Genomic DNA, 56,502 nt, shown 5'->3' with positions numbered 1-56,502 from the left:
CGCACCGGCCCCACGGCCGGCACGGCCACGGGAAGACGCCACTCCGCGCCGGTCCAGGCCTTCAGCAGGTCCTGGAGGAGACCCAGGACCTGATAGAGAGTCAGGCCGGCGTGTGGACTTTCGGGTCGAGCCGCCCGAGGGTGAAGCAGCCTCGGCGGGCTCCACCGGGCGGGACGGCGGGGTGGAACGCCCGCCGGGGACACCGCCCACCACGGCCGGCGCACGGTCGGTGAGGCGATCTGCTCGCGCAGCGTCTCGACGTCCTCCCTGGCACCGTGCACCATGACGACGAAATCGTCGGCATAACGCACCAACCGCCAGTTCGGCAGTCCTTTCTGACGCCGCCGCTCGCGCCGCTTCTCGCTCGACATCGTCCCACCCGGCTGCCACGGCCCCATCACGTGCTCATCGAGCTCGGACAGTGCAATGTTCGCCGATAGCGGTGACAGGATGCCGCCTTGCGGAGTACCGGTGTCGGAGTCCTCGTGTCGGCCGTGTTCGGTCATCACCCCGGCTTTGAGAAACGCCTTGACCAGCGTCAGCACACGCTTGTCCTTGATCCGCCTCCGCACCCGGTCGATCAAGGCCGAGCGCGATATCGAGTCGAAGCACGCCTCGATATCGGCATCCAGCACCCACTGGTACCGCTCGGTGCCGAACAGATGGATCTCGGAGATAGCGTCATGCGCCCTCCGCAAAGGCCGGAAGCCGTAGGAGACCGGCTTGAAGTCGGCCTCGAAAATCGGCTCCAGCACGAGCTTCAGCGCGGCCTGCACCACCCGGTCCGCAACGGTGGGAATCCCCAGCCTGCGGACCTTTCCGGAACCGCCCGGCTTCGGGATCTCACGCTCCCGAACAGGCAACGGCCGGAACGAGCCGTCCTTCAACTCGGCTCGCAGGTTGTGCAGGAACCCGAAGACCCCGATCTGTCGCTCGACGTCTGCGACGGTCAGCCCGTCCACGCCAGCCGGCTGGCTGCCGGCGGCCAGGGAACCGGACTCGGGTGGTTCCCGTGTTCACTGCGATTCGCATCAGCGAAGGAGGAGCCCGACTGTGCCCCGGTGGCCTCGCCATGGGTACGCCGCAGACCTTCCCCATGGCCTCCCGGACGGCGATTCGGTGCCGGATGCATTCCCAACCCGGATCGTGGTGGATCGACGGCCGGGCGGGGAGGTGCTGCGGGATGACGGCGGTCAGGCCTTGGACGGCCTCTGACGGACCGGACTCCCGGTGGGGTGGGGTGCTCTCTGGGACGGCCCGGCCTCACCTTCGTCGTTTCAGCGCACCTACCACGCGGGGGTATTCGCCGTGGAGCAGCCGGCCGGCCAGTGCGCCGCCGTACACGACGGCGCCGACGCCGACCAGCCAGGACTGGATGACCAGGACGGTGCCGATCGGTCCGTAGGCGAGGGTGTTGGTGGCGATCAGCGGCGAGAAGACGAGCCGGGAGAAGACCCTCAGGCCGAGAAGGCCGACGGTCGTGGCCACGGCGCCGGGCAGCAGGGCGCTCCAGCGGACCCTTCCGCCGAGCAGCAACCGCTGCGACCACCAGAGAAACAGGATGGCGCTCAGCGCCGCGGCGCCGCCGCCGAGCGGGGTCCGACGCCACAAGGTGGTGATCGCGGACAGCAGGAGAAGGCCGATGAGGGCGGCGAGTCACACGACGTGCCGCCACCTGGCCCACCAGCGGCCCGGTGGCAGGCCCCAGACCTTCTCGTAGGTGGTCTGCACCGCTGCCCCGAACGACAGTCCGAAGACGGCGAGTGCGGCGAGGCTGAACGCCGTGGTGGTCCGCAGTGTCTGGCCGGGCAGGGCGATCAGCTGCTCGATCTTGTTCCTGGAGGGCGCCGCCATGCCGAGTCCTTCGCCCAGCCATTGTGCGAAGCCCTGCCCGTTCGCCGGGTCGGCCGCTGAGATGACGATCAGCAGCGGCACGAGGGTGAGGAAGCCGAGCGCCGCGAAGCCCAGCGACCGCTGCCACAGCTCGAGGGCACTGCCCCGTCTCCATCCGCGTCCGGCCGGTTTCCGGCCGCAGCGGTGGCGGGTGGGGTGAGGGCACCTTTCGAGGGGTTGTGGGTCGACGCGCTGTCGGTGTCGCTCGGGGAACGGGGTCGGTTGCTCTGTCGGCACGCCTGCCGTTTCACGGCAGCGAGCAGGATGTACGGGCCGGCCATCGCCGCGACGGAGCCCGCAGAACCTGTCCATAGGCTCCGCCCGCGGCTGTGGCCGTGCCGGTCCGGTCAGGTGTCCGCGGTGGGCTCCTGGTCGTGCCGGGAGCGGCGGAGTCGTTCGTTGAGGCGCAGGGCTTCTTCGAGTTGGTCTTCGAGGATGACGATGCGGCAGGCGGCTTCGATGGGGGTGCCCTGGTCGACGAGGTCGCGGGCGCGCATGGCGATGCGTAGTTGGTAGCGGGAGTAGCGGCGGTGGCCGCCTTCGGAGCGCAGGGGGGTGATGAGGCGGTGTTCGCCGAGGGCTCGGAGGAAGCCCGGGGTGGTGCCGGTCATCTCGGCGGCGCGGCCCATGGTGTAGGCGGGGTAGTCGTCGTCGTCGAGTTTGTCGGTTGTGTCGGGTGTGTCGGGGCTGGCCGTTGTAGTCACTGCACCTCTCTGGTTCTCGGGGAGAACGCGTCGAGGGGCCCCGGGGCCGTGTCGGCTCCGGGGCCCCGAAGGGGAACAACACCATCTACCGGCCTGGGCCGGTCCTTCTACTTCCGCAATACCCCGGGGTAGGGGGTGTGCGGGGATCGCGTATGCGTGACCGGAAACCACCGTCCTTGCGTTGGGGTCTGCGGTGTCCGCCCGGGTGAGTGTTCACGGGCCGGGCGATCCTGATGGCGCTTGCGCCCTCCGTTCATCCTCTGTACTGAACTGTCGGTTTCGTACTGCTGGTACTGCTGGTACTGCTGGTAGTGCACCTGCTGAACTGCGTACTACGGGTACCGCTGGTGGCGGCCCCTGATGCCTGCGGGCCGCCCGGCCCGGCAGCCAGCCCCGTCGCCGTCCTGCACCTGCTGGCTTCGGAACTCCGCTGCCGGACCGAACTGCGAACTTCTGTCCAACAACCCCGGCCAGTTCGTGTCTGGCCGGTATCGCCGACTGCTGTCTACGAGAGAAACGTTAGACCCGCCCACGGGCAATGTCTACTCCGGCGCGCATAGATTTTGCGGTGCCGGCGAGTGAGGTAGCCTCCCGCTGCGCGCGGCGGCGGCAACCCCCCGAGCCGCCGCCGCGCACCCGAGGAAACGAGCGACACCGCACAGGGAGGCGGGTATGGAAGGGCTGGCGCCCGCAGTGCCGGTGACGGCCCGTATCCGGTCCCGGGTCACGCCGCGGTGATGAGGTCGGCTCGGCCGAACAGGAGGGCGTAGCCGCGGGGCAGCTCCGCGAGAAGCCGGTCGGTCAGCCGGTCGCCGCCCAGGTCGGCGAGGGCGGCGAGGACGGAGGAGGTGTCCCAGCGGGCGCCGCTGAGGCTGGTGTTCAGGGCATGGGCGACGGCTTCGACGAAGGCGGGGGCGGCGACCGGCTCGGGCAGCGGGATCTGCGAGGCGAGGACCGCGCGGGCCCGCTCCGGCAGAACCGCCGCGAGGTCGCAGCGTTCGTCACCGGTGAGCTGGCTGCCGAGGACGGCCAGAACGGCGTGCAGGACACGCTCGGCCTCCTCGTCGGTGGTGTAGCGGCCGCGGGTGCGGACCTGCTGGAGAAGGAGGCGGTACCGGGTCATGGCGGTGGCCTTCCGGGGCGGGGCCGGCCGGGCGGTCGCGGCGGCGCGGACGGGTTCAGGGGCGGTGGCCGGGCTGGGGCCGGCCGAACAGGAGGTCGTAACCGGGGGGCAGCTGGAGCAGGACACGCCCGGTGAGGTCGTCGCCGGCGGCGTCGGCCACCGTGGACAGGACGGCGCCGATGTCCCACAGGGCCGTGGCTTCGGTGGCGCCCTCGATCCAGGCCGCCGTCGCGCGCACGAAGCGCTCGGGGCTGAGCGGCTCGGCGGCCTGCAAGGGGTTGAGCAGGACCAGGGCCATGGTCTCCGGCAGGCGGGCGGCCAGTTCTGCGCGCACGCCGCCGACCAGATGGGCGCCCAGCAGGGCCAGGACGACCCGGGCGGCCCGCTCGGCCTCCTGCGGGGTGGCGTACTCACCGCGCTCCCGGACCTCCTCCAGGAACGCCTCCCATCGAAGAGTCACCGCGGTTCTCCCTCCATCCCGAGGAGCCTGTGCGAACGGTGCCCGGTCAGGGGTCGACGGCCAGGCGCCGGTGCAGACCGGTGAGCTTGAGCAGCCGGACCACACGGCGCCCGGCCCCGCGCAGGACCAGGCGCCCCCCGCTGCGGTCGGCCTGGTTGCGGGCCCGGACCAGGGTGCCCAGGCCCGCGCAGTCCGTGAACGTCACCTCCGACAGATCGAGCACCACCTCCCGGTGCGACTCGAGCGCGGCGGCCAGGGCGCGGCGCAGCACGGGGGCGGTGTCGAGGTCGATCTCGCCGTTCGCCCGTACGGTGAAGGGCTGGTCGCTCTGGCCGTTCATGGCGTCTTCGCGTCGCTGGGGGCAGGCCGGTCCGGGCGAGGGCGGCCTGCCCGGGGGTGTTCCGGCCGCCCCTTCGACCGAGGGGGAGAGATCAGGGGCGGCCGGAACGGCGTCGGGGGCCGGTCAGGCCCGGATCTGCTTGCGGTCGCCGCTGTGGCTGATCGCGACCTTGCGGGGCTTGGCCTTCTCGGCGACCGGGATCTTCAGGGTCAGCACGCCGGCGTCGTAGTCGGCGGTGATCCCGGCGGGGTCGAGGGTGTCGGACAGCATGACCTGGCGGGAGAACACGCCGAGCGGGCGCTCGGACAGCTCCCACTTCACGCCCTCGCCTTCCTGGCGGGGCCGGCGCTCGGCCTTGACGGTCACCATGTTCCGCTCGACGTCGATGTCGATCGCCTCCGGGGCCACCCCCGGCAGGTCGAAGCAGATCACGTACTCGTCGCCGGCCCGGTAGGCGTCCAGCGGCATCGGTGCCGGACGCGACCAGGTTCCCGTGTTGCCCAGGAACTGCTGGGTCAGACGGTCCAGCTCGCGGAACGGGTCAGTGCGCAGCAGCATCGCGAAACACCTCCACTGATCGAACGGGTGCCAGTGCGCTTCGTCTGACACCTTTCTAGCGCGTCATCCGTCCGATGACAAGTAGCCGTGTCGCCTATAGAGTGACCGCATGAGTGAGAAGTCCCGCAGAGCCGCCGCCGACTCTCCCCTGCCGGTCGAGCCCGCCTCGTTCCTGGCGGCCGCGGCGGCGCTGGCCGCCATCGACGACGCCGTCCGCACCGCCCGGAACCCCGCGTCCCGGCCCCCGGCCGCCCCTGATGCCCAGGAAGGCCCCGAGCAGGCCCTGGCCGCCCTGGTGCTGCTGCGCGAGCTGCGCGCCGAGCTCGCCGGCTGGGAAGCCGGCCTGGTGGAGACCGCCCGGGAGGCCGGCGCCACCTGGGCCGACCTCGCCCGCCCCATGGGCGTCGCCAGCCGCCAGGCCGCGGAGAACCGCTACCTCCGCCTCAAGCCCGCCAGCAGCACGACGGGGGCCGGTACCGGTGCCGAACGCGTCAAGGCCGTCCGCGACCGCCGCGCCGCCGACCGCACCGTCACCGCCTGGGCCCGCGACAACGCCGCCGAGCTACGGGTCCTCGCCGCCCGGATCACCGCCGTGCCCGGCCTGCCGGCCGGTGCCCGGACCGCCCAGGCCGCACTCACCACCGCCCTCGGCAGCGCCGACCCCGCCGACCTCATAGCGCCCCTCGCCGCCGTCCGCCCCCACCTCGGCACCGGCCAGGACGATCTCGCCACCCGCCTCGACGCCCTCACCCACCACACCACCCTGCTCCGCGATGACAGCGACCGCCGACGCTCCTGACCCGGCCGCCACCGCCGAAAGGCGCTGGCAGGACCTCCTGAACCGGATCCACGACCTCGAAGGGCGAGTGACCACCACCACGAGCACCGTCAACGCCGCCCTCGACGCCCACCTCGCCCGGCTCGACGCCCTGCACCGCCACCTCGCCCACCCCGCCTGGCCGCTGCCCGCCCCCGGTCCGGGCAGCTCCCCCACCACGCCCTCGAACGACGGGCCGGCCTGACGAGGCCGGGAGCCCCCGGTCCAACCCGACGGCCCGTCAGGGCGACGCGGGCTTCGCGCACCGGCGCGGGGCAGTCGGGGTGAGCAGGATCGTCCTACTCAAGGGTGAGCAGGATCGCCACCGTGTTGCCCTCGGCGTCCAGGCACTCGGTCGTGTTGGAGCCGTCCGGGTCGGCCAGGACGCCCAGCACGGTGCCGACGCCGTCCTCGTCCGGGATCATCAGCCAGTCGTTGGCGAAGTCGCCCTCGACCGGCTCCACCGGCCAGTCGGCCGGGTCGACCGAGGCACGCTGGAGAATCTCGCGGAGGTTCTCCAGCCTCCAGCTGTCGCCCTCGGCGGCGCGGGCGTGCAAGGCGGCCCAGGCGCGCTTGAGCATCCCGGTGCCCGGCTCGATCCAGGTCGTACTGGGATTCGCGTGCACCACGGCCAGGCCGGACGGGGTCGCCACGCGGTCGCCCCAGTCCTGCGTCCGGACCGGGACGGTCTCGCCGGGGTGCACCAGGACGGCAACCGGGGCGCCGGGTGCGTCCTCGCGGGCGATCAGGTAGACCGGCGTACCGCCGGGCCGCATCGGGAAACCCCCGCCCTCCGGCCCCAGCGGGTCGTAGACGGTGCCGTCGCCCGCGGCTCCCCGGATCAGACCGAGCCGCTCGATCCGCCAGCCGTCGAGGGCCCGCACACCCTCTGGCGGATCGGCCAGGACCGTGGTCAGCGCGGGCATGAACCCGTACTCGCACTCGTCATCGTCGTAGGACATTCGATCACTTCCCGAAATCGTGGATGTCCGGGAACGTAGACCACGGCACCGACAAGCCGCGCAGCGGGGCGGCGGCCCGGGCTCCGGCCGCCCGGCGGGGCGTCAGACCCAGGGGTCGCCCTCCTTGAACGGCGACGACGGCGGCGACGGCGGCGGTCGCGGGTGGGGTGTGGGGCCCTGATGCCCTCGTCGGTGAAGGCCGGGGGAAGGCGGACCTCGACCACGGCGACGTCCGGGCGGTGGGCGAGCGCGACCGGCCCCGCGGACCGCGGCCCCGCGCGTACCCTCCCGGCTCAGCCGCCCAGCGGGCGGAGGGCCGAATCCAGCGGGTCGAGCGACCAACCACCGCCGCCGGGGCGGCAGTTGAGCGCGGTGTCGGCCGTGCCGGCCGCGTTGGTGCCGGTGTTGAAGTTGGCGTTCGGGGTGTTCGGCAGCACGCCCATGTAGTACATGCCGGCCGATGTCCACACGCACTGGTGCAGGTTGAGGAAGCGGTTGCCGGCCAGGTCGAAGGACTTGACGGCGGAGTTGGCGAGCGTCAGCGTCCAGCCGCCCCCGCCCGGGCTGCACCGCAGCGTGGTGTCGGGCGTGTCGGAGACGTTGGTGCCGGTGTTGAAGTTGACGTTCGGGGTGTTCGGCAGGATGGCCGTGTAGTGCTGGCCGGCCGAGAAGTACACGCACTGGTGGACGTTCAGGTAGCGGCCGGCGGCGAGGTCGAACGCCTTCACCGCCGAGTTGGCCGGCGCCGGCTTCCAGCCCCCGCTCCCCGGACCGCAGGAGAGCGCCGTGTCCGGCGTGTCGGAGACGTTCGTCCCGGTGTTGAAGGGCGTCTCGGCGGTGTTCGGCAGCAGGTTGGTGTAGTGCCCGCCGGGGCCGTAGTACACGCACTGGTGGATGTTCAGGTAGCGCGCGGCGAGCCGCGGCCCCGGCGGCCCCGCCACGGCGCTGCTCCCCAGGGCGAGGGCGACGGCCCCCGTGACCGCCGCCACGATGATCGACAATCTGCGCATGGTGTGCACTCCTCCCGAACCCGCGCCCACCCACCGGGGCGTGCACGCACCAAGCTACTGAGGAGCGGCCGGCGGGTGTCCACGACCGCGTACAGGCAACCCGTTCGGCCGTATTGAGCGGACGATATGCCTGTCAGATCAAACGACCGTCGACACCCGAGCCGCCCGGGTCGTCGCCCACCCGCTGCAGCCCCACACCGGCAGGGGGTCGGCGGCGGTATGCAGACGTTCGATTACCGGAACCCACTCGACCCGGCCAACCGGATGATGCTCAATCAGTTCGCTTTCGCCACCGAGACGGAGGCATTGTCGATCAAGGAATGCGTCGCCGGGGCGCAGGCAGCGATGCGCAATACGGCACCCCGCTCGTGTTCGGCTGGAGGCCTACCGTCCTGCACAAGCCCCTTCGGAAGTTGCCCTGATCGGATGGACGACCCGCAAGGGGATGCCGGTCCGAGACTCACCAGGCAGCCCCGTGATGGCCACCGAAGAACCGGGGAAAGACAGCGGCCGCCTTCGGAGCCTTCGCCGTCGGCCCCTGACTCACTTCCGTGCCCACCAGGCCGTGAAGACCGTACCTCCTGCTGCCGTCGCCGTGATGAGCCACGGAGGGATGCGCTGGATGGTCAAGTGCATTCCACCCCAGCGAAGTTCGAACTGTGGCCGCTTGGCTTCTCGTTGCGTTGCTGGCATGCCGTCCATAATGCACCTTCGAATCGAAGGCGCACATCGACAGGGAGGCGAAAACCCACAGGATGCCAGGTCCGTCCTGGCCGCCGTGTCCAATCCGGGTTGCCGAGTTCCGCATATCGACCCCGGCCCCGTGCGGCGTGCCGGGGTGCCCCGAGCTGACCATCTGTCGTGGTTGCCGACCTACCTACTTCCACGCCGACCAGGCCGTGAGGACGGTGCCGCCGGCGGACGTCGCCCCACCCTCGATCGTCACCGGAGTTCCTCCGCGCCCGGCCGGCGGGCCTGTGGTGCGAGAGTGTGATCCGGCGCCGGGTGGGGTCCACGTCAGACATCGAGGTGCACAACTGGCGGTTCCGCGGGCGTCCGTCATGACCCGTGGACGTCCGGACCGGCGGGCCGGACCCGGCCGGCGGAGCCGGGGAGCAGCGGAGCCGGCGAGCGGCCGAAGCGGACCCACGCGACGGCGGCCGAGCCCGGACACGGCTGGCCCCGTGCCCCCCGGCTCTCCGGGCGGAGGGGCGGGGGGCACGGGGCGGCGGGGCGGGGGGTGCTACCCGGCGCGGACGACGGGGCCGTCCCGGAGGCCGGATTCGGTCGGGTAGAGGGACGCCTCGAAGCCGCCCGAGGCGCAGTGGACCCAGGCGTCGCCGACGTTCATGCCGTTGTCCTGGTAGTCGTTCCAGTCGGTGTCGAGGCGGTCGCCGCAGGCACTGGCGACGCGGAGCCAGAAACGCTCGTCGGTGCTGGTGCGGCTGGCGTTGACGGTCCAGTGGATCAGGGCGTCCTGGGGGCCGGAGTAGGTGACGCAGACCTGGTACGGCGCGCCGTAGCGGCTGCCGCCCCATGTGGAGCAGAGCGGCGGGTCGGCGTGCGCGGTGCCCGCGCCCAGGCCCACGACACCGGCGGCGGCCAGGCCGAGGACGGCGAGGCCGGTGGTGGTCTTCTTCATGGCGGGTCCCCTCAGGCCGAGGCGGTGGGGCCGCTGTAGTTGCCGGACTCGGTCGGGTAGAGCTCGATCTCGACCCCGCCGATGATGCCCATGCCGCAGCCGATGCTCGCGCCGCCGTTGTTCCGGCTGCCCTGCGACCAGTCGTTCCAGTCGGTCCAGATGTCCTGATCGGTGCAGTTGCTGACGACCTTGAGGTGGAAACGCTCGTCGGTCTTCGAGTAGCTGGTGTTCACCGACCAGGAGACCGTGGCGTGGGTCGGGTCGTTGTAGGTGAGGCAGACCCGGTACTCGGTGGCGTAGTTGCTCCACAGGTAGTCGGAGCAGTTGGTGCCGGCGTGGGCGGTGCCCGCGCCGAGCGCGATGACGCCGCCGGTCGCGAGCGCCAGCGCGGTCGCGGAGCGGGTGAGTGCGTGGAGTGCGCGTTTCATCGTTCCCCCAGGTGAGTAGGTTTGCGGCGTTCGGGCGATGGGCTGAAGACCGTGGGCGACGGCCCGGTCAGCACCGGTAGCTTCCCCAGGTGTTCGGGGACGGCGTTCCGGTGCGGAAGTCCCACCAGGCGGAGCCCTCGTCGATCGAGCACGTGTTGTAGACCCAGCCCAGGAACGCGGTGAACTGCATGCTCGGGTACCCGTCGATGGAGGACGGCGGAGTCGTGTAGTCCGGGAAGGACGAGTTCCCGCTGGAGACGTTCCTGACGGCGACGGGCGCGGCCTTGTTGTTGTAGAGCGAGAGGTCCACGTTCCAGCCCGAGTGGTGGGACGTGAAGGTGGAGTCGACGTGGAAGTGCGCCTCGACGCTGCGGCAGGCCGGGGCGTAGAGGAGTTCCACGAAGCCGACGTACTCGCCCTGCGAGGTGCGGATGTCCTGCGTCCCGTAGCGGCCGGTGTAGGAGCACGAGGCCGCGGCGGCCGGACTCGCCGCCGCGGTGTCCGCGATCCCGGCGAGGAGGGAGGCGCCGATCAGCGCCCCGACGACGAGGTTCCTGCGCTTGGCGGGCTTGGCAGCCTCGGCGGGCTTTGCGGGTATGGCGGTCTTCACGGGCATGGCGGCCTTTCCGGGGGTCGGCGGGTTCGGCAGGGTCCGTGGGGTCGACACCAGGACGGCTCCGCGGTGCGCCCCTTCTTCGTCCGCACACCAGGGTGCCGGTCACGAGGGAGCCGGGGAACGACGTTGACCGGACGTTGGCCTGACACTCGCTGGCCCCGCCGGGCGGGGCGGCGGGGTGGAGCGCCCCGGCCGGGGCGCCGGTCACCGTGGGCGGTGCACGGTCGGTGAGCTGCTAATATTCTTCTTGTCGCGAGGGACAGTGAGTCCTCGTCAGGCGTCAGCGGTGCTACCAGAGCACGTCCTACTTTCAGTAGGAAGAGTCCGTGCGATCCGGGCCTGGCGCTCCACTGTCGGAAGGGGTCCGGCACCTGCCCAGGTGCCGGACCCCTTCCGCGTCCCGTCCCGGGCCCGGCCTCGCGCCTGCAGGACGCCGCTCGGCCTCGCGGCGGGCAGGCCCTACGACGGGATGCGGGTCAGGAGTTCACGGGCGGCCCGGGTCAGGCGCTCGGCGGCCTCCTCCGCGGGCGGCTGCGAGTCGGGACGGCCCATGGACGCCACCACCGCGTCGACCATGGGCGCCAGTTCCTCGCACGCCCCGTACGCCTCGGCCACGTTCTCGATGATGAACCCGGCCCCCTCGAAGGGGTCGAGCCATCCGCCGACGATCTCGGCGGCCCACCAGCGGGCGAGCGCCAGCCGGCCCTGCCAGTAGTCCCCGTACTCCCCGAGCGGGCGCAGGCCGAACCCGAGCTCGTCCATCACCCGGTCGAACAGGACCGGGGCCTGGTCCTCCTCGCCGCTGAGCAGCCAGGCGAGCAGCCACAGAGACGGCGTGTCCACACCGGCGACCAGGGCGCGCAGAGCGGCCCGGATCAGCGTCTGCGGCTCGGCGTGGCGGCCGTCGACCCACTCGTGGGCGATCCCCCGCAGTTCGCGCACCGCTTCGGCCGCCGTTCCGGGGGCTCCGCTCGTCGTCATGGCGGCATCCTGCTGGGCTCCGCCCGCCGCCCGCCAGCGGATTTCCCTCCCTCCTCTTCCTCCTCCTCCGACGGCGCCCGGGAAAATTCCCTCTCTCCGGACCGATGAGTTCGGGTGGCGGCGGCGGTCAAAGCAGGGAAAGCAACGCCAACCGAGCCGGGGAGACCTGAGATGTCCAGCACCGCCACCGCCGTGAAGTCCAGCCAGGCCGCCGTCCGGACGGTCTGGACGCTGCGGATCCTGCTCGCGCTTTTCTTCGCCCTGGCCAGCGCGCTGCCCAAGCTGCTCGCGCTGCCCGCCGCCACCACCGTCTTCGACGCCATCGGCTGGGGCCACTGGTTCATGTACCTGACCGGGCTGGTGGAGCTCGCCGGGGCGGTCGGCCTGCTGGTCCGCCGGCTGGCCGGGCCGGCCGCGACGGCGCTCATCGTCTTCCTGGCGTTCGCGTTCGTCACCCAGCTCACCGCGATGCACGGCGAGAACGCCGGGACCCCGTTCCTCTTCATGGTGCCGCTGGCCGTCATCGCCTGGAACCAGCGCACCGGGACGGCCGGGCTGCTCGGCCTCCGGCGCTGACGGGGGCGCCCGCAGGGCCCGCCGGCCGCGTGAGGACCTGGCCCTGACCGATCACCGCGGTCCGGCGCCCCTTCGGTCGCCTTCGGTCGCCGGACCGCAAGGGTGCGTCATGAGACACGTGACGCATCCGGGGCGGACAGTCGCTCGGTGCCGGCGCCGAAGGGGAGGAAGACGGTGCGGCCGGCGAGGAGCCAGGCGCCGTCGATCTTGTGGAAGGTGTCCTCGTAGTGGCCGACATTGGCCGGGAGCCTGGGCTCGATCATTCCGCCCGCGTAGCCGTCGACCCGGTACGTCGTCAGGTACGAGACGGCCCGCGCCGTCGACCCGGACTCCACCGTGACCAGGATGTTCGTCATCAGGCGACGTGACAGCCTGTCCGCCGGGCGGGAGGCGAAGTAGCGGCGCAGGGCCTCGCGTCCCTCGATGCGCCGGTCCCCGTGGGGCCAGTGCCAGAAGCCGTCCGCGGTGAACAACTCGGCCACCGAGCCCGGGTCGCCGAGGTCGAGGCGATGGATGAAGTCCACGATGATGCGCTCGCAGGCGCGTTCCGCGAGCATCCGCTCGACCGGGGGAATGATTTCGTCGTCCATGTCCCCTTCTATCAGCGCCAACGGGCCCCAGGGCAACGGGTTTTCCGTATCAGCCCTGGCAGGACACCGCCCCGCGTCGCCTTCGGGAGTTCGCCTTTTCGTTGGCCGCGCCGCCCCGGCCTTGAAGGCCCTTCCCGGCTCTGGGCAGGGCCTTCAAGGTGCGCTGATCGCCGCCCGGGGCGGGTCCAGGGATCAGGCCTTGGCCTTGAGCCCGGAGACCAGCTGGCTGCTCAGCTTCTTGGCGGTGGCCGCGCCGTTGTCGCTGCCGTCGTTGGCGAGCACGGTCACCACGGAGGTGCCGACCCGGGCCGCGATCAGGGTGTCACCGTTCTGCCAGGCCGAGTCGGTCACCGTGATGGTGTACGCCTCGTCGCCCAGGCCGGCGAGCGGCGTCTCGGTGACCTTGGTCTTGCTGCTGGTCTGGGCGTCGGCGAAGGACGGGCAGGCCAGGGCGAGCTTGCCCAGCGCGCCGATCACGGTCTGGGCGGTGGCGCCCTGGTAGACGTCGATCTCCTGGGCGATCTCTGCGGAGGTGTTCTTGTTGACGTAGTCGTTCTGGGCGAACGACACACCGGTGATCCCGGTGATGCCGGTCCAGGACGTGCCGCCCAGCCGGGTGCAGTCCGGAGTGGGCACGTCGGCGGCGGTCGGCTGGGTGTAGGTGTCGCCGGTGTCGCGCGAGCCGGCCGAGTCGACGTCGAAGCCGGACGGGAAGAACGTGGCGGGCGCCAGCAGGGCCTTCAGCTGGGTGCCTGTCAGTAGGCCGGCGTTCGGGCCCGCGGCCTTCGTCGCGGCCGGCGAGGAGGCGTCGGCTTTCGTCGCGGCGGGCGAGGAGGCGGCCGTCTGGGCGGCGGGGGCGGCGGACTTGGTGGAGGTAGGCCCGCAGGCCGTCAGGACGAGCGGCAGAGCGATGGCGGAGAGCAGCTTGACGGCGGGAGGAGAGAGACGCATTGGAGCCTGATCCAGGAGGTACGCGGGAGCGCGGCGCGGCACCGTGGCCGCCCGCTGCGGGCCTGGCCCATCGCCAGATCCTGAGCGGGGACGATAACCAGCCAAGATTACTGAATAGGCACATTTTGGCCACGGAACGATCGACACGGGAACTCCTACCGGACGTTCCCACCAGCGACACAGTCCGACCACGGACGGAACACGTACCAGCGCACGCGTCGGAGCGGTCCTGCCCCGGCGTGGAGATTCGCCCGCGCCTCCGCCGCCTCGCCGACCTCCCCCGTCTCCCCCGTCTCCCCCAGCGCCGTCGACGCCTCCGAGCTCCAGGAAGCGGGGATCTACTCCCTGATGAACCAGCACACCGGCCGCTGCATCGACGGACAGCGAGCTCGGCTTCCGGTCCGTCGACTGCAACCAGAAGGACTACCAGGGCTGGTACCTGCAGAAGTACAACTGGCCCCTGGTACCGCCAGGACCCGCCGTCGGCACTGCCCGGCGGCGGGCGCCCCACGCCGACCGGGCCGTCAGTCCTCCCGGGGGACGGCGGCGAACACGGCCCCGCCGGCCGCACGTTCCAGGCGGTACGGTCCGCAGACCCGGTCGAAGCGGGCCCGGCTCCCCGGCGGGGCGCCGCGCAGGTCGGCGACCGGTGCGGTGTCCGGGACCCTGGCGGCCAGTTCGGCCACCACCGGGTCCGCGCCGGGGGTGCGGAGTGCCGCCGCGACGGGCAGCGGCAGGTCGGGGCCGTCCGGGTACAGGGCGTCCCAGAAGTCGTCGGCGTACGGCTGGACCCCCTCGTCGAAGCCGGGGTCGTCCACCAGTTCCTCCGCGGTGGTGACCAGCCGGTCCAGCCACTCGGCGAGCGAACCGGCCTGGACGTACAGCCCTCCCTCCCGGTACCGCATCAGCACCTGGCCCCACCCTCCGTCGGCCGCGATGTCGACCCAGGTCAGCCCGCCACCGCCGTCGTCGGAGACCACCCAGCGCCGTTGCGGCAGTCCCTGCCCGCTCCCCTGGCGCGGATGCCCGGTGAGCGCGAACTCCACCGGCGGAACGGTGAACCCGCCGATGGCGCCGAGCAGTTCACGCTCGACGGCGGGCAGCGGAAGGCCCCACGGGACCCCGGGTGCGGCGCCCGGGCGCAGCGCGAGGTCGAAGGGCACCCGGTCGGCGAGCGCGTGCAGGCGGGTGAGCAGGGTGTCGGCGGTGATCACGCCGGCCACGCTAGCGGGTCGCGGTGGTCGTCGGGGCCGGGGCGTGGGGGTGGGCTCAGACGGCGGGTGGGGAGTGGGGGGCGAAGCGGGCGATCGCGTCGCGGATGTGCTGGACCTTGGTCTCGCTGTCGAGGTGGCCGGCGTCCTCGGCGACTTTCACCTCGGCCTGCGGCCAGGCCCTGGTCAGTTCCCGGACGGCTTCGAGCGGCCCGTTGAGGTCCATGCGGCCGTGCACCAGTACGCCGGGGATCCCGGCCAGCCGGGCGGCCCCGCGGACGAGCGCGCCGTCCTCCAGGAAGAGCCCGTTGGAGAAGTAGTGCGCGCAGAGGCGGGTGAGGCCCGTCCGCTCGCGTGCGGGGAGGTCGGTGAACACCCCGGCCTTGCCCTGTGTCTCGTGGGACAGCAGGGCGTCCTCCCAGGCCGACCAGTCCAGCGAGGCCTTGTCCCGGACCTCCGGGTCCGGGTCCTCCATCAGCCGGGCGTAGCCTCCGAGGAGGTCGAGGACGTCGCCGTCGGGTGAGGCGCCGGGTACCCCGGCGACGAACCGCTCCCACTCGTCCGGGTAGAAGCGTCCGGCCTGGTGGTAGAGCCAGTCGATGTCGCGGCGGCGGCCGCCGAAGACGGCCGCCAGGATGATCTCGGACACCCGCTCCGGGTGCTGCTGGGCGTAGGCCAGGCTGAGTGCCGAGCCCCAGGAGTAGCCGTAGAGCAGCCAGCGTTCGATGCCCAGGTGCTCGCGCAGCCTCTCCATGTCGGCGATCAGGTGCTGGGTGGTGTTGTGCCGCAGGTCGGTGGCCGGGTCGCCGGCGTGCGGGGTGCTGTCGCCGCAGCCGCGCTGGTCGAAGAGCACCAGTTGGTAGCCGGCCGGGTCGAAGCTCCGGTACCCGCCCCGGGCGAAGCCGCCGCCCGGGCCGCCGTGGACGACGACCGCGGGCTTACCTCCGGGCGTGCCGCGGACCTGCCAGTACACCTGGTGGCCGTCGCCGACGTCGAGCATGCCGTCGTCGTAGGGCTGCGGCGCTGTGTTCGGGTGGGTCACGTGCACTCCTTCGGCGAGGTGGTTCACGTCGCGGATGTGGGCCCGGGCCCTGGCAGGGCCCATCGGACGCACCCGGAGGAATCTACCGGCCGTCAGGAGTGCCACGGATCGGAGGTCCCCGCCGCTGTCGCCATGGGGTACTCCCTCGGTTGGGGTGCGTTGCCTCCTGAAATGGGCTGCAAAAAGGCGGCGTTCGGCTGATGTTCCGACAACTCGTTGATTGGAGAGTCGAGTTATTCGGTCGGTCGGGCGAGTGGCGGGGAAAGATGATTCCCGTACGGTGTTTTCGTCCCCGGTTCGGTGCGCCGCCGGGGTGGTGCGCCGCGCCGCTGCGTGCGTACGGCCCGCCGGGCGCGGGAACCGTTCGCCCCTCGCGGGCGTTCCGGGTCCGGGGCTCGGCGGTGGGCTCGCCTTCGGTCGCCGCCGCGCACGTCCCGCCTCGCGGAGATCGTGGGTGACCAGCGGTGATGATGCGGCCGAGCGCCGGCGACCCGGTGGTCCGGCCAGGGCGCCGGTGCGGTGAGTGGCCGTTTCAGCACCACGGCAAGGGTCTCGGGGTCGGCCCGCGTCACACCCTGATGGCGTGATTTGGATCACATGCCGATCGCCGGTTCATCCGATTTCGCCCATGCTGCCCCGCCTGGCCCAGTGGCGTCAGAGGCGCTTTTCTCATGCTTTTCTGATGAACCGTTGACATTTCTTTTAGCTGTCCGTGAAGATCCGCTCGATCCTTTCCCGCATACCGGAGTCGGAGCTTACGCACAGTGAGAACAGCAGCAAGACGGTCGGGCAGCCTGCTCGCCGCGGTCGCGCTGGCCGCGACCGCGGTGGTGCCGGCCGCCGCCGCCACCGGGGGGACACCTCCGCCCGGCGCGACGGGCACCCAGGACGCCCAGGACACCGCCGAAACCCGGGCCGTCCACGAGGCCGCCCGCACCGGGAAGCCGGTCGAGGTGCTCGCCAAGCGCGGCGAGTCCAGCGACACCGTCGCCCAGCCCGACGGCAGGCTGAAGACCACCACCTACGTCCAGCCCAAGCGGGTGCGCAAGAACGGCGCCTGGGTGGAGCTCGACCCGACGCTGCAGTCCGTGCCCGGCGGCGCCGTCGCCCCCAAGGGCTCCACCGCGGACCTGCGGTTCTCCGGCGGCGGCAGCGCGCCACTGGTCACGATGGCCCGGGCCGGCAAGGAGCTGAAGCTCAGCTGGCCGAAGCCGCTGCCCAAGCCGACGCTCAACGGCGCGACCGCGGAGTACGCGTCGATCCTGCCGGACGTGGACCTGCGGCTGTCCGCCACCAAGACCGGGTTCACCCAGGTCATCGTGGTGCACACGCCCGAGGCCGCCAAGAACCCCGAGCTGGACCGGCTCCGGCTCGGCCTCCACGGCGAAGGCCTGACGTTCAGCCAGGAGGCGGACGGCACTCTCAAGGCAAAGGACCCGTCCGGCGGCGGCACCGTCTTCGAGGCGCCCGTCCCGGTGATGTGGGACTCTTCCAAGCCGGCCGCCCCGGCCAACACCCCGGCCAACACCCCGGCCGCCGCCCCGAAGACCCTCAAGGCCGCCCCGCAGGCCGCCCCGCAGGCCGAGGCCGCCGCCCCCGCGCAGAACGACCCCGCCGCCGCCGGCTACGGCGACCTGCCCGGCGAGGGCGCGAAGATGACCCGCCTCAAGGTCGAGCTGCCCAAGGACGGCCTGCTGCTCTCCCCCGACCAGGGCATGCTGGCCGCCCCGGACACCGTCTACCCGGTGATGATCGACCCGGCGTGGAACACCCCGCACGCCGGCGACTGGGCGGGCGTCTCGCGCACCTACCCGAACCAGGCGTACTGGCACTTCACGTACAACAGCACCTACGTCCACGACTGGGGCGTCGGCTACTGCGGCGACACCTCCCGGTGCGCGCCGACCGACGTGAAGCGGGCCTTCTTCCAGGTGCCCAACCCGTTCGTCGGCAAGCAGATCCTCTCCGCCACCTTCGGCACCTACGAGAGCTGGTCGTACTCCTGCGACGCCCGGCCCGTCGAGCTGTGGAGCACCGGCTACATATCCTCCGGCCTGACCTGGACCGCCCAGAACGCCTCCGGCTTCTGGAGCCGCTACCTGCAGACCATCAACACCGCCAAGGGCTGGAGCGGCACCTGCCCCGGCGACTGGCTGGAGTACGGCGGGGACGGCGGGAACGGCGGGAACGGCGCGGTGCGCAACCTCGTCCAGGACGCCGCCAACTGGGGCTGGCCGACCATCACCTTCGGCCTGAAGGCCCAGAACGAGGGCGACACCCTCGCCTGGAAGCGCTTCACCGACGACGCCTACCTGCAGGTGTACTACAACCTGCGGCCCAACCAGATCCCGATGTCCGACATGACGATGTCGCCGGGCTCGGTCTGCCAGTACCCCGGCATCAAGATCAACAAGATGCCGCAGGTCACCACCCGGGCCTCCGACCCGGACGGTGAGGCGATCGGCGTGCAGTTCGCGGTCGGCTGGGACGACGGCACCGGCCTGCGCCGGCGCTGGTGGTCCACCGGCTCCGAGGACGCCGCACCGGGAGGCAACACCTTCAAGGCCTCCGGCTCGATCTTCTCCTGGCCGCTGCCGACGTCCCTGCCGCAGAACGTCCAGCTCGACTGGGAGGCCCGCGCCTGGGACGGCGCGCAGTGGGGGCCGTGGTCCGCCGACGGCGACCCGACCGGCTGCTACTTCACCGTCGACACCTCCGCCCCCGACGGCCCGGCGATCACCTCGGACGCCTACCCGGGCTCCAAGGACGCCACCGCGACGCTGCCGTGGACCGACGGCGTCGGCAGGAACGGCCTGTTCACCCTGAAGTCCGCCGCCACCGACGTGGTCAGGTACCAGTGGGCCCTCGACGGCTCGGCGCCGACCGACGTGGCGACCAGCAACGGCGCCGCGCAGACCGTGCGCGTCCAGCCGCAGACCGCCGGAGTGCACATGTTCTCCGCCAAGGCGATCGACGGCGCGGGCAACGCCTCGCAGTCCGAGGCGTACTACTTCAATGTGCTCTCCGGGCAGGCCCAGCGCACCGGCTGGGCGATGGACGACACGGGCGGCACCACCGTCACCGGCACCGGCGGCACCTTCGAGGCCACCCCCGGCTCCGGCGCCACCCCGGGCGCGCCCGGCCACCTCAAGGAAGGCCTCGCCCTGGACGGCACCGCCAACGGCTACGCCGAGACCCAGGGCAACGTGCTGGACACCACCCGCGGCTTCACCGTCTCCGCCTGGGTCAACCTCACCGGCGACACCTCCCGCAACCGGGCCGCGGTCAGCGAGAACGGCAACTGGGCCACCCGCTTCGCCCTCGGCCTGATGGGCGGCAAGTGGGCGATGTGGACCTCCACCCAGGACACCAACGCCGTCTACACCCTGGAGACCGCGAGCTCGGACACCCCGGTGGTGCTCAACCAGTGGACCCACCTGACGGGCGTCTACGACCCGGTGGCCAGGACCGCCACCCTGTACGTCAACGGCGTGCCCGGCACCCCGGTGGCCGTCACGGCGGCCTGGGACGCGCGCGGCCCGCTGGAGTTCGGCCGCTCCAAGTGGCACGGCAACATGACCGACCCGTGGAAGGGCTCGGTCGACGAGGTCCGGCTCTGGGACCGCAACCTGGGCAAGGCCGAGGCCACCGACGTGGCCGCCGACAAGCAGCTCGCCACCGGCCGCCCGGCCAAGGCCGTCTGGCACCTGGACGGCACCGGCGCCAAGCCGGTCGGCACCACCGAGACCGACAACCTGACCGCCGGCAACGGCGTCGCGCTCGGCCGCCCGGGCATCGCCGACAAGGCGATCCACCTGGACGGCGTCGACGACTACCTGCGCGGCACCCGCCCGCAGGTGGACGGCAGCCGGGACTTCTCCGTCTCCGCGTGGGTCAAGCTGCCCGCGCCGGCCGCCGGCGACACCAACCCGAAGATGGCGGTCACCCAGAACGGCCAGCACAACAACGAGTTCTCGCTGTACTACTCGCCCTACTGGAAGCGCTGGATCTTCGGCCGCTACAAGGAGGACACCTCCGCCGACACCCTGGTGCGCACCTGGCAGGCCGACTGCACCCCGAACACCCAGGTGAACGGCGTGCCCTGCTTCGCCGGGACCACCGGCGAGTGGACCCACCTGATGGGCGTCTCCGACACCGCCGCCAGGAAGCTGCGCCTGTACATCAACGGCTACCTGGTCGGCGAGTCCGACTACACCCAGAACGCGCCCTGGGCCAGCCCCGGCCCGCTGCAGATCGGCGCGGTCAACCGCGAGGGCGTCAACGCCGAGTTCTTCGGCGGCGACATCGACGACGTCCGGCTCTACGACCGGGTCGTCACCGGCCCGGAGGCCACCGCGATGGTGCAGCAGCGCCCGCAGCTGGCCGGCCGCTGGAAGCTCTCCTCGGTCACCGGCACCCCGGCGGTCACCACCCCCGACGAGGGCCCGGCCAAGGCCGGCGCCCAGCTCGGCGGCGGCGCCTCGATCAAGGCCGACGGCGGCGTGCTGCCCGTCCCCGGCACCCTGCTGCTGGACGGCACCGCCGGCTACGCCGCGACCGCCTCGACCCCGCTGCACACCGGCCAGAGCTTCACCCTGGCCGGCTGGGCGAACACCGCGGGCGTCCCGACCCGGGACATGACGGTCCTGTCCGTGAGCGGCGCCAACAACAGCGCGGTCACCCTGCGCTGGCACGCCCTGGGCAACGACGCCAACGGGCAGCCCACCGGCCAGTGGCAGGCCGAGGTCCGCGACTCCGACGCCAACGGCGCGGTGCGCACCCTGACCGCGCACACCAAGGCTTCCTCCGTCCAGGAGAACTGGACGCACCTGGCGGTCAGTTACGACGCCTTCGCGGACCGGCTGGTGCTGTACGTCAACGGCCAGCCGGAGAACCAGGGCTGCCCGGACGCCACTCCCGGCTGCGTGCCGCTCGTGTCCTCGACCGGTGCCCCGCAGCCCTACGAGGCGGGCGGCGGTGTGCAGTTCGGCCGGAACAGGGCGGCCGGAGCCTGGGGCGAGTACTTCTCCGGTGAGCTGGACGACGTCTGGCTGTACCAGGGCGTGCTGAGCCACGCGCAGATCGTCAAGCTCGCCGACTACGGCGTCGAGCTGGCCACCGCCACCGGCGTCTGATCCCCCCTTTCCACGGGCCGGGCGGCTACCTGCCGCCCGGCCCGCGGTCTGTCCTATCCACCTACTCCCGAGGAGTCGTTCCACCATGAGCAGGAAGAGGTCGGTGCCGCTGCCGGCCCGGTCCAGGGTGTCCGCGGTCATCGCGGGCGCACTGGTCGGGTCGCTGCTGCCGGCACTGCCGCTGGCCGCCGTCGCGGCGGCCGCCGAACCGTACACCAAGCCGTCCGCCGTCTCACCGGAGAAGCCGGTCAAGGGCTCGGACGCCAAGCCCAAGGGGCCCAAGGCCGACACCACCGTCAGCAAGGTCGACGGCAAGCACGGCGGCCTGCCCGGCGCGGGCAGCGCCACCGTCGACGTCCCCGGCGAGAAGGGCAAGGCGGTCAAGGCCGGCGCGCTGCCGGTCGCCGTCTCCTCCGCCGGCTCGGCGGGCCGGGCGAAGGTCGAACTGCTCGGCCAGGACGCCGCCGTCAAGGCCGGGATCAACGGCGTGCTGCTGACCGTCTCCGGCGCCGACGAGAACAGCGGCCTCGCCGTCGACTACTCGTCCTTCGCGCAGGCGGCGGGCTCCGGCTTCGGCTCGCGGCTGAAGCTGGTCCGCCTGCCCGAGTGCGCGCTGACCACCCCGGACCTGCCCGAGTGCCGGGTGCAGACCCCGCTGCCGGGCGGCAACGACCCGGAGCGGCAGACGGTGGCCGCGGACGCCCTGACCGCGGCCCCGGCCGGGTCGATGCGGCTGGCGTCGGCTCCGGGGGCGATGGTGGTGGCCGCCACGACCGGCAGCGGCGGCCCGAGCGGCACCTACAAGGCGACCCCGTTGTCCTCGGCGTCGACCTGGTCGACCGCGCTGAACAGCGGCTCGTTCAGCTGGTCGTACGACATGCCGCTCACTCCGATGCCCGGCGGGCTGACCCCCAAGCTCGGCCTGTCGTACAACTCCGGCCGGATCGACGGCCGCACCGCGAACAGCAACAACCAGGCCTCCTGGGCGGGTGACGGTTTCGACCTCTCCCCCGGCTTCGTGGAACGCGGCTACAAGCCCTGTGCCGACGACGGCGCGCCGAAGACCAACGGTTCGGAGTCCGGCGACCAGTGCTGGGCGACCGACAACGCCACCATCAGCTTCGCCGGCCACTCCGGAGAGCTGATCCCGGTCTCCAACGACGAGTGGCGCATCGAGGGCGACGACAACACCAAGGTCACCAGGGTTCGCGACACCAACCGCGGCAACGGCGACAACGACGGCGAGTACTTCCGCGCCACCACCACGGACGGCACCAGCTACTACTTCGGCTACAACCGGCTGCCGAACTGGAGCGCGGGCAAGCCGGAGACCAAGTCCGTCTACACCGTCCCGGTGTTCGGCAACAACGCCGGAGAGCCGTGCAACGGCGCCGACTTCGCGTCCTCCTGGTGCCAGCAGGGCTGGCGGTGGAACCTCGACCTGGTGGTCGACACCCACGGCAACGACATCACCTACTGGTACACCCCCGAGACCAACAACTACGGCCGCAACCTGAAGGCCACCGACCGCACCCCGTACGTCCGGGGCGGCCGGCTGGAGCACGTCGAGTACGGCCAGCAGCAGGGCGACCTCTACTCGGCCACCGTCAAGCCGATGGGCCGGGTCGAGTTCGGCACCGCCGAGCGCTGCCTGGAGACCAACGCCGCGCTCTGCGACCCGGCGAAGATCGACGCCAACCGCCAGTACTGGTACGACACCCCGTGGGACCAGAACTGCAAGGACGGCACCGACTGCACCGGCCAGTTCTCGCCGACGTTCTTCACCCGCACCCGCCTCACCCAGGTCGTGGCCAAGACCCTGCAGACCGACGGTAGTTACGCCGCCGTCGACACCTGGGACCTGACCCACAAGTGGGGCACCGCCGACTTCGACTACCAGCTCCTGCTGGACTCGATCAAGCACACCGGCTCCTCCGCCACCCCCTCCGTCGCGCTGCCGAAGACCACCTTCGCCTACAAGCAGCTGGCCAACCGGCTCGACAAGGTCGGTGACGGCCGCATGCCGTTCGTCAAGCAGCGCCTGGGCACCGTCACCGACGAGCTCGGCGGCCAGATCGACGTCAACTACTCGGCGCCGGCCTGCGACTGGAACGCACTGCCCACCCCGCAGACCAACACCACCCGCTGCTTCCCGCAGCAGTACCAGCCGACCAACGACGTGCCGGTGACCACCGAGTGGTTCAACAAGTACGTGGTCGAGTCGGTCATCGCCACCGACCGCACCGGCGGCGCACCCGACATGGTCACCCACTACACCTACCTCGGCGACGCCGCCTGGCACTACGACGACGAGGACGGGCTGACTCGGGAGAAGCTCAAGACCTGGTCCCAGTGGCGCGGCTACGCCCGCACCCGGGTGGAGACCGGCGGCGTCACCGGCATGTCCACCCAGGCCGACCACTACTTCCTGCGCGGCATGGACGGCGACCGCTCCGACCCGGCCGACAAGAACAGCAAGCGCACGGTGACCGTCGACGACGGCCAGGGCACCACCCTCACCGACGACAACGCGTGGGCCGGCTTCGAGTACCGCGTCGAGCAGTACGACGGGCCGGGCGGCAAGGTCCTCGGCAAGAACGTCAACACGCCGTGGAAGAAGGAGACCGCCAAGCGCGTCCGCGACTGGGGCACCACCACGGCCAACCTGACCGGCACGTCGGTCCGGCGCTCCTTCACCTCGCTGGACAAGGGCGCCGGGAACTCCTGGCGCGAGGTGCGCAGCAGCACCACCGTCGACGACTACGGCCGCACCACCCAGTCCGAGGACCTGGGTGACGTCGCGAGCGGCACGGACGACAAGTGCACCCGGATCACTTACGCGGACAACGCCCCGGCCTGGATCCTGGCGGCCGCGGTCCGCACCGAGACCGTCGCCGCGAACTGCTCGGCGAACGTCAACCGGGACACGCAGCCTGACGGCACCTCGGCCGTCCTGGCCGACACCCGGGTGAGTTTCGACGGCCAGGCCCACGGCGTCGCCCCCACCAAGGGCGACGTCACGCGGACGGAGACGCTCAAGTCCCGTACCGGCAACAGCGCCACCTACCTCGGCAACACCGCCGCCTTCGACGGCTACGGGCGGACGCTGACCAGCACCGAACTCGCCGTCAGCACGGTCTACGACCTCACCGGGGCCACCGCGCCGGTCAGCACGGCGACTCCGCTCGCCCGGACCACCACGACGGTCTACACCCCGGCGGCCGGCCGGCCGGCGCAGTCGAAGACCACCGGCGCCCCGTCCGTCGCCGGCAACAGCGCCACCGCGCACACCGTCACGACCGACTACGAGCCCGTCCGCGGCCTGACCGCCGACACGATCGACGCCAACAACCGCCGCACCGACCTGCAGTACGACGGCCTCGGCCGGATCCTGAAGGTCTGGCTGCCCAACCGCGCCAAGAGCACCGGCCAGTCGCCGAACCACCAGTTCGGCTACGACATCGCCGACGGCAGGATCACCTCCGTCGCGACGCTGACCCTGAACGCCGACGGCTCCCAGGACACCGCGTACACGCTGTACGACGGCATGGGCCGGGTGCGCCAGACCCAGGCACCCGGTGACAACGGCGGCCGCATCCTCAGCGACAGCTTCTACGACGAACGCGGCCAGGCCGCCCTCGCCTACACGCCGTACTACGCCACCGGCGCCCCGAGCACGACCCTGTTCAAGGTCGAGGACGCCACCGGTGTCGAGACCCAGACCGCGAAGACCTTCGACGGCCTCGGCCGCGTGGTGACGTCCACGGTGCTGGCCGGCAACGGGGTCGGCACCCCGCTGTCCACCACGACCACCGAGTACGGCGGCGACCGGGTCACCGTCGTCCCGCCCGCCGGGGCGGTCCCGACCACGACCATCGCGGACGCGGCCGGGCACACCACCGAGGTCCGCCAGTACAAGGACCGGACCCTCACCGGCTACGACGCCACCGGCTACGCCTACGACCCGGCCGGCCACCTCACCAGGCTGACCGACCCGGCCGGCACCGCCTGGACCTGGCTGTACGACCAGCGCGGCCGGCAGACCAAGACCGTCGACCCCGACTCCGGGACCACCCTCAAGGTCTTCAACGACCGCGCGGAGATGGTCAGCACCACCGACGGCCGCGGCAGGACCGTCACCACCGTCTACGACAACATGTCCCGCCCGGTGGAGACCCACGACGGCTCCGTCACCGGCCCGCTGACGACCTCCACGGTGTGGGACCCGACGGGCAACAAGGGGATGCTCTCCTCGACGACCCGCTACGCCACCGTCAACGGCACCACCTACCAGTACAAGACCGCCTACTCGCTCTACGACCCGCTGGGCCGGGCGACCCGCACCACGGTCACCGTCCCGTCCGTCCCCGGACAGGAGGCGCTCGCCGGCACCTACGTCACCGGCGCGATCTACCGGCTCGACGGCCTGCCCCAGTCCGTCTCCTACCCGGCGGCGGGCAACCTCCCCGCCGAGTCACTGGCCTTCACCTACGACCAGCTCCACCGGGCGACGGCGGTCTCCGGGCTCAGCAGCTACCAGACCGGCCAGACCTTCAGCCTGACCGGCAAGCCGCTGCAGTCCACCCTGAACGCGGGCACCCCGGGCAAGGACGTCTACGTCACCAACTCCTACGAGTGGGGCACCCAGCGCCTCGCCGCCAGCCGCACCGACGAGTACGGCGTCACCGGCGCGCTGCGGGCCGCGGCCTACACGTACGACCAGGCCGGCAACATCACCTCGCTGACCGACAGCACGCCCGCGGGCGTCGACCGGCAGTGCTTCCAGTACGACTACCAGGTCCGCCTCACCGAGGCGTTCACGCCCTCCGGAACCGGCTGCCCGTCGGCCCCCGACGGCGCGTCGCTCGGCGGCCCGGCCCCGTACTGGAACAGCTACACCTACAACACCAACGGCACCCGGGCCGGTGAGACCCGGCACGACCCCAAGGGCAACCCCACCCTCGACACCACGACCGGCTACGCGTACCCGGCGGCGACCGGCACCCGTCCGCACGCCCTGGGCAGCACCAGCACGGCCGTGGGCCCGGTCGGCACCCCGGCCGTCGAGTCCTACGACTACGACGCATCCGGCAACACCGTGGGCCGCCACCTCAAGCCCTCCGGCAACCAGACCAGCGACCAGGTGCTGGTGTGGAACTCCGAGGGGAAGCTGGACAAGGTCACCGACACCGTGAAGACCACGGTCGGCACCACCACCGGCACCACCACGAGGACCACCGACTACCTGTACGACGCGGTCGGCAACCGCCTGCTCACGCACAACCTCGACACGGCCGCCCCGGCCGGCGAGAAGTGGACCCTCAACCTCGGCAACACCGAGCTCACCCTGGCCAAGGGCGCGGCCAAGCCCACCGCGGTCCGCTACTACCAGCTGGGCGGCGCGACCGCGCTGCGCACCGACGACAACAAGGTCACCTTCCAGGTCGGCGACCACCACGGCACGGCGACGCTCAACATCGACGCCGTCACCGGGGCGGCCGCCGTCCGGCGGACCACCCCGTTCGGCGCGGCCCGCGGCGCGGCCCCGGCCACCTGGGCGGGCAGCCGCGGCTTCGTCGGCGGCACCAACGAGCCCACCGGACTCGTCCACCTCGGGGCCCGTGACTACGACCCCGCCACCGGCCGGTTCATCAGCATCGACCCGGTCTTCGCCGAGAACGACCCCCAGTCGCTCAACGGCTACGCCTACGCCCACAGCAGCCCGCTCAACCGCAGCGACCCGAGCGGACTGTTCGACCCCGACGAGCGCGACTACTGCCGAACGCACGCGGACGACTGCCAGGGCAACCACCTCCGGCCGTCGAACGCCTACCAGCAAGGCGTCCAGGAGGGCAAGAACGTCATCTGGGACGGCTACGGCGTGCCGCACGTGCTGGCCGAGACCGAGGACTTCAGCAAGAACCCGACCGAGGGCATCGCCTACCACACCATGAACAACGACCTGAAGGACTCCGGCAACTGGTACGACGGGTCGAAGACGGGCAGCGGCGTGCGGTACCTGGTGCAGGACGAGAACAATCCGATCATCCAGAAGAACACCATCCTGGACGCGAACGGGAACAGCGTGCCCCTCGGCACCACGTCCGACTTCATCAAGGTCACCTGGCGCAACGGCAAGATCGTCGGCGTCGAGTCGGTGGACGCGACCGGCGGGAAGTACGTCCAGGGCGGCATCGACACCATCACCAACAAGCTGGACGTCAACAAGAAGGCCCAGGCCGGAAACGTCGTCTTCGTCGCCCAGGACGCCGACCAGGCCAAGCAGATCGCCGACCACTTCGCCGGGAACCAGAACGTCCGGATCATCACCGCGGACGGGTCGTTCGACAGCCGCCGTTCGGTGAAGGTCAGCGTCACCCCGCCGAAGCCGCCGGCGGCGGCTCCGAAGCCGGGGGCGCCCAAGGGCGGCCGTCTCGGGATCCTCGGCCGGATTCCGGTGCTCACCGTCATCACGACGCCGTTGACGGTGATGCAGGCCAAGGACGACATCCACGACTACGGCTGGGAGAGGGGAATCGACCTGACCCTGCAGAATATCTTCGACCCGTTCGACTTCGGCGGCTCACGCGAGATGATCCTTCCCCAGCAGCAGCCGATGGCGTAGCACGCCACAGCAGCCGGACCGGCTGAACCGCCGGATCCCGGCCCCCGGGCCGGCCCGCCGCCTCATCGGCGCGGGCCGGCCCGGGGCCGACTGCCTTCCCCCGTCCCCTTCTCTCCGCCCTCCCCGTCCTTCCTCAGCAGGTCCGCATCAGTAGGATCACCTGGTCGTATCCGTCGGTCCCCAGACCTCACGCACTCATCCCCTCCCCCTTAGGCGCGCACCATGGCTCGTGATCTCCTGACCGTCTGCCTCCCCCCGACCCCGCCGGACGAGGTCACGGCGGCGATCGGAGCCGCCATGGCGCCCTACGACTACGACTACGAGGCGCAGCCCGGCGGCCCCGCCTGGCAGGGGAAATGGGATGTATGGGACATCTACGGCGGGCACGACGGCGACGGGTTCCCCGTCTCCCCCGCCGACGAGGCGGACCCCCGCCTGATCTTCAACCCGACCCTGCCGAACGGCACCCCCCGGCAGCGGACCCCCTCGCGGTGGGACGGCGGCCCGCGCGCCCTCCTCGACTTCGACGCCGCCCGGGCCCCCGTGGCCGCGCGCGCCGCCGAACGCCTGCGGGCATGGCAGACGTTCGCCGCGGGCTTCCCGCCGGCCCTGCCGTTCGACACCTTCGCCGAACGCGCCCGCCGGGACCTCGCCGCCTACCCCGTCGCCCGAGCCCGCGCCGACTACTACGAGCAGCCGCTGATCAGCGCGGCCAACGACTCGCCCGAGGTCTGCGGCCTCTTCCCGCGCCTGACCGACCCGCTCCACCACTTCCGCGGCGACCCGGCGGAGTTCGTCCGCCGCGAGACGGCACAGGTCATCCCGACGAACTACCTGCTGCTCCTGAACGGTCAGTGGATCGACGGCACCGTCGAGGACTGGGGCCGGGAACTCGGCCGGTCCGGCGACTACCACCGGTTCGCGGACGACTACCTGGAGACCCTGCCGGGCGACTGCCTGGTGATCCGGCTCCGCTTCCACTACTGACGCCGCGCATCACCCCGTACGGACGGTGGCAGAAGGGGGCGTCAGAAGCCGACTTCCAGTACGCCTTCGAGAACGAAGATGATTTCGGTGGCCCGGGCTCGCGTGGAGTTCCTCGTCCTGATGGGCCAGGCCGCGTCCCTGCGCGCGGACTCCTTCCAGTCGGCCCACGAATACCTGGGACGCAGACTCGGCCTGTTCGCCTCGGGCGCGATCACGCTGGTCGCCGCGGCCACGGCCGTGCACCGGGTGCTGGACGACGGGCCCCCGACGCCGATCGTCCAGCACGACCCGAGCGCCGTCGACACCGACGCCGGCACCCGGCGGATCAAGATGTCCATGCACCTGACGAGCCACGAGGACAGGCTCTCCCTCACGCTCGCCGCATGTGCTGAACTCTCCCAGTTGGCTTAGTGGTTGTAGCCATAGCCTACCGAGTGGTGGGCGTCGCCTCCGCCGACGTACCGTCGCCCGCGCGCGCCTTCAGGAGGCCGCGCCCCGAGCCGGGCACTGCCAGTCGGCCGCGTCGATCGCATGGCCCGCAACGTCGGTGAGGTGGAAGCAATGACCGTTGACCCACACGGTCACCGAATCCGGCCGGTGCACGACCTGGAAGGGTTCGTCCCCGCGCGACGTCCCGGACCAGGAACCGTCCGCCGCCGGTGCGTGGGTGACAACGACGCAGGTCTGCTGCGGCTGGATCTGGTAGGTGTCCGCCCAGGGCTCCACGGTCAACTCCAGCGGCGCTTCACCGTCGTTGGTGACCAGCAACCGCGCGGTTCCCCCGACGGACATCTCCAGCACCTCCCACTCCCCCTGCGGGTGATCTCGCAGGCAAGCACCGTCCACGGGTGCACAGGCCTGATCCTCACACACGGGATCAGCTTCGCCGGCGCCGTCCCCCTTACTCGGCCGTTGGGCCGCCGGCCCGGGTCAGTCCGAGCCGCACCGCGCGTTCGACCGGCGTGTAGGCGCCGTCGGCGCGGTGGAGGTCGAGTGGGGCGGCCGACAGCAGCGGGGGCTGGGCGAGGAACCTCGGCCGGGTGCCGCGGTTGGGCTGGCCGGCGTGGATCAGGAACGGGTGGCAGAGGTAGACGTCTCCGGCTCGCCCGGTGGCATGGGCCAGCGGGCGGTCGGGGGCGTCGAGCCTGCCCGCGGTGTCCATGGTCCGGCAGAGCTCCATCCCGTCGACACCGGGTTCGCCCATCGGCTCCAGGAAGGCTGGAACGTCCAGGTGCGAGCCGACCTTGATCCGGGTCGGCCCGTGGTCGGCGTCGACGTCCGAGAACAGGAACAGCATCAGCAACGCCCGTTCACGGGATCGGAGGTTGAGCCAGTACCCGCTCTCCCCCTCGGGCGTGTAACTGGCGTCCATGTGCCACCCGGTGTCGCCGGGGTCGTCGGGATGCGGAAAGCGGATGGGAAACGTGCCCAGCCCGGTACGCGGCAACCAGCGGCCCGGGCCGACCAGTTGGTCGAAGGCGCCGTGCAGGCGCTCGGTGGTCGCGGCGCGCTGGAACGGCGCATCCGCGTATCCCCACAGCCTGACCACCGGCTGGGTCCAGCCGGCGGGATCGTCCGGATCGAGGCCGGTCTCGCGCCACAGGAACGCCCGGCACTCATCGGCCAGGGACCGGGGGAACGCCTCTTCGAGGTGGATGAAGCCCTCGGAGACGAATCGGTCGATCTGATCTGACGTCAGAACTTCTCGCATGATGATGCTTTCAATCGCAGTTGATGGACGGGCAACGGCAACAGGCAACGGGCTTCAGGCGCCGCGCAGACCGGCGTCGACCAGGCCCAGGTGGTGTTCGAGCGCGAACCGGACGATGGCACGGTTGGCGGAGACGCCGTGCGGTCCGGCGTTGGAGGCGGACACGACGGCGAAGTCGCGTTCCGGCACCAGGAGCAGTTCGACGAACTGTCCGAAGCCCGAGCCGCCCTGCCAGACGGTGCGCACTCGATCGACATCGCGCAGGAACCAGCAGGTCCCGATCGTGTCCGCGAGCGCACTGGACCGCACGGTGACGGTCGGTTCCCGCATCTGCCTCAGCGAGGCGGTGGGAAGCAGGCGTTCGCCGCGCCGCGTCCGACCGTCTCCGAGATGGAACCGTGCCCAGCACAACAGATCCGAGACCGAGGAGGCCAGGCCCCCTCCCGGATTGTTCGCGCGGGTTCCCTTCCACCGCCGCGAGACCGCCGGCTTCCCCTCCGCGTCGGCGACGTGTCCGACGGCGAAGCGCCGGGTCAGCACGTCGCCGGGCGCGAAGAGGGAGTCTTCGAGCCCCACGGGGTCGAGGACGAACTCGGCGACGGCCTGCTCGTAGGGCATCCCGCTGACCTTCTCGATCACCCGTCCGAGCAGGTTGTATCCGGCCTGACTGTGCGAAGCCCGCTCCGCGGGTGCTGCCAGGAGCGGCGGGTCTGTCAGCCGGGCCACCTCGGCGGCCAGGGCGTCGTCACCTTCCCCGGTGTCGATGACCAGGCCCCGGTCCAGTCCGGCCGTGTGGTCGAGCAGGTTCGACACGGTCATCTGCGCGGCGGCCTGCTCGTCGGCGAGCCGCAGCTCCGGCAGGTAGCGGCGCACCGGCGAGCCGAGGTCGACCAGCCCGTCCTCGACCAGCCACATCAGCGCGGTCGCGGTGAACGTCTTCGTCACGGCCCCCAGGAGGAACACCGTGTCCCGGGTGACCGGCAGCGGGTTCTCGACACTCGTCACACCGTGGCACGCGAAGTCCTCCCGGCCGTTCGCCCACACCCCGACGGCGACACCGGGGATCCCGAGCCTGGCCGCGGCGGCCTCGACGAAACCGGCCACCGCGCCCTCGGGCGGCGGCAGGCCGGCACCGGCCCCTGCCGTGGCACTGTCGCTCACTGTCATCTCTTCCTCCTTGGGTGGCCGGTCCGGCTCGGGTGGCCGGTCCGGCCGGCTCCGCGTCTCGGGACGCACCGGGACGGCGCAGGTCCGCGGGACCGACGCTAGGAGAGGTGACGGTGGGTCAACCCGACTTTTCGAGGACGGCTTCGGTCGGGCCGACGGGGCCCGACGGGGGTATGTCAGGCCGGGCGCTTCGCGGCGGCGCGCCGCTGCCGTGAAGCCTCGTACAGCACGGCGGTCGCGGCGTTCGCCGCGTTCAGAGAGCTCGCCGAGCCGCTCATCGGAATGCTGACCGTGTGGTCGCACAGCTCCCGCCAGGCGTTGCTCAGTCCCGACGTCTCGTTGCCGATCAGCAGCAGCACCGGCTGGGTGAAGTCGAAGTCGAAGACGTCGCAGTCGCCCTTCTCGTCGGTGCCGACCAGGGCGATCGGCTGCCCGGCGGCCCGCTGCCCGCCGACCCAGGCCATCACGTCGTCGGGCGACGGCACGCGCACGGCGGGCAGTGCGAACAGGGATCCCGTACTGGCCCGAACCGCCCTGGGGTCGTACACGTCCGCGGCATGGCCCGAGACTATGAGCCCGTGCGCACCGAAGGCGTCCGCGGACCGGATGATGCTGCCGATGTTGCCGGGGTTGGTCGGCCGGTCGAACAGGACACCCAGGAAGCTGTCGTCGGCCCGTTGCAGCCGGCTCAGATCGTCGGCCGGCATCTCCACCACGGCCACCACTTCCGGCGCGCTGTCGTTCTTCTCCCCCAGCTCCGCCAGCATCTCGGGAGCCATGGCGATCTGCTCGGCGTCGACCGTCCGCAGCAGTTCCTCCGCCCACCGCGACAGCTTCCGCTTGCAGTCGAAGATCAACGCCCGGACGGGCCAGCCGTACTGGACCGCCAATGAGATCGGACGTACGCCCTGCACCAGGAACTCTCCCGCGCGCGTCCGCTTGTTGCGGTTGCCGAGCAGTGATTCCCACTGCTGGAAGCGCGCGTTGCGCGACATGATCCGCCGAACCGCCGGCACTTGACCCCCCAAGTCGACTGCCATCCGCCGTGCGCTCCACCCCGAAGAGGTCCGCATCGGCACCTCTCGAGACAGTACACCCCACAAGATCACGACCGACCTGTGGGCGGTGACGATGCGGAGGCGGGCCGCCTCGGACAGCTGATCGCTCATCAAAGGCAGACCAGCGGGCGTCCGTTGAGCAGACTGAGCCGAATGACGACACAGCCCTCTTCTCAGGAAGACCTCCGTGCTGTTCTCTTCGACTCGGGCGGCGTGCTGATGCGGCCGATCGGCGGCCGGTGGAACCCGCGGGCGGACTTCGAGCAGACCGTTCTCGCCCACGTGCCCTCGATCACGTCGGAACAGTTCGCGGCGGCCGTCGCCGTAGGCGACCGATTCCTCGCCGCCTCCTCGCCCGAGCCCGAACCCGACGACTACCACCGGCTGATGCTGCGTGAGGTGGGGGTGGACCCGGGCTCGGAGCTCCTCGCCGACCTGCGCCGCGAGGTGCCGCCGGCCACGCTCCTGGAGACCTACCCGGAGGTCGTGGGCACTCTGGAAGAGCTCGGCCGACGGGGCGTGCGGATGGCGGTGGTGTCGGATGCCTGGCCCAATCTGCCCGACCTTCACGCGGGGCTGGGGATCGCGCGGTTCTTCGAGGCGTACGCGATCTCCGCGGTGCTCGGCTGCAACAAGCCGGACCCGCGCATGTACCACCATGCCAGCACCGCGTTGGGGCTCGCACCGGCGCAGTGCCTGTTCGTCGACGACGATCCGGCCCTGGTCGCCGCCGCGATCGGGCTCGGGTACGCGGGGCGCGCGGTCTGCCGGGGATCGGCCACCACGGAGGTGCCGTCCGTCGCGTCCCTGGCGGAGTTGCCGGACCTCTTCTGACACGGGCGGAACGGTCTGCGTCCCGGACGCGGACTGCCCCGGGGTGGTGCGGGGTGACCGGGCGCTTCAGTGGGCGGGTTGCGCGGCCTGACCGGGGGTCAGGGCCGGGAGTGGCCGCCAGGTGGCGGGGAGGCCGCGCATGACCAGGGCGCTGTCCAGGGTCGCGCTTCCCGGGGGGAAGCGGTCCGGGTCGTCGAAGAAGGTGGAGGCGGCGGAGCGGACCCGGCCGGCTTCCATCTGCCAGGCGTCGGTGCGCAGTTCGATGCCGTCGAGGTGGCGGCCGGAGCTCGTGGCCGAGTAGCCCTTGGCCCCGGACCGGAAGAACCGTGAGGCTTCGGCGAGGTCGGCGAAGAGTTCGCTGCCCCGCAGTTCGTCGGAGAGTTCGACGGTGACATCCACCCGGGTGTCGCCGTCGCGGGTGGCGAGTGCGACGCGCAGCCGATCGGCGGTCTCGTCCACCTGGAAGTCGGCCCGGCCGTGCTCGCCGGGGAAGAGGCGGCCGCCCGCCCAGGCGTTGAGCCGCGAGGCGGTGTCGCGCCGCGGGATGTAGACGCCGGTCTCGACGCCGTCCGGGCCGTCCCACTCGACGGCGATCCGGTGTGCCGCGTTCTCGCTCCGCAGGCCGAACGAGCCGGGCGCCCAGGTGGGCCGGGCGCTTCCCAGGCGCAGCAGGCAGATGCCCGCGACCGCGTGGCCGTGGACCAGTTGCGGGCGCAGCGGGCCGGGGAGCAGGCGGGCCGCGGCGTCGGGGGCGACCCGGTAGTTCACCAGGAGCCGTCGCTCGATGACGGTGGACAGGTACGGTTGCCTCATGATCCCTCGCTCTGCGGGCCGGGGCGCCATTTGGTGTGGCGGAGCACGATCTGTTCGGGGCAGACGGCGCTGAGGAAGCGGCCGACGCAGGTGGCCAGGCGTTCCTCGGCCAGCGCGTAGATGATCCGGTTGCCCTCCCGCCGCTCGGTGATCAGTCCGGCTCCCTTGAGCACGCCGAGGTGCCGGGAGACGGAGGGCGCGCTGATGGCGAACCTGGCGGCGATGTCACCGGCCGCGAGTTCGCCGTCCCGGAGGTCTTCGAGGATCTGGCGCCTGGTCGGATCGGCGAGGGCGCGGAAGGCTCCGGCCTCGTCCTGGGCTTCTGTCATGCCATCTATTTAGCACTTTAGCTAAGCATCTAACAAGGTGGCGGGTGGACGGCGTGACAGCGGTCGGCGGGTGTCCACGCTTCGGTCGGACCGGCCGGAGGACTTGATCACGACGGGTGGTCGGGGCCAGGATCTCCCCCGGTTGGATCACAACGGGGGGAGCCGTGATGTCAGAGGACCGGTCGGTCGGTCGTGGACTGAGACAGCGCCACATCGCCATGATCGCGCTGGGCGGTGCGATCGGAGCCGGGCTGTTCGTCGGCTCCGGCGTCGGGATCGCCGCGGCGGGGCCCGGGATCGTGGTGTCGTACGTGGTGGCCGGGGTGCTCACGGTGCTGGTCATGCGGATGCTCGGCGAGATGTCCGCCGCCCGCCCCGGCTCCGGGTCGTTCTCCGCGCACGCCACCCGCGCCTGGGGGCCGTGGGCCGGGCTGCTGGCCGGCTGGATGTACTGGGCGCTGCTGGTGGTGAGCGTGGCCGCGGAGGCGATCGGGGCGTCCCGGATCGTGGCGGGCTGGCTGCCGCAGGTGCCGGCCTGGGTGTGGGTGGCGGTGTTCATGGCGCTGTTCACCGGGACGAACCTGGCGGGGGTGCGGCACTTCGGTGAGCTGGAGTTCTGGTTCGCCGGGGTGAAGGCGGCCGCGATCTGCGCGTTCATCCTGCTCGGCGCCGCCGCCGTGCTCACCGGCCGGGCTCCGGCCGCGGAGAACCTGACCGCGCACGGCGGCCTGCTGCCGCACGGCTGGCACGGGGTCGCGGTGGGCACCATCGCGGCGGTGTTCGCGTACGGCGGGCTGGAGACGGTGACCATCGCCGCCGCCGAGTGCGCGGACCCGGTGGCCGCGGTGCGCCGGGCGGTGCGCACGGTGCTGTGGCGGGTGGCGCTGTTCTACATCGGCTCGATGGCGGTGATCGTCGCCGTGGTGCCGTGGGACGACCCGGCGGTCGCCGGCGGCCCGTACGCGGCGGCGATCGGCCGGATCGGGGTGCCGGGCGCGGCGCAGCTGATGAACGCCGTCGTGCTGGTGGCCCTGCTGTCGGCGATGAACGCCAACATCTACGGCTCCTCGCGGATGCTGCACGCCCTCGCCGCCCGCGGCGACGCCCCGCGCCTGCTGACCCGCGGCGGCCGGGGCGGGCAGGGCGGCGCGGCCGGAACCGGCCGCGCCGTGCTCGCCTCGGCCGCGTTCGGCTTCGCGTCGGTGGTGCTCAGCCTGGTGTGGCCGCGGACCGTCTTCCCGTTCCTGCTGAACTCGATCGGGACGGCGATCCTGGTGGTCTGGATCCTGATCGCCGCTTCCCACCTGCGGCTGCACGGCCGCCGGCAGCGCACGGACGGGCAGGAGCGCGGGCCGGGCCAGGAACGCGGACCGGGGCGGGCGGCCCCGATGCGGGGCTTCCCGTACCTGGGGTGCCTGGCGCTGGCGGCGATGGCCGGGGTGCTGGTGTTCATGCTGGTGGACCCGGGCAGCCGCAGCCAGGTGCTCTGCACCGGCGCGTGGACGGCGGTGCTGCTGCTGGTGGCCGGGGTGCGGCAGCGGCGCCGGCGCGGGCCGGGCGCCGGAACCGCCGCCGGGCCCGCCGTTGCCGCGGTCACTGCCACAGTGGGCACTGCCGCCGCGGGCACTGCCGCCGCGGTCACCGCTCCCGCGCGTACCGCGTCAGGAACAGGTCGACCCCGGAGCTGATCATCCGGCGCATCCCGGCCTCGTCCAGTTCGGCCTCCGGGCGGAACGTCCGTACCAGCTGCGGCACGCCCACCGTGCAGGCGACCAGCTGCTGCACGGCCAGCGCCGGGTCCTCCACGGCGAGCACGCCGCGGCGGTCCAGTTCGGCGAAGGCCTCGATCAGCGGGCCGTTGTTCATGTCGTAGCTGACCCGGTACCAGAGCTGGCCCAGCTGGGGGAAGCGGTCGATCTCGCCGATCACCAGGCGGCGCAGCGACATGATGTCGGGGCGCAGCAGGATGCGGGTCCAGTCGAGGGTGAGCGTGATCAGCGCGGAGCGCAGGTCGTCGGCCTCGGCGATGGTGGAGTTCCACGGCTTGAGGTCCTCGTAGGTGGTGGGCAGTATGCCGCCGATCACCGCGAGGAAGAGCCGTTCCTTGTTGCCGAAGTGCTTGTAGATGGTCGCCTTGGAGACACCGGAGCGGGCGGTGATGGCGTCCATCGAGGCGGCGGAGTAGCCCTCTTTCAGGAACTCGGCGAGCGCGGCGTCGATGATCGCCTGCCGGCGTCGCTGGGCGGCGTCGGTCGGCCCCGGGATGATCGGGATGCCGAACTCGTCGGTCGGCTGGGGGCTTTCGGCGGCCATCGGGGGTTCTCCTCGGGTACTCGGGGGGAGACGGTACGGGCCAGTATAGGAAACTGAACGGTTCGGTTGGTGCCATCCCGGCACCCCGGCGCGGCGGCTACGGGCCCAGCCCGGCGAGCCGCCCGCCGAACGCCGCCAGCTGCGGGCCGAGCGCCGCACCGAGCAGGAACACCAGGTTGAACAGCCCGATCGCCTCCGGCCGTCGCCGCGGCGCCACGGCCTCGGCGGCGGCGCCGGTCAGGACGCCCTGGCCGCCCGCGTTGACGCAGGCGCTGGCCCCGGCGCCCAGCAGCACCAGCGGCGCCCAGGGGCCGAACGCGGCGAGCGCGAGTGCGGCGAACGAGACGCCGAGCAGCAGGCCGGCGGTCCGCCGCAGGCCCAGCCGGGGCGCGGCGCGTACCAGCGACCAGGAGAGCAGCGCGCCGGTCAGGGTGGCGAGCGAGCCGACGGCGCCGGTCTGGACGGCGCTCCAGCCGGTCAGCGCGGCGGCCCGCCGCGGTGCGCCGTAGACCAGGCCGAAGTTGACGGTCGCCAGGACCAGCATCACCGCCGCGACGGCCCGGAAGCGCGGCACCGCCAGGGCGTCCAGGCCGAGGAACGAGCGGCACGCCGCCACCACGCCCGCGCCCGCACCCCGCGCCGACTCAGACGCCGGCTCCGGCTCCGGTACGGTCCCGACCGTCGGGCCCGCGGCCGGTCCGGCGCACCCGCGCAGTGCGGCGGGCAGCACCGCCAGGGTCAGCACCGGCAGCACCAGGCAGGCCCGCCAGCCCAGCCCGGCCGCCACCGCCGCGCCGATGAACAGTCCGGCGGTGCCGCCCGCCGCGCTGCCGATCGCGACGATCCCGGAGGCGCGTCCGTCCGGTTGGCGCGCGGCCAGTTGGAAGGCGGCCACGTTGAACCCGGCCGCGCCGACCGCCTGCAGAGCGCGCCCGGCGACCAGCGGGCCGAGGGCCGTCCCGGCGGCGAGTGTGACCAGCACGCCGAGCAGCAGCGCCCCCGTGGAGGCGAGCAGCAGCGCCCGGGGGCCGCGCCGCCCGGCGGTGCCGGTGAGCAGCGGGGTGCCGAGCATCATGCCGAGCCCGTAGCCGCTCATCAGCCAGGCGGCGGAGCCGGGGCCGGTGTGCAGTTCCCGGGCGATGGCGGGCAGGACGAGGCTCGGGCTGGAGAGTCCGGCCGCCCCCGGGGCGGCGACCGCCGCGAGCAGCAGGCCGGTCCGGAGCGACCCCTGTACGCCCCGGCCGGTGCTGCCCGTCGGGGGCCCCGCCGGCGGCTCCGCCGGGGGTCCCGTTGAGGGTTCCGTTGGGGGCGCGCCCGCCCCTGCCGCCGTGTCCAGCGTTCCCGGGCTCACTCCGGGATCCGCCCGAACTTCCCGTTCGAGAAGTCGAGTTGGGCCTGCCGGAGCTCGGCTGCGGTGTTCATCACGAACGGGCCGCCGCGGGCCACCGGCTCGCCGATGGGCTCGCCGGCCAGGACCAGCACCTCGGCCGGGCCGTCCGGCGCGGCGACGGCGATCCGCTCGCCGTCGTGCGCCAGCACCGCGAGCTGGCCGTCCGCCAGCGGCGCGTCGGGCAGTTCGGCGGCGCCGGAGAGCACGTAGACGGCGGCGTTGTGGCCGACCGGCACGGTGAACTCGGCCTGCCCGCCGGCGGGCAGTACGGCGTGCGCGAGCAGGACCGGCAGGTGGGTCTCGAAGGGTCCGGCCACGCCGTGGCTGCGGCCCGCGATCACCTTGATCCGGCTGCCGTCCTCGGTGTGCACCACCGGGATGGTGTCGGGTCCCTGGTTCTGGCTGCGGGCGGGGAGGTCCTTCAGCCGGGCGGGCAGGTTCACCCAGATCTGGAGCATGTGCTGGCGGCCGCCGTGGGCGAGCAGTTCGGCGGTCGGCTCGTTGGAGTGGACGATGCCGGCGCCGGCGGTGAGCCATTCGACCTCGCCGGCGACGCTGGTGCCGCGCCGGCCGGTCGAGTCGGCCCAGTCCATCGAGCCCTCGATGAGGTAGGAGACCGCCTCGAAGCCGCGGTGCGGGTGGGCGGGGGCGCCCTTGGCCTCGCCGGGGGCGAGCAGCAGCGGACCGGTCTGGTCGACCATCAGGAACGGGTCGAGCATCGGGAGCTCGGCCACCGGGAACGGGCGGCGGACGGGGAAGCCGGCGCCCTCGAAGGTGTGCACGGGGTCGATGACGGTGGTGGTCGAGCGGACGGGGGCGGCCTGGGCCGCGGCGGGCTGAGTCGTCGTCATGCCGAAAACTGAACTACACGACTCAGTTCAGAGTCAAGACTGAACTGTCTGGTTGACGCATTGAACTGAACCGTTTAGATTTCTCGGCGTCGGAACGACCGGCGGCCCGGCACCGGGCCCGCACCGGGCAGGCCGCCACCCGCACCCACACCCGCACCGCAAGCAAGGAGCACCGTCATGAGCGCGTCCAAGGTCTTCGCCATCTCCGGTTCGCTGCGCGCCGACTCGCACAACACCGCGCTGCTGCGCGCCGCCCGCAAGCTCGACCCGGCCGGCATGGAGATCGAGATCTACGACGGCCTGCGCGAGATCCCGCCGTACGACTACGACCTCGACCACCCGGGCAAGCGCCCGGCCGTGGTCGAGGAGCTGCGCCGCAAGGTGGCCGAGGCCGACGGACTGCTCATCGCCACCCCGGAGTTCAACTACTCCATCCCCGGCGTCCTGAAGAACGCCCTGGACTGGCTGAGCACCGACTGGACCAAGACCGAGGGCCTGCCGCTGCACCGCAAGCCCACCGCGATCATGGGCGCCGCCCCCACCAACTTCGGTTCCGTCCGCGCCCAGCTGGCCCTGCGTCAGGTCTTCGTCTGGACCGACAGCGATGTCGTCGTCAAGCCCGAACTCGTCGCCTTCCGCTCCCACGAGCGCTTCGACGACCAGGGCGAACTGACCGACGAGACCACCGCCGGCATCCTCAAGGACCTGCTCACCGCCCTCCAGGGCAAGATCGACGCCCGCGCCTGACACCCGCACCCGATCGCCCGACACCCGCCCGCACCCCGGTCGACCGGCGCCCACGCCCCGATCGACCGGCGTCCGACGGGCCGCCTCGGTGCCCCGGCCCGGCCCTGCGCCACGCCCCGGCACTGCCCCGGCCCGACACCGCACCCCCACCTCGGTATCCGCACCCGCGGCACCCGCACCCCGAAATCCACCGCCCCCACGCGGTCCGAAGCCCCGCCGGGCACCTGCCCGGCGGGGCTTCACCACACCCGCGGCTGCGGGTCATCCGGCCTGATTCGCCTCCGCCGGGAAAAAGGGGCGAGGGCCGTGCGGTGTGCACGGCCCTCGCATCGGGTGTGGGCGCCCCGATCCCGCCCTCGCCGTCCGGATCTGCACATGGTGGTGAGCTGTGCGATGTGCTCTGTCACCTGTACGCGATGCTGAGCTGCATTGTTGAGTGAGGAATCGAACCCCTGCGTTGCTCTCCACGCGCCAGGGCCGGATGAACCGCCGGCCACGGTGTGTGCACGCCTCCGTGACGACTACCTGCTTTTCCCACACCCTGCTCGTGGGGGTCAGTCCTCGACCAGGTCGATCTCCCAGTTGGTGCGCTGGATCAGCGTGTCCACCTCGCGGATCTCCTTGGCCAGCTCATCTGCCCGGGCGCGGAGTTCGGCCACCGGCAGAGCGGAAAGGATCCTGAGCTCGGACCGCAACTGCCGTACGGCTCCGCGCTGGTCGCGGCCGGAGGCGGCGTCGGCGGCCGACGTGGTCACCGAGTGGCGCAGCCGCAGGACGTCCCGGCGGGCGAGGGCGTCGGTGAGGGTGCCACCACCCTCGACGACCGTGGTGGAGTTGGTCCGGTTGATCTGCCGGATCAGCCGCTCCAGCTCGTCCAGCACTTCCCCGGTCTGGGCCAGGACCTCCGCCGCGTTCTCGGCCGGTTCCTCGCCCTCCTGGTAGCGGGCGCTGCCGACGACCCGCGCCCGCAACTGCTCCACCTGCCGCACCGCAGCCGCGCGCTGCGCGAGCGCCTCAGCCAGTTTCACCGCGCCATCACCTCTACGTGCTCCTGATCGTCCGGTAAGTATGCACATCGGTGTCCGACGGCGCGGTCGGCGGGGTGGGGGTCGGCCGGACCTTCGCGGCGGGAGGCGGGCCAGGTCCTCCCCTGCGGATCCAGCGGACCTGTCCGCCGCGGGTCCGGTCTCCGGCGGACAGCCGGCCCTCGCCGTCGACCGGACGACCGGACGACCGGACGACCGGTCATCAGCGCGCCGACGCGCCGTGGTTGTCGGTGGGTCACCCGGCTGGACCACACGACGGGCGGGGCCCGGGGGCGGGTGCCAGATTCGTGCCGTGAGCGTGCCTTCCGCTCACGGCACGAATCACCGCCAGTCAGCACCACCTGGTACGCGGCCTCCGCACCGGGGCGCACCGCACCGGGCCACCGGGGCGCCTCCCGTGGCCCTCGTCTCCACCGTCCCACCGTCCCGCCGTTGCCCGTGGGCGATCCCGTGCCCCCGGGCGGACCCGTTCCCCGGCGGTGACCTGTCGCAGAACGGCGGCTCCCTCCGTGAAACCCCTGAAGTTCGCCGCCGCGGCCGTGACCGGCGCGGCGATGTGCGTGCTCGTGTCGCCGCCGGCCCCGGCGGCGGACCGCGGGGCCGCGGGCCAGCCCCGGCCCGCGGTCCAGCCCTGGCCGTGGCCCTCACCGGGGAACGGGTCGTGGCCGTTCCCGAACGGCGGGCCGGCCTTCCCCTCGCTGCCGACGCCCGGCACCGGGATACCCGGGCACCCCGCCACGCCCTCGCCCGGCCTCCCCCGGCCGGTGTCGGGCCCGGCACCGGCCGGGCCGGCGGGCCCCTGGGACCCGACGTTCGCCGACGAGTTCAACGGCACGTCACTGGACCCGAAGAAGTGGTCGTTCCAGTCCGAGGCGGAGGCCGACTGGTCCGCCAGCCCCCTGGGGACGGGGAACCCGGACAACCAGCAGCTCGAGTTCGACCAGCCGGCGAACTGCTCCGTCTCCGGCGGGATGCTGGACATCACGGCGAAGCCGGACGACATCACCAGCGCCGCCGGAAAGCACTACGCCTGGTCCAGCTGCATGATCAACACCTCGCCGTCCTACGCCTTCCAGTACGGCTACACCGAGATCCGGGCGAAGCTCCCGGCACCGAAGGGCTTCTGGCCGGCCCTGTGGACCTGGTCCGCGCCCGGCGTCGACATCCCGGCCCACGGCGAGACCGACGCCTTCGAGTTCTACTCGGACGACCATTCGCGGCTCCACCTCAGCCAGCACAACCCGGCCGGAGGCGGCGGGTTCGTCCCGTCCGGGTTCATCCCGTCCGGGCTCTCGTGGCCCGGACTCGCCGGCACCGTGCACCGGCCCGCGTTCGACCCGGCCACGGGCTTCCACACCTACGGCGTCGACATCGAGCCGTGGGGGACGACCTGGTGGATCGACGGCCGGATGGTCTACTACAGCACCAGGACCTCGCCCGGCCGGGTGAACGTCCTCCTCGACAACTTCGTCTACTCCAAGATCCCCCCGGCCCCCGGCAGCCAGGGGCACCTGCTGGTCGACTACGTGCGGGCCTGGCAGCGCCCGGCGAACTTCCCCCGGCCGCCGGTCCCCGCGTTCCCGTTCCCGCTCCACTGACCCCCTGACCAGCCCGACCCGCCGACCCGCCGTACTCAGGCGGTGGTTGAGTACCTCCGCCCATGAAGTCCCGGCCGGCCGGTCCCTATCGTGACCCGCATGGACACGGACCCGACCCCCACGCCCCCTCCGCCCGCGGACGAGCCGCGGTGGGCCACCGGCTGCGGGATCGCGCTGGCCGTCCTCACCCTCCTGGCCGTCCTGGGAGCCATGGCACTGGGCGAGTTCGAGAAGGGCCTGACCGGGTAGCGCCGGATCGGGCGGCCGCGAAGGCGACCCGTTCGGCGCTGGTTCGCGGCGGGTTCGTCGCGCGGGGGTGTGGTCCGATGGGCGTGCTCCCCCGGCCCCTCCCCCCGATGAGGACACCATGCCCTCCGCTCCCAGCCGCCCCGCGCGCGTCCGGCGCGGGGAGTTCCGCTCGATCTGCGTGGAGGGGCTGGGACGCATGGCGCTGGCCGGTGTGCTCGCCCTGGCCGGGGTGGTGGCCACGACGACGGTCGCCCGGGCCGCGCCCGCCTTCGACACCGCTCCGGCCGCCGCGGCGCTCGGGCGGCTCCTTCCCGCCCAGCAGAGGCAGATCACCCTGGTCCCGGTCGCCCGGGGGGCGGGGGGTGACGCCTTCTCGGTCTCCGGTACCCGGGGGGCCGTCACGGTGTCCGGGACCACGCCGGCGACGCTGCTCGCCGGTGTGGGCTGGTACCTGGAGCACGTGGCCCGGGTCGACATCGGCCTGCCCGGGGACTCGCTCGGGGCGCTCCCCGCCGTACTCCCCGCGGTGGGCACCCCGGTCAGGCGGTCGGCCGTGGTGCCGCACCGCTACGCGCTGAACGACACCGACGCGGGCTACTCCGGCGCCTACCGTGACTTCGCCGCCCACCGGCGCGAGCTCGACGTCCTCGCCCTCCACGGGATCAACGAGGTCTTCGTCCAGACCGGCGCCGAGTACCCGTACTACCGGGCGCTCCAGGAGTTCGGCTACGGCGCGGCGGAGCTGCGCTCGTGGATCCCGGGCCCGGCGCACCAGAGCTGGTGGCTGCTGCAGAACATGAGCGCCTTCGCCGGGCCGGTCTCCGAGCAGCTGATCGACGCCCGGGTGGCGATGGGCAGGCGGATCACCGACCACCTCCGCGCTCTCGGCATGACCCCGGTGCTGCCGGGCTACTTCGGCACCGTCCCGGCCGGCTTCGCGGCGCGGAACGCCGGCGCCCGGGTGGTGCCGCAGGGGAACTGGGTGGGCTTCGCCCGTCCCGACTGGCTCGACCCGACCGGCCCCGTCTTCGCCGGGCTGGCCGCCGCCTACTACCGGGCGCAGCGTGCGGCCTTCGGCGACAGTTCGATGTACAAGATGGACCTGCTGCACGAGGGCGGCACCGCCGGGCCGGTCGACGTGGGCGCGGCGGCCGGTGCGGTGCAGCGCGCGCTGCGGGCGGCGCATCCCGGGGCCGTGTGGGCGCTCCTGGGCTGGGAGGGCAATCCGTCGCGGGCGCTGCTGTCCGGGGTGGACCGCGGCCGGATGCTGGTCCTGGACGGGCTCGCCGACCGTTACGACGGCCTGGACCGCGAGTCCCAGTGGCAGGGCACGCCCTACGCGTTCGGCACGATCCCGAACTTCGGCGGGCACACCTCGCCCGGGGCGAACACGGCGGTGTGGGTGCGGCGTTTCCGGCAGTGGCGGGCGAAGTCCGGCAGCGCGCTGCGGGGCATCGCGTACCTGCCGGAGGCGACGGGGACGGATCCGGCGGCGTTGGCGCTGTTCAGCCTGCTCGCCTGGGAGCCGGCGGCGGTCGACCGGACCGCCTGGTTCGACGACTACGCCGCGCGCCGCTACGGCGGGGCCGACCGGCACGCGGCGGCTGCCTGGGCCGCGCTGCGGCGGGGCCCGTACGGCATGCCGTCCGGCGCGTGGAGCGAGGCGCAGGACAGCCTGTTCGCCGCGCGGCCGGGCCTGTCGGTGTCCAAGGGTGCGCAGTGGAGCCCGGGCGCGATGCGCTACGACCCGGCCCTGGTCCGCTCCGCTCTCGACGAACTCCTGCTGGTCGCACCGGCGTTGAGGGGTTCGGACGCCTACCGGTTCGATCTGGTGACCTTCTCCCGGCAGGTGCTGGACAACCGTGCGCGGGCCCTGCTCCCGCGGATCTCCGCTGCCTACGGCGCCCGGGACCTGCCGCTGTTCCGGGTACTGGTGGCGGAGTGGAGCCACGACCTGGCGCTGGTGGACCGGGTCTCCGGGGCGGACGCGCGGTCCATGGTGGGGCCGTGGATCGCCGCCGCCCGGGCCTGGGGGGCCGACGCGGCGGAGCGTGACCGGCTGGAGTACGACGTCCGCTCGCTCCTGACGACCTGGGGTCCGCGGGCCGCGAGCGACGACAACGGCCTGCACGACTACGCGAACCGGGACTGGGCCGGGCTGGTGTCCGGGCTGTACGCCCGGCGCTGGAGTGCCTACTTCGCCTCGCTGGACACGGCGTTGTCCACCGGGGCCTCCCCCGCGGCGATCGACTGGTTCGCCGTGGACGACGCCTGGGCCCGGCAGACCACCGCGTACCCCACCGTGCCCGCCGGGGATCCGGTCGCGCTGGCCCGGGAGGTGGCGGAGGCGGTCCCGGTGGCGGAGGCGGTCCCGGGCCCGGTGTCCGCGGGGCGGCCTCAGGCTCCGGTGGCGGTGGGGGCGGCGGAGAGGGTGTCGTCGAGCCAGTCGTAGACGCGGGCGAGGGCCAGGCGCATGGCGCCGGGGTGGCAGTGGGCGCCGGCGCCCTCCTCGGCGGTGAACAGCATCAGCGTCTTGGGGCAGGTCAGGTGGTCGTAGAGCTGCTGCGGCTGGCCCTCGAAGAACTCGTCCTCGGCGGCGTCGCAGACCAGGGTGGGGCACTGGATCCGCTCGGCGATGCCGTGGTCGAGGGTGTAGTCGAGGTAGGAGGCGTTGAAGGCGCGGGGGGTGTCGACGCCCATGACGTACATGCCGTGGTTGATCGCCCATCGTGCGGTCGCGTCGGCGGCCATGATCTGTTCGAGGGCGGCGTCGAGTTCGGGGGCGGAGTCGGCGCGCAGGAGCCGTTCGGCCTCCGCGCGGCCGCCGGGGATGTTGCGCACGGATATCCGGCCGAGGTCGTAGACGCCGTCGACGGCGATCAGCGCGGCCAGCCGGTGTTCGAAGGCCGCGGCCCGTGGGGCGAGGAGGCCGCCCATGCTGGAGCCCAGCAGCGCGATCCGGCCGGTGTCGACCTCTGGAACGGTCTCGGCGAAGTCGATCACGGGGGTGATGACCTTCTCCCAGTCCGGACGGAAGACGAGGCCCTGGTGGTGGCGGGGCCCGGGCTGTCCGGGGCCGTCGAAGGTCAGCACGGTGTAGCCGCGCTCGACGGCCGCCAGCGCGCCGCTGAAGTGCAGTTCCTCGGCGGTGCCGTCGAAGCCGGAGTGCATGATCAGGGTCGGCCGGGGCGTGCCGGTGGTGTCGGCGCGGTAGAGGTAGCCGGGCAGGGTGGTGCCCTCGTAGGGGATGCGGACCGGCTCGACGCACGGGGTGTACAGGGCGGCGGCCGCCCGGAAGCACTCCACGCTGCGGTCGTAGGCGTGGTCGTGGCGGGGGTCGCAGGGGTGGCCGTGCAGGAAGAACTCGGCCGAGCGGTAGTAGTTGGACGCCCGGAGGAAGCCGTCCCGGGCGCTCACCCGGTGGCCTGCCGCCAGGGCCCGCCGGGCCTGGTCGGCGACCCGGTCGGCGGTGGCCAGCCACTCGTCGTGCCAGCTGTCGTAGTCGCCTTCCACGATGCGCTCGCCGGTGGACACGACCTCGCCGAAGTCGGCGCCGCCGTAGGCGATGTGACTCATCGAGCGCAGGGTCTCGTACCAGAACTGGGGGTTGTTCGGGAACAGCAGCTGCTTCATCGCACGCACTCTCCTCGGAGACATCAAGCACAGATCTGTGCTTACGGCAGGACTCTAGGCCCTCCGGGCGCCACTAAGCAAACATCTGTGCTTACGATGTGGGAGTGACTTCGAAACAACCGACCACGCGCAGCCGCAAGAGCCCCGAAGAGGTCCGCTCGGCCGTCCACCAGGCGGTCATCGACCTGCTGTCGGCCTCCGGGGGCGCGGAGCTCACCATCCCCGCGATCGCCCAGCACGCCGGGGTGAACCACACCAGCGTCTACCGGCGTTGGGGCAGCCGGGAGGCGCTCCTGGCCGACGTGGTCACCACCCGCCTGGAACGGGACTGGCCGCTCGACGACACCGGCACCCTGCGCGGCGACCTCATCGCCTGGGTGCGCGCGGGGGTGGCCAGCATCCGCACGACCGAGGGCCGCCTCCTCGTCCGCGCCGTCGCCCTGTCCATGCCGAGCGGCCCCGACGCGCAGGCCGACCGCGCACAGCACTTCCGGCGCCGGCTCCACGCCGTCGAGCGCATCCGCGAGCGGGCCACCGCCCGCGGCGAGACCCCACCGCCCCTGGAATCCATCCTCGACCAGCTCGTCGCACCGCTCTACCTGCGGGCGATCTTCGGCATCGAGCCCCCGGCCTCCGGCTACCCGGAACTCCTGGTGGACCGGCTGCTCGACAGCACGGGCGCACCGGGCACGGACTGAGCCCCGGCCCGGGCACCCGGACGGAATGAGGTCACCGGCCTGCCCGAAGGCCCCCGGGCACCGCGCACCGCGCACCGGACCCCGGCGCGGGCCTTCCGGAGGCGGCCTGGTGGCGGGCAGCATGGGGGCATGACTGTCGATCATGCCTTCGCACAGCGGTTCGCCGGGGAATGGGTGGCGGCGTGGAACGCCCGCGACCTGGAGGGCGTCCTCGCCCACTACACGGACGACGTCGTCTTCTCCTCCCCCCGGGTGGTCACCGTCCTGGGAGAACCCTCCGGGGAGGTGCGCGGCAAGGAGGCGCTGCGCGCGTACTGGAGCAAAGCCCTGGCCCTGCTGCCCGATCTCCGCTTCACCCTGGAGTCGGTACGGGTCTCGGTCGACACCATCGTGATCGACTACCGCAACGAGCGCGGGGTGGCCGTCTCGGAGGCCCTGACCTTCCGTGACGGCCTGGTCCACCGGGGCTTCGGGGCGTACGGGCCGGAGAGCTGAGCAGCGCCCCGCCCCGGGCAGCCCGAGGCGGAGCGCTCAGTGCCAGCCGGTGGACCCGCCCGGGCTCGCGGGCCCGGCGTCGGACAGGAAACCGGCCACGAAGAGGACCAGCACGATCAGCGCGAGCAGCACCAGCCAGAACGTGTCCTCGAACCCCGGACGGTGCGGCACGGGCGGACGGTCCCGCCGATCGCCGTCTCCCCCGGTCTCTCCCCCGGCCCCTACGTCCGCGGACCGGCCCTCGTCGTCGCTGTTCTCATCGGTCACCGCGCACCCTCCCTGCCGCCGGATCCATCGGACCGCCCCGCGGCGCCGGCGTCAACCTCCCCGCAACAGCCTGGGACGGCCGGGACGACAGGGACGACAGGGCCGCCGGGTCATTCGCCCGTGGTGTCCTCGGCCTCCCAGCGGAGCAGGTCGCCCGGCTGGCAGTCGAGCACCTCGCAGAGTGCGGCGAGTGTCGCGAAGCGCACCGCCTTGGCCCGGCCGTTCTTGAGTACGGCCAGGTTGGCGGGTGTGATCCCCACGCGGTCCGCGAGTTCGCCCACGGACATCTTCCGCCTGGCCAGCATCACGTCGATGTCGACGGCGATGGGCATCAGATCACCTCGTCCAACTCCGCCTGGAGCTGGGCCGCTTCGACGTCGCGGGCGACGGCCTGGGCGAGCAGCGTCCGCAGCACGAGCACGATGAGCGCGACTCCCAGGATGGCCAGGCCGATCCCGCCCATGATGAGGGTGACGCCCGGGTCGTCCCGCTGGCCGGGCGCGTTGACGGCCGTGACCGTGAACCACATGAGGGAGGCCGCGACGATCGCGCCGATGATGACGTCCACGTACCGGAAGGCGGCGTGGGAGAACACGGTTCCGCGCCGCACCATCGTCACCAGTCGCCAGACACAGACGAGGGTGACCTGGGCCGCCCCGATGCCCAGGACCGTGATCACCCGCAGCGGGGTCAGCGGGAGCGACCCGTCCTCCGGGTCGTTCCCGCTGGCCAGCGTCCACACCATCAGCGCCTGGACGAACACGGTGCCGGTGAGCACCACCACGAGCACGGCGCGCAGCGCGCGCACTGTCAGCTTTCCCATGACCTACTCTTCCATCGAATTGCGATGGGAATCTATCGACTATCGATAGGCAGAGCAAATGGCCCGGTCTTGCGCTGCGCGAGTTCAGCGCCGCACGGGCTCAGCGCCGCACGGGCTCAGCGCCGCACGGGCTCAGCGCCGCGCCGGGTGGAACAGCGTGTCGTCGTAGTCGGGGAAGACGAGCGGCATCGCGCGGCGGAAGGCGGTGACCTCCGCGCTGTCCTCCAGGCCCCGGCAGAGCGTCTGCGGCCAGTACCAGAAGCCGCGGGAGGCGATCAGCCGTTCCAGGTACGCGTCGAACGGGTACCCGGTGTCGTACAACTCCTCGCCGAGGTAGTGGTAGTGGACGGAGCCGAGGGGTGGGACGAACGCCGCGCAGGCCTCGGGGACGAACCTGTCGAAGGGTTTGACGGCGCGGAACTGCTGGTCGTCCGCCGAGTGCCAGGTGATGCCCTCCCAGTCGCCGAAGACCTCGCGCAACGGCAGCAGGTCGATCAGGCCCTGGTCGGAGAGGTCGTCGTTCAGGACCTCGGGGACGGTGTGCCGCCAGGTCAGGCGGACCGCGCCGACCTCGCGGTAGAAGGCCTCGACACCGTCCGGGAGACGGCCGCCGGCCAGGCGGGTGGCGAGCTCGATGTCCGCCGGCGGGGTCGGCGGCGCGACGGTGGCCTCCAGGAGCTCCACCCGGGGGTTGCGGTCCAGGTCGGCGATCATCGCGGTCAGCCGGGCACGGGGGTTGATCACGTACGTACGTCTCCTTCGGCGTCTTCAGCGGCGCCAGCGGGTGTGGTCACTTCTTCCGGTTGTTCTCGATCTCCCACGCGTCGCCGCGCAGTTCCTTGCCGGTGGTGTCGTAGACGGTGTACTCGGCGTGGAGCTTGCCGGCGAGTTTGGCGGCGTAGTTGGCGTCGATGTCGGCATCCACGTTGGCGTCCCCCGTGTCGAAGTCCTTCGCGGCGGGGTGGGTGCCGTACTGGGCTTCCACGTAGTACTCGACCACGTTGCCCTGGTTCAGCACCTCGTCCTTGACGTCCTTCTCGACCTTGGAGTGGTGCGCCGAGTTCGCGGACGCGGTGATCGGCGTCATGTTCTTCATGACGCCGGGGCCGCCGACGTTGTGGTTGAGCAGGTGCCCCTGCACCATGTAGTTCTTGAACCACGTGCCGGTCGCGCCGGTCTTGGGCCACCAGGACGGCTGCTCCTTGGGCACGGAGCCCGTTCCGAGCTGCCCGGGCCAGAGTTCGGCGTGCATCGTGGTGCCGACGCCGTTCCCGTTCACCCCGCCGTAGGTGACGTACGGGGCGCCGGTGAAGGCGCGCTGCACCACCGGCTCCTGCTCGGCGGACGGCGACCGCACGGCGGCCCGCTGGACGGCGTCGGGCACCGGCCCGCTCAGCGCCCGGACGGCGTTCGCCTCGGCGGCGCGCTCGAAACGGTCGCCGGGGTCGCTGACGGACAGCCCGTCGCCGTGGTCGGTGCCGGCCACGGGGCCCGAGCGCTGCTGGATGACGTGGGTCAACTCGTGGGCCAGCGTGTGCTTGTCGGCGCCGCCGTGGCCGAGCACGACGTGCTCGCCGGAGGTGTAGGCGCGGGCGCTGATCTCGGCAGCCGAGCGGGCCGCGGCGGAGTCGTCGTGGATCCGCACACCGCTGAAGTCGGCGCCCAGGCGGGCCTCCATCTCCGCCCGCACGTCCTCGGCCATCGGCCGGCCCGGCGACCGCAGCACCTGGTGGACCGTCGAACGCTGCACCGGTGCATCCGACTCCCGCTGCTGCCTGAGCAGTTGAACGACGGCCGCATTGCCTATCGTGCGCTGCAGCGCGCCGATCGAGCGGGGATCCGCGGGCGCGAACCGCCGCTGTTCGGTCGGGCGGCCGCGGTCACGCCGCTCGGGCCCGCCCTTCGGTTTCTGGTCATGCGCGTGCACATCCACCTCCTGGACGGGCCGTTCGAGCCGCGGTTCGCGGTCTGTCCATGCCGGTCTATGCCGGGCCCCGGGGCCCGCGCAAGGACCCGAGGGGCAGTGTCGGGGCAAGCTCCGGGGAACCCGGAGCTTGCCGGGCGGCCGGGCGGGAGCAACCGGCCGTCGGGCGGCCGGGTGTGGGAGCGGGCGGCCGCCCGACCGGCCGGGTGTGGGAGCGGGCGGCCGAGGCCGGGTCAGCCGGTCCGGGATTCCTCGCCGCGGGCGGTCGTCGGGACCGACTGCTCCTCGCCGTACGAGGGGCTGGCGCGCCGCCGGATCCGCCGCAGCGGGGCCGGTGCCCACCAGGCCCGGTGTCCCAGCAGTTTCATCGTCGCCGGAACGAGTACGGCCCGGACCAGGGTCGCGTCCACCACGATGGCGATCACCAGGCCGACGCCGATCATCTGCATGAAGGCGATGGACGAGGTCAGGAAGCCGCAGACGACGACCGCCAGCAGGAGAGCGGCACTTGTGATGATCTTTCCGGTCCGCTGCAGGCCGAGCGCGACGGACTCGCCCGGATCGCCCGTGCGGTCGTAGCTCTCCTTGATCCGGGAGAGCAGGAAGACCTCGTAGTCCATGGCCAGGCCGAAGGCGATCGCCACGATCAGCACCGGGAAGTCGGCGTCGATCGCGCCGATCGGGGTGAAGCCGAGCAGGTCCTTCAGGTACCCGTCCTGGAAGATCAGCTTGATCGCGCCGAACGCCGCCGAGAGCGACAGCAGGTTCAGCAGGACCGACTTCAGCGGGATGGTCACCGAGCCGAAGGCCAGGAAGAGCACCAGGGAGGACACCGCCGCGACGAACAGGGCCATCCACGGCGCCCGGGAGCCGATCATGTCGACGATGTCCACCCGGGAGACCGGCATCCCGGTGAACCGGGTGGCGGCGGCCGCCGGCGGTGTCTGTGCCCGCAGGCCGTCCACCATGGTGCGGGCTTCCTCGGACATCGGGTCCATCGAGTAGTACGCGGTGATCCGGGCCAGGTTCCCGTGGGTGCCGGTCACCGCGGCGCCCCGCACGCCGGGTACCGCGTTCAACCGGGCGGCGTACTCGCCGAGCGCGCCGGCCTCGCCGCTCGCGGGGCCCGGCAGCGTGACGACGGCCGTGACGGTCCTGGTCGGGTCCTGCCGGAAGTCCGTGGCGAACTGCCGGCTGACGACCCGGGCGTCCGAGCCGCCGGGCAGCACCCAGTCGCCGGGGCGCGCCCAGTTGACGCCCAGGAACGGCGCCCCCAGGCCGACCAGCAGGGCGACCACCGCGAGCGTGGTCAGCAGCGGACGGCGCATCACGGCCTTGGCCGTGCGGTACCACCGGCCCCGGCTCTCCGGCCCGGGTGCCGCGCCCCGCCGGTCCCACGGCATCGGCACCCGCCACGAGTCGATCCGGCGGCCGGTGACCCGGAGCAGCGCGGGGAGCAGGGTCAGCGAGCCGATCACCGCGAAGGCGACCACGGAGACGGCCGCGTAGCCCATCGAGCTCAGGAAGCGGGACGGGAAGAGCGTCAGGCCGGCAAAAGAGATGGCGACCGCGAGGCCGGAGAAGGCCACCGTACGGCCCGCGGTGGCGCTGGTGCGCTCGACGGCGGCGTCCACGGACGCTCCGGCGGCGAGCTCCTCACGGAACCGGTTGACCATGAACAGCGCGTAGTCGATGGCGAGTCCGAGCCCGAGGATGGTGATCACGTTGATCACGCTGCTCGAGACGGCGGCGAAGAGGGTGAGCACGCGCAGTACCGCGAAGGACCCGAGCGCCACCACCGCGCCGACGGCCAGCGGGAGGGAGGCGGCGACGGCACTGCGGAAGACGAGGACGAGCAGCACCAGCAACAGCGGTACCGAGAGCATCTCGGCCCGCCCGATGTCCTTCCCCGTCAGCCCGTTGACCTGCTCCGTCATCGCGGTGACGCCGCCGAACCGGACGTCCGTCCCCGGGACCTCGAAGCGGTCCTCGATCGCCTGCAGGGCCCTGACCCGCTCCTGCTCGTCCGAGGACGTGAACTGCAGTGCCACATAGGTGGCGTGACCGTCCTTGCTGAGGAAGTCCGGGTTGTCGCCGGTGGACCAGTAGGTGTCCACCCGGGCCAGGTCGGTGCGGGGCACGGCGGCCACCGCCGCCTGGATCGGTCCGGCGAGGGACGGGTCGGTGACCGGACGGTCGGCGCTGCGGTACATCACCACCACGTCGTCGGCCCGACGGCCCAGAGGTCCGGCGAGCACCCTGTCGGCCTGGGCGGACTGGCTGGCCGGGTCGTCGAACCCGGCCCCGCCCGTGATGGCACCGAACACGCCGGTGCCCCAGCCGCCGGCCAGCAGGGTGAACAGGGCCGCGGCCATGAGGACCCACCGCCGGTTCGCGGCGGCGAATCTCCCGATTGACGCGATCACTTGGCGCTCCTTCAGAGAAATGGGGAGTGGAGAGTGGAGAGAGCCGGGGGGACGGCCGGTCAGCCCGCCGCGCGGCGGTGCACCCGCAGGGCGTAGGCCAGGCAGCCCGCCGCGTACGGGAGTTCCAGCGTCACGGCGGTCAGCAGGGCCGCCGGCAGGTAGTCCGAGGGCGCGGTGCCGACGTCGAACCACAGGTCGGCCACCATGAAGACGGCGATCCCGGCGGCGGCCAGCCCCACCCGGGAGTCGCGCCTCAGGGCCAGCCGGGAGGCCAGCGCCATCGCGGCGGCCTCCAGGACGTCGAAGCCGACCCAGAGCACCCGGCGGCCCGGCTCGGCGTGGACGCCGAGCGTCACCGCCCAGACCGTCACCACCAGGGCGGACAGGGCGAAGACGTATCCGGCGAACGGTCGCCGCGCACGAACCTGTCCGTTCCCGGCCTGTCCGCCGTGGGCCGTCACCGGGAGGAGCGCCATATTCGACGGGGCGCCGACAGTATGAGCCTTGGTCATGTGCCCAGACTTCCGGCAGGGCAGGCTCACGGGCTTCGGGCGACCGGTCGGACCAAGCGGCCTGAAGGGCCGGACGGGGCGGCCTGAAGGAGGAGACCGCCCTCCCCCTCGGGGAGGATCATGAAAGGCGCCGGTCACCGTACAGTCCCACCTGTGGCGCGGGAGTGGATCAGACGTCTCTTCAACCGCCGGTTCGGGCCGATGCGGCTGGCACTGGTGGCCTTCGGCCTGGGCTACCTGCTGCTCCTGCGCAGGCCGGCCGAGCTGGGGGCGGCGGACTGGTCCGTCGGCCTGGCCGTGCTGGTGCTGGCCTCGGTCGGCGGTTTCCGACTGCTGCCCGTGGCGCTCGGCCAGGCCGGGATGCTGGCGCTGGCCGAGCTGTCCGCGCCGGCCGTGCTGGTCGAGGTCAAGGTCGGCGCCAGCGCCGCGCTGTTCGAACTGGCGGTGCGCCGGTGGGGCCGACCGACGACGGTGGCCGCGGCGGCGCTGCTGGCCGCTCAGCTGGTCTCCGCCGGCCACACCGTCGACGGCATCGGATCCGCCCTCTACCGGGCGGCGGTGATCGTCAGCGTCCCGGTGCTGCTGGCCGGCTACATCCGCTCGGCGGAGTCGGCGGCCCGCACCGCCCAGGAGCGTGCCCGCGAGGCCGAGCACAGCCGGGACCTCGCCGAGTGGGGTGCCCGGATGGGCGAACGGGCCGCGATCGCCCGGGAGTTGCACGACATGGTGGCGCACCATCTGGCCTCCACGGTGCTCCGGGTGGGCGTGGCGCGGCACGTCCTGCCGCGGACCGACCAGCGGCTCGCCGAGGTGCTGGACGACGTGCACGCCAGCGCCACCACCGCGCTCACCGACCTGCGGCGGCTGCTCACCGCGCTGCGCGAGCCCGCCGACCACGACCTGCCACCCCGGCACCTGGCGCCGCTGCTCGCGGAGACCACCGGCCTGCCGGCCGCGGTGCAGGGGGTGGTCGAGCGGTCCCGGCAGGCCGGGCTGAGGATCGAGGCCGAGATCGGCCCGCAGATCTCGGAGTTGGACGCGATCCGGAGCCTGACCGTGCTGCGGCTGGTCCAGGAGGGGCTGGCGAACGTGACCAAGCACGCCGGACCGTCCGCCGCGGTACGGCTCCGGGTCGGGATGGAGGAGGGGACCTTGCGGCTGGACCTGGAGAACGACCTGCCCCAACGGCACGGGCCTGGCGGGCCTGGCGGGCCGGACCTGCCGCAGCACGACGGCACCGGCTACGGGTTGCTCGGCATGCGCGAACGGGTCGCGCTGGTCGGAGGCGCCATCGACGTGGGCAGGGTCCCCGGCGGTTGGCGCCTCACTGCCAGCCTGCCCGCGCCGACCTCCCCGACCCCGGCGGACCGGAGCCGGCTGTGATCAGCGTGCTGATCGCCGACGACCAGCAGCTGGTGCGGGCGGGGGTGCGGATGCTCTGCGAGTCCACGGCGGACATCACGGTGGCCGGCGAGGCGGTGAACGGCGCCGAGGCGCTGCGGCTGGCCGAGCGGCTGCACCCGGACGTGGTCCTGATGGACCTGCACATGCCCGGGATGGACGGCATCACGGCGACACGCCGGATCCTTCAGGCGCGGCCCGCCACCCGGGTGGTGGTGCTGACCACCTTCGACGACGACGATCGGCTCTACCCCGCACTCGGCGCGGGCGCCTGCGGCTTCCTGGCCAAGGACGTGTCCCCGGCCTCGGTGCTGGACGCGATCCGCCGGGCGGTCCAGGGAGAGAGCCCGTACAGCCCGAGTGTGCTGCGCAGGGTGGTGTCCCGGGCCTCCTCGGCCTGGGACAGCGAGGGCGACCGCCGGCGCGACGCGGTGCACTTCACGGACCGCGAGCAGGAGGTGCTCCGGCTGGTCGCGGAGGGGCTGTCCAACACCGAGATCGGCGAACGGATGCACATCGGGATCACCACGGTGAAGACCCATGTGTCGAACCTGATGACCAAGACCGGCAGCCCCAACCGGGTACGGCTGGCGGTGCTGGCGATCCAGCAGGGCCTGGCCGCCCGCTGACCGACCGTCCCGGCCGGGTCAGCGGGAGGCCGGGTCGTCACGAGGCCGGGTCAGCGGGAGGCCGGGTCGACGGGAGCGGGGAGGCTGAGCACAGCGCCCAGGCGCGCGACGGAGGCGGTGTCACCTTCGACCTGGACGTCCCCCGCCGCGATCGCGTCGGCCAGGGGGCGTCCTCCGTACACGACGCGTGCGAGCGCGGAGGGCCGCGCGGTGATGACGGCTTCAGGTTGCTGCTGGTGGCCGCGTTCGGCGCGCAGGGTGCCGTCGGCGATGAGGACCCGGAAGACCTCGTCGCCGAGGTGGAGCTCGTAGCGCCCGTGCACGTCCTGGGCGCGGGCCGGGTCGAAGTTGGTGCGCAGGGAGAGGACGAACGAGGTGGGGCTCAGGTGGGCGGTGCGGTCGTGGGCCGGTGAGCGTACGGCCCAGCGGCCCAGCGCCCGTACGACGGGTTCGAGTTCGAGGCCCCAGTCGGTGAGCTCGTAGGCCTCTGCGGCGGCGGGGGCGGGGAGGCGGTGCTTGCGCACGATGCCGGATGCCTCCAGTTCGGCGAGGCGCTGGGCGAGCACGTTGGTGCTGATGCCGGGCAGGTCCGTGCGCAGTTGGCCGTACCGCTTGGGGCCCAGCAGCAGTTCGCGGACCACGAGGAGTGCCCATCGCTCGCCGACGAGATCGAGCGCGTGGCCGGTCCCGCACGCGTCGTTGTAGCTCCGTTTCGTTGCCATGCCGGTCAGTCTACCCCTGGTGCTTTCGAATCAAAACTGACTGGTTGTTTTTTGAAAGCGTGGTGGCTATGGTGATCACAACGACGGCCGGAAGCGCGCCGTCCGCGGCAGGCCGCACCGGGCCGGCGCCACGAGAACCAGCTACGAGACACCGAGGACCCGCAGATGCGCACCCTGATCAGCTCCGCTTTCATCTCCCTCGACGGCGTCGTCGA

51 protein-coding genes and 2 pseudogenes are annotated in these 56,502 nt (G+C 72.2%); 17 read left to right on the top strand and 36 right to left on the bottom strand.

What is annotated here, in order from left to right:
* Positions 1 to 251: 251 nt before the first annotated feature.
* From IE332_RS30890 to IE332_RS30860, 7 genes and pseudogenes are all read right to left on the bottom strand, one after another.
* A pseudogene (locus tag IE332_RS30890) lies at positions 252 to 962 on the bottom strand (reverse transcriptase domain-containing protein); the annotation flags it as partial.
* Positions 963 to 1,263: 301 nt separating this feature from the next.
* A pseudogene (locus IE332_RS30885) lies at positions 1,264 to 1,983 on the bottom strand (YhjD/YihY/BrkB family envelope integrity protein).
* 257 nt (positions 1,984 to 2,240) lie between these two features.
* Complete coding sequence (locus IE332_RS30880) at positions 2,241 to 2,597, bottom strand: MerR family transcriptional regulator (RefSeq protein ID WP_189922845.1); 357 nt, start codon at positions 2,595 to 2,597, stop codon at positions 2,241 to 2,243.
* A 724-nt stretch (positions 2,598 to 3,321) separates the two neighbouring features.
* Entirely contained in the window at positions 3,322 to 3,720 is a 399-nt protein-coding gene (locus IE332_RS30875) for a DUF2267 domain-containing protein (RefSeq protein WP_189922843.1), read from the bottom strand.
* A gap of 55 nt (positions 3,721 to 3,775) precedes the next feature.
* The gene (locus IE332_RS30870; RefSeq protein ID WP_189922841.1) at positions 3,776 to 4,180 is read right to left on the bottom strand and encodes a DUF2267 domain-containing protein; all 405 of its coding nucleotides are present in this window, start codon (positions 4,178 to 4,180) and stop codon (positions 3,776 to 3,778) included.
* Positions 4,181 to 4,226: 46 nt separating this feature from the next.
* Positions 4,227 to 4,520, bottom strand: a complete 294-nt coding sequence (locus tag IE332_RS30865; protein WP_189922839.1) for an STAS domain-containing protein — start codon at positions 4,518 to 4,520, stop codon at positions 4,227 to 4,229.
* A gap of 123 nt (positions 4,521 to 4,643) precedes the next feature.
* A complete protein-coding gene (locus IE332_RS30860) occupies positions 4,644 to 5,078 on the bottom strand; it encodes an Hsp20/alpha crystallin family protein (protein WP_189922830.1) in 435 nt (144 codons plus the stop codon).
* A 109-nt stretch (positions 5,079 to 5,187) separates the two neighbouring features.
* On the opposite strand from IE332_RS30860, the gene IE332_RS30855 reads away from it, so the two are divergent.
* Together IE332_RS30855 and IE332_RS30850 are read left to right on the top strand one after the other, a co-directional pair.
* Positions 5,188 to 5,877: a type III effector protein gene (locus IE332_RS30855; RefSeq protein ID WP_189922828.1), complete on the top strand. Its 690-nt coding sequence runs from the start codon at positions 5,188 to 5,190 to the stop codon at positions 5,875 to 5,877.
* Positions 5,852 to 6,100, top strand: a complete 249-nt coding sequence (locus IE332_RS30850) for a hypothetical protein (protein WP_189922826.1) — start codon at positions 5,852 to 5,854, stop codon at positions 6,098 to 6,100. Before IE332_RS30855 ends, IE332_RS30850 begins: the two co-directional genes overlap by 26 nt.
* A gap of 94 nt (positions 6,101 to 6,194) precedes the next feature.
* On the opposite strand, the gene IE332_RS30845 is transcribed toward IE332_RS30850, so the two are convergent.
* From IE332_RS30845 to IE332_RS30820, 6 genes are all read right to left on the bottom strand, one after another.
* Entirely contained in the window at positions 6,195 to 6,857 is a 663-nt protein-coding gene (locus IE332_RS30845) for a hypothetical protein (RefSeq protein WP_189922824.1), read from the bottom strand.
* 293 nt (positions 6,858 to 7,150) lie between these two features.
* A complete protein-coding gene (locus IE332_RS30840) occupies positions 7,151 to 7,867 on the bottom strand; it encodes a hypothetical protein (protein WP_189922822.1) in 717 nt (238 codons plus the stop codon).
* A gap of 1,243 nt (positions 7,868 to 9,110) precedes the next feature.
* The gene (locus IE332_RS30835; protein WP_189922820.1) at positions 9,111 to 9,509 is read right to left on the bottom strand and encodes a hypothetical protein; all 399 of its coding nucleotides are present in this window, start codon (positions 9,507 to 9,509) and stop codon (positions 9,111 to 9,113) included.
* A gap of 11 nt (positions 9,510 to 9,520) precedes the next feature.
* Positions 9,521 to 9,937, bottom strand: a complete 417-nt coding sequence (locus IE332_RS30830; RefSeq protein WP_189922818.1) for a hypothetical protein — start codon at positions 9,935 to 9,937, stop codon at positions 9,521 to 9,523.
* Positions 9,938 to 10,004: 67 nt separating this feature from the next.
* Positions 10,005 to 10,553, bottom strand: a complete 549-nt coding sequence (locus IE332_RS30825; RefSeq protein WP_189922816.1) for a hypothetical protein — start codon at positions 10,551 to 10,553, stop codon at positions 10,005 to 10,007.
* A 459-nt stretch (positions 10,554 to 11,012) separates the two neighbouring features.
* The gene (locus IE332_RS30820) at positions 11,013 to 11,534 is read right to left on the bottom strand and encodes a hypothetical protein (protein ID WP_189922814.1); all 522 of its coding nucleotides are present in this window, start codon (positions 11,532 to 11,534) and stop codon (positions 11,013 to 11,015) included.
* 171 nt (positions 11,535 to 11,705) lie between these two features.
* Between IE332_RS30820 and IE332_RS30815 the strand changes: the two genes are divergently transcribed.
* Positions 11,706 to 12,110, top strand: coding sequence for a DoxX family protein (locus IE332_RS30815; RefSeq protein ID WP_189922812.1), 405 nt, complete (start codon positions 11,706 to 11,708; stop codon positions 12,108 to 12,110).
* Between the two features lie 107 nt (positions 12,111 to 12,217).
* Here IE332_RS30815 and IE332_RS30810 read toward each other — a convergent pair whose 3' ends face one another.
* The 4 genes from IE332_RS30810 to pip form a co-directional block, all read right to left on the bottom strand.
* Positions 12,218 to 12,700, bottom strand: a complete 483-nt coding sequence (locus IE332_RS30810; RefSeq protein WP_189922810.1) for a nuclear transport factor 2 family protein — start codon at positions 12,698 to 12,700, stop codon at positions 12,218 to 12,220.
* 192 nt (positions 12,701 to 12,892) lie between these two features.
* Positions 12,893 to 13,651 carry a hypothetical protein gene (locus tag IE332_RS30805; RefSeq protein ID WP_189922808.1) on the bottom strand — a complete coding sequence of 253 codons (759 nt, stop codon included), beginning with the start codon at positions 13,649 to 13,651 and terminating at the stop codon, positions 12,893 to 12,895.
* A gap of 524 nt (positions 13,652 to 14,175) precedes the next feature.
* Positions 14,176 to 14,865 carry an SMI1/KNR4 family protein gene (locus tag IE332_RS30800; protein ID WP_189922806.1) on the bottom strand — a complete coding sequence of 230 codons (690 nt, stop codon included), beginning with the start codon at positions 14,863 to 14,865 and terminating at the stop codon, positions 14,176 to 14,178.
* 55 nt (positions 14,866 to 14,920) lie between these two features.
* A complete protein-coding gene (gene pip / locus IE332_RS30795; protein ID WP_268256645.1) occupies positions 14,921 to 15,904 on the bottom strand; it encodes a prolyl aminopeptidase in 984 nt (327 codons plus the stop codon).
* 764 nt (positions 15,905 to 16,668) lie between these two features.
* Between pip and IE332_RS42030 the strand changes: the two genes are divergently transcribed.
* The 4 genes from IE332_RS42030 (at position 16,669) to IE332_RS30775 (ending at position 29,062) form a co-directional block, all read left to right on the top strand.
* The gene (locus tag IE332_RS42030) at positions 16,669 to 21,039 is read left to right on the top strand and encodes a LamG domain-containing protein (RefSeq protein WP_189922802.1); all 4,371 of its coding nucleotides are present in this window, start codon (positions 16,669 to 16,671) and stop codon (positions 21,037 to 21,039) included.
* Positions 21,040 to 21,124: 85 nt separating this feature from the next.
* Entirely contained in the window at positions 21,125 to 27,664 is a 6,540-nt protein-coding gene (locus IE332_RS30785; protein ID WP_189922800.1) for an RHS repeat domain-containing protein, read from the top strand.
* 222 nt (positions 27,665 to 27,886) lie between these two features.
* The gene (locus tag IE332_RS30780) at positions 27,887 to 28,651 is read left to right on the top strand and encodes a hypothetical protein (protein ID WP_189922798.1); all 765 of its coding nucleotides are present in this window, start codon (positions 27,887 to 27,889) and stop codon (positions 28,649 to 28,651) included.
* Between the two features lie 87 nt (positions 28,652 to 28,738).
* Entirely contained in the window at positions 28,739 to 29,062 is a 324-nt protein-coding gene (locus tag IE332_RS30775; protein ID WP_189922796.1) for a hypothetical protein, read from the top strand.
* Positions 29,063 to 29,131: 69 nt separating this feature from the next.
* Here IE332_RS30775 and IE332_RS30770 read toward each other — a convergent pair whose 3' ends face one another.
* The 4 genes from IE332_RS30770 to IE332_RS30755 all read right to left on the bottom strand — a co-directional run bounded on the left by IE332_RS30770 (position 29,132) and on the right by IE332_RS30755 (position 32,569).
* Positions 29,132 to 29,443, bottom strand: a complete 312-nt coding sequence (locus tag IE332_RS30770) for a hypothetical protein (protein ID WP_189922973.1) — start codon at positions 29,441 to 29,443, stop codon at positions 29,132 to 29,134.
* 109 nt (positions 29,444 to 29,552) lie between these two features.
* Positions 29,553 to 30,362 carry a phytanoyl-CoA dioxygenase family protein gene (locus IE332_RS30765; protein ID WP_189922794.1) on the bottom strand — a complete coding sequence of 270 codons (810 nt, stop codon included), beginning with the start codon at positions 30,360 to 30,362 and terminating at the stop codon, positions 29,553 to 29,555.
* Positions 30,363 to 30,416: 54 nt separating this feature from the next.
* Positions 30,417 to 31,529, bottom strand: a complete 1,113-nt coding sequence (locus IE332_RS30760; protein ID WP_189922792.1) for a serine hydrolase domain-containing protein — start codon at positions 31,527 to 31,529, stop codon at positions 30,417 to 30,419.
* A 176-nt stretch (positions 31,530 to 31,705) separates the two neighbouring features.
* On the bottom strand, positions 31,706 to 32,569 hold the full coding sequence (locus tag IE332_RS30755) for an RNA methyltransferase (RefSeq protein WP_229929060.1): 864 nt from the start codon (positions 32,567 to 32,569) through the stop codon (positions 31,706 to 31,708).
* A 171-nt stretch (positions 32,570 to 32,740) separates the two neighbouring features.
* On the opposite strand from IE332_RS30755, the gene IE332_RS30750 reads away from it, so the two are divergent.
* Positions 32,741 to 33,421, top strand: coding sequence for an HAD family hydrolase (locus tag IE332_RS30750; protein ID WP_189922790.1), 681 nt, complete (start codon positions 32,741 to 32,743; stop codon positions 33,419 to 33,421).
* Between the two features lie 66 nt (positions 33,422 to 33,487).
* On the opposite strand, the gene IE332_RS30745 is transcribed toward IE332_RS30750, so the two are convergent.
* Together IE332_RS30745 and IE332_RS30740 are read right to left on the bottom strand one after the other, a co-directional pair.
* Complete coding sequence (locus IE332_RS30745) at positions 33,488 to 34,234, bottom strand: DUF2071 domain-containing protein (protein WP_189922788.1); 747 nt, start codon at positions 34,232 to 34,234, stop codon at positions 33,488 to 33,490.
* On the bottom strand, positions 34,231 to 34,563 hold the full coding sequence (locus IE332_RS30740) for a metalloregulator ArsR/SmtB family transcription factor (RefSeq protein ID WP_189922786.1): 333 nt from the start codon (positions 34,561 to 34,563) through the stop codon (positions 34,231 to 34,233). The genes IE332_RS30745 and IE332_RS30740 overlap by 4 nt, the downstream gene beginning before the upstream one ends.
* A 167-nt stretch (positions 34,564 to 34,730) precedes the next feature.
* Between IE332_RS30740 and IE332_RS30735 the strand changes: the two genes are divergently transcribed.
* A complete protein-coding gene (locus IE332_RS30735; RefSeq protein ID WP_189922784.1) occupies positions 34,731 to 36,251 on the top strand; it encodes an amino acid permease in 1,521 nt (506 codons plus the stop codon).
* Here the strand turns inward: IE332_RS30735 and IE332_RS30730 are convergent.
* From IE332_RS30730 to IE332_RS30720, 3 genes are all read right to left on the bottom strand, one after another.
* A complete protein-coding gene (locus IE332_RS30730; protein ID WP_189922782.1) occupies positions 36,202 to 36,876 on the bottom strand; it encodes a TetR/AcrR family transcriptional regulator in 675 nt (224 codons plus the stop codon). The two genes, IE332_RS30735 and IE332_RS30730, sit on opposite strands and share 50 nt — an antisense overlap.
* Positions 36,877 to 36,973: 97 nt before the next feature.
* Entirely contained in the window at positions 36,974 to 38,227 is a 1,254-nt protein-coding gene (locus IE332_RS30725) for an MFS transporter (protein ID WP_189922780.1), read from the bottom strand.
* The gene (locus IE332_RS30720) at positions 38,224 to 39,117 is read right to left on the bottom strand and encodes a pirin family protein (RefSeq protein WP_189922778.1); all 894 of its coding nucleotides are present in this window, start codon (positions 39,115 to 39,117) and stop codon (positions 38,224 to 38,226) included. Before IE332_RS30720 ends, IE332_RS30725 begins: the two co-directional genes overlap by 4 nt.
* Positions 39,118 to 39,294: 177 nt before the next feature.
* On the opposite strand from IE332_RS30720, the gene IE332_RS30715 reads away from it, so the two are divergent.
* Entirely contained in the window at positions 39,295 to 39,864 is a 570-nt protein-coding gene (locus IE332_RS30715; protein ID WP_189922776.1) for an NADPH-dependent FMN reductase, read from the top strand.
* Positions 39,865 to 40,418: 554 nt separating this feature from the next.
* Here IE332_RS30715 and IE332_RS30710 read toward each other — a convergent pair.
* Positions 40,419 to 40,892 (bottom strand): DIP1984 family protein, encoded by a 474-nt coding sequence (locus tag IE332_RS30710; RefSeq protein WP_189922774.1) that lies wholly within the window; start codon positions 40,890 to 40,892, stop codon positions 40,419 to 40,421.
* 527 nt (positions 40,893 to 41,419) lie between these two features.
* Between IE332_RS30710 and IE332_RS30705 the strand changes: the two genes are divergently transcribed.
* The 3 genes from IE332_RS30705 (at position 41,420) to IE332_RS30695 (ending at position 45,209) form a co-directional block, all read left to right on the top strand.
* Positions 41,420 to 42,508 carry a glycoside hydrolase family 16 protein gene (locus IE332_RS30705; RefSeq protein ID WP_189922772.1) on the top strand — a complete coding sequence of 363 codons (1,089 nt, stop codon included), beginning with the start codon at positions 41,420 to 41,422 and terminating at the stop codon, positions 42,506 to 42,508.
* Between the two features lie 99 nt (positions 42,509 to 42,607).
* Positions 42,608 to 42,757 carry a hypothetical protein gene (locus tag IE332_RS30700; protein WP_189922769.1) on the top strand — a complete coding sequence of 50 codons (150 nt, stop codon included), beginning with the start codon at positions 42,608 to 42,610 and terminating at the stop codon, positions 42,755 to 42,757.
* A gap of 118 nt (positions 42,758 to 42,875) precedes the next feature.
* Entirely contained in the window at positions 42,876 to 45,209 is a 2,334-nt protein-coding gene (locus tag IE332_RS30695) for an alpha-N-acetylglucosaminidase (RefSeq protein ID WP_229929052.1), read from the top strand.
* Here the strand turns inward: IE332_RS30695 and IE332_RS30690 are convergent.
* Complete coding sequence (locus IE332_RS30690) at positions 45,155 to 46,390, bottom strand: alpha/beta hydrolase family protein (protein ID WP_189922767.1); 1,236 nt, start codon at positions 46,388 to 46,390, stop codon at positions 45,155 to 45,157. The genes IE332_RS30695 and IE332_RS30690 overlap by 55 nt on opposite strands.
* 104 nt (positions 46,391 to 46,494) lie before the next feature.
* Between IE332_RS30690 and IE332_RS30685 the strand changes: the two genes are divergently transcribed.
* Complete coding sequence (locus IE332_RS30685) at positions 46,495 to 47,088, top strand: TetR/AcrR family transcriptional regulator (protein WP_229929051.1); 594 nt, start codon at positions 46,495 to 46,497, stop codon at positions 47,086 to 47,088.
* Between the two features lie 129 nt (positions 47,089 to 47,217).
* Positions 47,218 to 47,583, top strand: a complete 366-nt coding sequence (locus tag IE332_RS30680) for a nuclear transport factor 2 family protein (protein WP_189922764.1) — start codon at positions 47,218 to 47,220, stop codon at positions 47,581 to 47,583.
* 36 nt (positions 47,584 to 47,619) lie between these two features.
* Here the strand turns inward: IE332_RS30680 and IE332_RS42025 are convergent, their stop codons facing one another.
* From IE332_RS42025 to IE332_RS30650, 7 genes are all read right to left on the bottom strand, one after another.
* A complete protein-coding gene (locus tag IE332_RS42025) occupies positions 47,620 to 47,754 on the bottom strand; it encodes a hypothetical protein (RefSeq protein ID WP_268256644.1) in 135 nt (44 codons plus the stop codon).
* Between the two features lie 206 nt (positions 47,755 to 47,960).
* Complete coding sequence (locus tag IE332_RS30675) at positions 47,961 to 48,182, bottom strand: helix-turn-helix domain-containing protein (RefSeq protein WP_189922762.1); 222 nt, start codon at positions 48,180 to 48,182, stop codon at positions 47,961 to 47,963.
* A complete protein-coding gene (locus IE332_RS30670; protein ID WP_189922760.1) occupies positions 48,182 to 48,673 on the bottom strand; it encodes a DUF2975 domain-containing protein in 492 nt (163 codons plus the stop codon). Before IE332_RS30670 ends, IE332_RS30675 begins: the two co-directional genes overlap by 1 nt.
* A 132-nt stretch (positions 48,674 to 48,805) precedes the next feature.
* On the bottom strand, positions 48,806 to 49,417 hold the full coding sequence (locus IE332_RS30665) for a hypothetical protein (protein ID WP_189922758.1): 612 nt from the start codon (positions 49,415 to 49,417) through the stop codon (positions 48,806 to 48,808).
* A gap of 46 nt (positions 49,418 to 49,463) precedes the next feature.
* A complete protein-coding gene (locus tag IE332_RS42490; protein ID WP_189922756.1) occupies positions 49,464 to 50,600 on the bottom strand; it encodes an eCIS core domain-containing protein in 1,137 nt (378 codons plus the stop codon).
* 230 nt (positions 50,601 to 50,830) lie between these two features.
* Positions 50,831 to 53,023: an MMPL family transporter gene (locus IE332_RS30655; RefSeq protein WP_189922754.1), complete on the bottom strand. Its 2,193-nt coding sequence runs from the start codon at positions 53,021 to 53,023 to the stop codon at positions 50,831 to 50,833.
* 59 nt (positions 53,024 to 53,082) lie between these two features.
* Entirely contained in the window at positions 53,083 to 53,535 is a 453-nt protein-coding gene (locus IE332_RS30650) for a hypothetical protein (protein WP_189922752.1), read from the bottom strand.
* A 153-nt stretch (positions 53,536 to 53,688) separates the two neighbouring features.
* On the opposite strand from IE332_RS30650, the gene IE332_RS30645 reads away from it, so the two are divergent.
* On the top strand, positions 53,689 to 54,918 hold the full coding sequence (locus tag IE332_RS30645) for a sensor histidine kinase (protein ID WP_189922750.1): 1,230 nt from the start codon (positions 53,689 to 53,691) through the stop codon (positions 54,916 to 54,918).
* Positions 54,915 to 55,565, top strand: coding sequence for a response regulator (locus IE332_RS30640; protein ID WP_189922748.1), 651 nt, complete (start codon positions 54,915 to 54,917; stop codon positions 55,563 to 55,565). The genes IE332_RS30645 and IE332_RS30640 overlap by 4 nt, the downstream gene beginning before the upstream one ends.
* Before the next feature lie 50 nt (positions 55,566 to 55,615).
* On the opposite strand, the gene IE332_RS30635 is transcribed toward IE332_RS30640, so the two are convergent.
* Complete coding sequence (locus tag IE332_RS30635; protein ID WP_189922746.1) at positions 55,616 to 56,287, bottom strand: winged helix-turn-helix transcriptional regulator; 672 nt, start codon at positions 56,285 to 56,287, stop codon at positions 55,616 to 55,618.
* Between the last annotated feature and the right edge of the window lie 215 nt (positions 56,288 to 56,502).

Source organism: Kitasatospora xanthocidica (assembly GCF_014656195.1).
Lineage (GTDB): Bacteria > Actinomycetota > Actinomycetes > Streptomycetales > Streptomycetaceae > Kitasatospora > Kitasatospora xanthocidica.
This window is presented reverse-complemented; position numbering and strand designations above follow the sequence as displayed.

What these genes read in the sequence shown, in the direction of transcription:
- IE332_RS30875 (WP_189922843.1), bottom strand. Translation starts at nt 3,720, where the DNA reads ATGACCCGGTACCGCCTCCTTCTCCAGCAGGTCCGCACCCGCGGCCGC.
- IE332_RS30865 (WP_189922839.1), bottom strand. Translation starts at nt 4,520, where the DNA reads ATGAACGGCCAGAGCGACCAGCCCTTCACCGTACGGGCGAACGGCGAG.
- IE332_RS30860 (WP_189922830.1), bottom strand. Translation starts at nt 5,078, where the DNA reads ATGCTGCTGCGCACTGACCCGTTCCGCGAGCTGGACCGTCTGACCCAG.
- IE332_RS30855 (WP_189922828.1), top strand. Translation starts at nt 5,188, where the DNA reads ATGAGTGAGAAGTCCCGCAGAGCCGCCGCCGACTCTCCCCTGCCGGTC.
- IE332_RS30850 (WP_189922826.1), top strand. Translation starts at nt 5,852, where the DNA reads ATGACAGCGACCGCCGACGCTCCTGACCCGGCCGCCACCGCCGAAAGG.
- IE332_RS30845 (WP_189922824.1), bottom strand. Translation starts at nt 6,857, where the DNA reads ATGTCCTACGACGATGACGAGTGCGAGTACGGGTTCATGCCCGCGCTG.
- IE332_RS30840 (WP_189922822.1), bottom strand. Translation starts at nt 7,867, where the DNA reads ATGCGCAGATTGTCGATCATCGTGGCGGCGGTCACGGGGGCCGTCGCC.
- IE332_RS30835 (WP_189922820.1), bottom strand. Translation starts at nt 9,509, where the DNA reads ATGAAGAAGACCACCACCGGCCTCGCCGTCCTCGGCCTGGCCGCCGCC.
- IE332_RS30830 (WP_189922818.1), bottom strand. Translation starts at nt 9,937, where the DNA reads ATGAAACGCGCACTCCACGCACTCACCCGCTCCGCGACCGCGCTGGCG.
- IE332_RS30825 (WP_189922816.1), bottom strand. Translation starts at nt 10,553, where the DNA reads ATGCCCGTGAAGACCGCCATACCCGCAAAGCCCGCCGAGGCTGCCAAG.
- IE332_RS30820 (WP_189922814.1), bottom strand. Translation starts at nt 11,534, where the DNA reads ATGACGACGAGCGGAGCCCCCGGAACGGCGGCCGAAGCGGTGCGCGAA.
- IE332_RS30815 (WP_189922812.1), top strand. Translation starts at nt 11,706, where the DNA reads ATGTCCAGCACCGCCACCGCCGTGAAGTCCAGCCAGGCCGCCGTCCGG.
- IE332_RS30810 (WP_189922810.1), bottom strand. Translation starts at nt 12,700, where the DNA reads ATGGACGACGAAATCATTCCCCCGGTCGAGCGGATGCTCGCGGAACGC.
- IE332_RS30805 (WP_189922808.1), bottom strand. Translation starts at nt 13,651, where the DNA reads ATGCGTCTCTCTCCTCCCGCCGTCAAGCTGCTCTCCGCCATCGCTCTG.
- IE332_RS30785 (WP_189922800.1), top strand. Translation starts at nt 21,125, where the DNA reads ATGAGCAGGAAGAGGTCGGTGCCGCTGCCGGCCCGGTCCAGGGTGTCC.
- IE332_RS30780 (WP_189922798.1), top strand. Translation starts at nt 27,887, where the DNA reads ATGGCTCGTGATCTCCTGACCGTCTGCCTCCCCCCGACCCCGCCGGAC.
- IE332_RS30770 (WP_189922973.1), bottom strand. Translation starts at nt 29,443, where the DNA reads ATGTCCGTCGGGGGAACCGCGCGGTTGCTGGTCACCAACGACGGTGAA.
- IE332_RS30765 (WP_189922794.1), bottom strand. Translation starts at nt 30,362, where the DNA reads ATGCGAGAAGTTCTGACGTCAGATCAGATCGACCGATTCGTCTCCGAG.
- IE332_RS30760 (WP_189922792.1), bottom strand. Translation starts at nt 31,529, where the DNA reads ATGACAGTGAGCGACAGTGCCACGGCAGGGGCCGGTGCCGGCCTGCCG.
- IE332_RS30755 (WP_229929060.1), bottom strand. Translation starts at nt 32,569, where the DNA reads ATGGCAGTCGACTTGGGGGGTCAAGTGCCGGCGGTTCGGCGGATCATG.
- IE332_RS30750 (WP_189922790.1), top strand. Translation starts at nt 32,741, where the DNA reads ATGACGACACAGCCCTCTTCTCAGGAAGACCTCCGTGCTGTTCTCTTC.
- IE332_RS30745 (WP_189922788.1), bottom strand. Translation starts at nt 34,234, where the DNA reads ATGAGGCAACCGTACCTGTCCACCGTCATCGAGCGACGGCTCCTGGTG.
- IE332_RS30740 (WP_189922786.1), bottom strand. Translation starts at nt 34,563, where the DNA reads ATGACAGAAGCCCAGGACGAGGCCGGAGCCTTCCGCGCCCTCGCCGAT.
- IE332_RS30735 (WP_189922784.1), top strand. Translation starts at nt 34,731, where the DNA reads ATGTCAGAGGACCGGTCGGTCGGTCGTGGACTGAGACAGCGCCACATC.
- IE332_RS30730 (WP_189922782.1), bottom strand. Translation starts at nt 36,876, where the DNA reads ATGGCCGCCGAAAGCCCCCAGCCGACCGACGAGTTCGGCATCCCGATC.
- IE332_RS30720 (WP_189922778.1), bottom strand. Translation starts at nt 39,117, where the DNA reads ATGACGACGACTCAGCCCGCCGCGGCCCAGGCCGCCCCCGTCCGCTCG.
- IE332_RS30715 (WP_189922776.1), top strand. Translation starts at nt 39,295, where the DNA reads ATGAGCGCGTCCAAGGTCTTCGCCATCTCCGGTTCGCTGCGCGCCGAC.
- IE332_RS30700 (WP_189922769.1), top strand. Translation starts at nt 42,608, where the DNA reads ATGGACACGGACCCGACCCCCACGCCCCCTCCGCCCGCGGACGAGCCG.
- IE332_RS30695 (WP_229929052.1), top strand. Translation starts at nt 42,876, where the DNA reads ATGCCCTCCGCTCCCAGCCGCCCCGCGCGCGTCCGGCGCGGGGAGTTC.
- IE332_RS30690 (WP_189922767.1), bottom strand. Translation starts at nt 46,390, where the DNA reads ATGAAGCAGCTGCTGTTCCCGAACAACCCCCAGTTCTGGTACGAGACC.
- IE332_RS30680 (WP_189922764.1), top strand. Translation starts at nt 47,218, where the DNA reads ATGACTGTCGATCATGCCTTCGCACAGCGGTTCGCCGGGGAATGGGTG.
- IE332_RS30675 (WP_189922762.1), bottom strand. Translation starts at nt 48,182, where the DNA reads ATGCCCATCGCCGTCGACATCGACGTGATGCTGGCCAGGCGGAAGATG.
- IE332_RS30670 (WP_189922760.1), bottom strand. Translation starts at nt 48,673, where the DNA reads ATGGGAAAGCTGACAGTGCGCGCGCTGCGCGCCGTGCTCGTGGTGGTG.
- IE332_RS30650 (WP_189922752.1), bottom strand. Translation starts at nt 53,535, where the DNA reads ATGACCAAGGCTCATACTGTCGGCGCCCCGTCGAATATGGCGCTCCTC.
- IE332_RS30635 (WP_189922746.1), bottom strand. Translation starts at nt 56,287, where the DNA reads ATGGCAACGAAACGGAGCTACAACGACGCGTGCGGGACCGGCCACGCG.